Below are 41,750 nucleotides of genomic sequence, written 5' to 3'. Positions count from 1 at the left end.
CTCATCCGGCACCAGCCGTTCAACGATCCCCACCATGACTGACAGCCTACCCACGAAGCCCAAATGAGATGACCTCTTACTCGCGATAGCCGAGGGGAGACGTCAACGTCGCCGCGGGAGGCGACGCTTGCCTCCTGCGGTCCGCGGCATGGGCTACGACCACTACACCACCGCCGCCTCCCACCTCCCCGAATCTGACTCAGGTCACTGGGTGGGGCTGGTTGGTCCAGTGGGTGCCCCGGGTCAGGGGTACCCAGAGTTCTTCGGGAGGGCGACGACCAGGCGCGCGGTGAGTCCTGCGCCCGTGTGCGGGCCGCGCACGCAGATGGCCCGCTTCGGAGGTGGGAGCCCGTCCGAGCAGGCCTTCGCCCTCCTCCACCGCAAACGCCTTGCCGTCCGGTGGGAACGCCACACCGAGCTCCACGGCAGGTCCGTTTCCCTCGCCTGCAGCCTCATCTGCTGGCGACGCTTCAACAAGCCCGACTCATGATCGTGTTACGAGCTCGTAGGGGCAGGCCTCAACGGCGCTGTTTCCGGCCTGAGAACACGACCCACTGGTTCAGCGCTGCAGCGCGTTGCTCACAGCTGCTGCAGGGTCGCAGCCTTGCGCGATAAGTGACCTTCGTGACTACGTCGCCCAGACCGATCTCGGCGTCGATGAAAGCGGGCAGTCGAACCCGCAACGGCGTGCGCGCCGCATCACGTCGATCAGTTCCGCCGGTAGGCACCTTCTCCACCTCCGCGTGAATGTTATTACCTCCGGATGTCTCTCAACGTTACCTGTTGGAACGCATGCTGCAACAAGGAGAATCCGGTCAAAGTTCTTACATGGTTTACGATTCGCCTATCGTTGCGGTTGTGCCCGGCATGGCCAGATTTTTGGCGCGCAGTGGTCCCCGTAACGTTGGCCCAGCAGTGATTGGTCGTCAGCTGTTTATCCCTCATCGCAAGCAATATCTGAGGCTTCAACGATTGACCATCTGCATTCAGGAGTCGCCAAGTTGCAGCCGGCGCGTCACCGCGGGACCATTTTAAGGGGCACTCAGAATGGAGGTGAGTTGTAGACATGGCCACCCTGAATCTCAATACGCTGCGCTGTATTGATACGACCAGCGGTCCCGGCGCTGACGATGTGTACATCAGGGTAGACGGCGACATGATCTATCCCACGACGACCTACCCTTCCTACAAGGAGTTCGACCCAGGGGACTCTGCTGAGCTCAACAGGTCTATCTCCTTCACAAACATGGCGAAGGTCACCATCAGGGACTATGACACCGCAGACCCTGACGACCTCATCGGTTCCTTCTGGGTCCACGACAGCCAGGCAGGGACGGGAGAGCACGCGGAGAGCCTGAACGGCGACGGCTCGGATTACGACCTCTTCTACGACGTTACGAACCCGTAACGCACGCACTCTCTTGGGGGTGAACTGCTCCAGAACGGCTCCGGATTTGATCCGGAGCCGTTCACTTTCTTGGTGCGCCGAGATGATTTCCCTTCCAGTGGTCTCTCAGGCGCAGCGCAGTTTTCCTGTGTGGGTGTCGAATTTTGCTTTCTGTCCGTGTGCGCAGCATTTTCCTTTGTCGCAGTGCTTTCCCGGGGGGCAGGGCGTGTTGTTTTCGCAGCACTCGCCGGGCGGGCAGCAGGCTTCATCTGCGCAGGTATGGCCGGGCGGGCAGCATTGCTCCACGATGTACGGTTCGGGGTCGAAGTCCGGTCCTGCTGGGGGCCATACCTTTACTTTGCATGCGACCTGGTCCTGGGGGCAGCAGCCCTGCGTTGTGGAGCGCTCCTGAGGGCAGCATCCGGTTGGCGTGCACTGTTCTCCCTCGCAGCACCGCCCGCCAGCGCACTGGGGACCCGGCTTGCAGCACTTGCCACCGATGCAGTTCTCCTCTGGAGAGCAGCATCGATCGCCGCAAACGCGGTTGGTAGGGCAAACTATGCCTCCTTTGCATTCGATTCCGGGACCTGGTGTGTAGCAATCCAGACCGCAGCAGGCCTGGCCGGGGGGACAACATTTATCCTGGCAGCATTGGCCGGGTGGGCAGCAAGTGCTATAGAGGCCGGGGCAGCATTCCTCGCCGGGAGGACAGCAGCTGATGACCTGCCGCCCATACGGTCCCCCTGACTGGTACTCGTAGCCGTAGCAGCAGGTGCTACCGGAAGGGCAGCAGCGGCGCTGCTTGTTGAAAAGGCATAGTTCCCCCTCACAAGTCGGGGGCCCGAAGCACGTCTGCCGGCACATTGGCTTGCATTCGTAGCTCTCCCACCCCGCTACCCTGCACTCCCACATGCAGATGTTGTAGCAATTGTCGTCCAGCCTGAGGCTCGGGCCGGAATGCGCCCAGCCGGGGGACGACCGGTACGCGCGGCTCGTTCGGTACAGAGAAGCCTCCGCCGTAGCGGTTGGGAATGGCATGTCAACCGACCTCCTCCTGGCGGTCATCGGTCGTAGTACGGAGACGGCTTGGGCGCGAGGGGGGAAACGCTTCCGTCGCATCGCCACGGACGAGGTGCTTCTCTGTCACGTCGGTCGTTTCGATTGGTGTAGGAGGACACCAGATCTTGGCTCCCACGTTGAGGAGGAGCCGTTCGCTTTCGCTTGTGGTCAATCAGTTCCGTTCCTGCCATGCGACGTGTCCGATTGGGCAGTCGCATCGGCACTGGCATCCAAATCGAAACCAGTGCGCCGAACGTGGCCTTTCAGGCGCAGCGCAGCTTTCCTGTGTGGGTGTCGAATTTTGCTTTCTGTCCGTGTGCGCAGCATTTTCCTTTGTCGCAGTGCTTTCCCGGGGGGCAGGGCGTGTTGTTTTCGCAGCACTCGCCGGGCGGGCAGCAGGCTTCATCTGCGCAGGTATGGCCGGGCGGGCAGCATTGCTCCACGATGTACGGTTCGGGGTCGAAGTCCGGTCCTGCTGGGGGCCATACCTTTACTTTGCATGCGACCTGGTCCTGGGGGCAGCAGCCCTGCGTTGTGGAGCGCTCCTGAGGGCAGCATCCGGTTGGCGTGCACTGTTCTCCCTCGCAGCACCGCCCGCCACCGCACTGGGGACCCGGCTTGCAGCACTTGCCGCCTTTACATTGCTCCCCTGGGAAGCAGCACCCCGCGCCACAGAGGCGGTCTTGAGGACAAACCCCGGCTCCCGTGCACACGATTCCTGGACCTGGCGTGTAGCACACTCCGTCGCAGCATTCCTGGCCAGGTGCACAGCATTTGGGCGGCGGCCAGCTCTTGTTGCCACAGCATGGCTGACCCGCGGCACAGCACCCTCCGTTACAGGGTTGTTGGCCGGGCGAACAGCAGCCGATGAGCGAGCGCGCCGACGGATACTCGAAGCCGAAGGAGCAGGTGCTACCAGAAGGGCAGCATTTGCGCTGCGGGCCGGAAAGGCAGAGTTGTCCCAAACAAGGCGGGGGCTGCCCGGGCAGACACTTGTTCGTGCAAAACTGTTTACACTCGTAGCCCTCCCAGTCGGAGGGACACTCAGCTATGCAGTCGTTGTAGCAGCTCCCTGCCAGCGCGACGTTCGGGCTGGAACGCACCCCGCCGGGGGCTGACCGGTACACGCCGCTCGTGCGGTACAGCGAAGCGCCCGCTGTGGCGGTTGGGAAGGACATGCCGCCGACCTCCTCCTGCCGGTCATCGGTCGTAGTACGGAGACAGCTTGGTCACGAGGAAGGGAAACGCTTCCGTCACATCGACACGGACGAAGTGCTTCTCTGTCACGTCGGTCGTTCGATTGGTGTAGGAGAGCACCACATCTTGAATGTTCCTGCTGCTGCCGCTGAGGCGCGAGGGCCGTGTCTCAACGGCTGTGAGGGCTAGTCCCGATGCGAAGGCTTGAGCGGTATGCGCGTAGATCTGCGCGTACCGCACCGCCGAGTAGTTGAGCGCACGATGCTCGTCGGACGAGCCGGCGTTGTCGGCGATCTGTATCACCCGGTCGAAGAGTTCCCGAGAGGCCGACCGGAACGACTCCTCGTCGAGGTCGTCCGGTTTGGGCAGACCCGCGACGAGGGAGTCTGCGTCGAAGGCGTAGACCTGATCGAACGACACCTGGGGAAGCATGAGCCCGTTGCACAGGTCGGGCGGGGAGAGGGGGCCTCGTAGGCCGATCACCACGTGGAGATCGCTCGTCCGTGGTGACGCACCGATCGCGTCCACGAGCAGGTCGTAGTCCGCGGGATCACGGGGGCGCAGGATGTAGGTGTCGATCCCCTGGATCACCAGCACATAGCACAGATGTTTGGCGAGATAGCGGCTCTGAGGGTCTGACAGAACGGCGTGCAGGGCCTGCCTGTCCGTCAGGTTGGCTGTCTCGGCGCGGCCAGTCGCTTGTGCGAACTCCTTCTCGATCGCGAGGCTGGTCATGCGGGGTTCAAGCCGACCCACCGCGTATACGAACGGTGAGTACGTCTCGAGAGGGTGGCTTGTGCCGTCAGCCGCGGGGGCGGCCCGACCGCAGCCACCACACCCACAGGGCGACTTGTCGTGGGGCTGCGGGGATTCGGCGACGGGCGACGATGCGAGGTACACGCCGGGAGCGGATACCTCGGCAGAGGCTTCGCTACGAGTCACCCGCCCGCCCGATGAATCGAGCACAACCGGGGCCGATTCCGCAGCGGATACCGTGGGTTCTTCCATGAGCTCAGCGCTCCTTCCGTGGTCAATGCTGCAACCAGCGCGGCATCAGTTTCGTGGTGCGAGCAGCGACTCAAATGCTTGCCAGGCGTTCATCAGGGGCGGCACGACCGATGTGCGGCGGGATGGGTTCCCTTTCATCGCGGAGATCAGTTCCTCAGGCGAGGTCTTCGGAAGCTCGGACCAGATGAGAGCCGCAGCACCGGTGACGACGGCTGCCGCCGCGCTAGTCCCTCCGTACGGCCGGGCCCTTCCGCCAGGACCTAGGCTCATCAAACCGTCCGCCACAACGCCGATGCCCCGCTGACCAATGGACCGTCCGATATTGGTCATCCGCCCAGGCCAACCCTGCAGGTTGTAGGTCACGACCGGCAGGACCGACCGGTGACGGGTGACGACCGTGCCGTCGATCGCACCGTCGTTGCCGGCAGCGGCCACCACGATCACACCATGAGCAGCCACGTAGTCGAGCGCGTCCTTCACGGTGTGGTGTCCCTTGGACATGCCCGATTCCAGGGAGAGGCTCATGTTCACGATGCGTGCGCCGGCGTCCGCCAGCTCCACTAGCGCGTCAGCCAGCTCTACCCATGTTGCGCTACCGGCAGAACGAGCCGTAGGGGAACGGAAGATGGAACGGGTGACAAGTGTGACCCCGGGGCAGATTCCCAAAGCACCCGACCCACGCTCTGCGACCAGGACGCCTGCGGTGGAGGTGGCATGCAGAGCGGCGACGTCATCCGCATCGAGTTCTGCCACATCCCGTGGACAGAACCACTCGATCCGTGCCCTGGAAAGCCCTGGATGGCTGACCATGACTGGCCCGTCAACGAGACCTACCCGGAGATCAGCCGCACCTGCGCTTCTCGCCATGAGAGGGGAGAGAGAAGCCAGGGAATGAGGAAGTGTTGGAGGCATCAGCATCGGAGATCACAGCCCCACCGCCACGCCCCCCTGAGTAACTTCAGATTATCCCGCGATGGCTGCGGTTGCACTCCCAGCCGCAGCTCCCCTGGTCGCGCCCTCGGGCAGGTGGGCAACCGCATGCACCCCCACCGCGAGCGCTCGGGCAGGGGAGGGGCGTGGCGGGGGTGGTGATGACCGGCAGGCGTGTCGGGAGCGGCGTGGTGCTGGCACGGTCCTTGCAGGATGCGTCTGGACCGCAGACTGGGCCGGTTACCGCAGGGTGGTTCGGGCCCTGCCTCTCCGGGGCCTGGAACGGGTGTCCAGGGCCGGCGGCGGTCAGGTGCTCGGCGACCTGGATGGCATGGGCACTTGAGATCCGCGATCCCGGAAGCGGTTCGACGCTGCGGCGCTCAGGCTTGCCCGGCGCTCAGCCACTGTGTCCGAAAGGCGAATCAATTGGGAATGCAGCAGCGAAGACGGCCAGACCGTCGGTAGCGGCGTGGGATCGCCCACCCGTTCAGACAAGAAGCCGTGGACTGTTTCTACAACCCGCAGGGTTCCTCGGTGGTACGGCAGGCTGACGTGGTCATTGTCTGGTACTGAGTCGGTGCATGGTCCAGAGCAAGGCGTGACGTGCGGTCCGCCGCGAACCTCCCCTCTTCGGGGGAGTGATCGTAGGTAAGGCTCGTGCAGTGGGGTTTCGACAGCACGCAGTTGGAGCTGTGCCGTAAGCGTCCGTGCCCACGTCGGACCAAAGGACTGACCTGCTGGTTCCCATCGTTCGGGTGCCGGTGAGCCGACCGTCGAACCGTCACCACAGATGTTGAGCCCGAACCAGTGAACGGGAGTCGATTGTCAGCGACTTTGGGCGTCATCTCGCGCCCGGCCGCATGATCAATGTCGATGAGTTTGGGGTTCTGGCACAGATCTTGGGGAGCGATCGCGGAGGGTGACGGTGGCGTTCGATTCGCTCAGAGCGCGATCGGCCGGTACTTCAGAGCCTCGTCGACAATCTGCTCCGCAGACGGGTCCTGAAGGATGTCCGAGGGATGGAAGACCAGGTCACTCACCCGGGGATGCGACACGTTCGCCTCCAGGAGCCGCAGGTAGTAGCCGCTCTCCGCAGAGGCGGTCAGGAGTCTGCGGACGATCTCGACGAGCTCGTCCCGGGTGATGTCCGCAACCACGGGGCGAGCCGGCCGGGCCGCCTCCCTCGCGAACTCCTCCAGGCTCCTGCTTCCGTCGTACTCAGCGAAGTCGAGAGCCACGTAGTCGTGACCGGTCATCGCGTTGAACGCCTCGATCGCCTCGCCCGCCACCTCTGGGCGGGTGACCAGCAGCTCAGCGATCTGCTCAACCTCCGCGCACAGCTCGTCCAGCCGCTGCTGGCTCACGGGCGGGGGCAACAGCTCCGGTCTCAGGTCCACAGCCGCATTATGTCCGTCGGTGCCGACACGCCCCAGCCAAGCTCTCTGGGTGCGGTCAGTTCTCGGTCTTGGCGCAGGATTCGGAGGCTTGGAGTGCTACTGGAGCAGGATCATCTTGCGGAGTAGTTCGAATCCGGCTCGGCCGTAGAGCTGCCGCTTGATCTTCTTGATGCGGTTGACAGCACCCTTGATGCTGCCGGAGCTCCAGCTGAGAGTGAGCCCGGCTGTCACAGCGTCGAAGTCTCGGAGCAGGTGGAGTGCGAAGCCGGTGAGGCCAGGTAGCTGGCTGGCGTCGACTGCGTCGATCCAGATGGGCAGTGTGGAGCCGAGGCGGTCGGTAAGGATCTCGCCGAAGTCGCGGACGTGTTCGGCGGCCTGTTCCAGTTCGGGGCAGCGAGTCAGGACCTCCTTCAGACCGGCCCGGTCTTCCTCGGTAAGGGTCGTGGGGTGCCGGGTAGGCAAGCCGGTCACCTGCCGCACCGTCGGCGGCCGCGGTGGCGTTCCAGCCGGAGCCCCGCGGAGGTCGGCGATGTGGCTGCGGACCATCTGGTAGGTGACGGGCGCGTTGTCGGCAATGAGTTCACGATGTAGCTGGGTGACGCTGGTGCATCCCTCGGCGAAGCGTCGCTCCAGGTAGGGCTTGTAGGGGTCCAGTCTGCTCGGTCGGGGCCGGTTGTCGCGGAGGGTGTCCTGCCAGCGTGCGGCGTTCGCGTACCGGAGCACGGTGTTAAGGCCCCAGCCCAGGTGCCGGGCGATCGCCCGGCGTGAGTGACCCTGGGCCAGGAGTTCGTGGACCAGGGCGTGTGCTGCCTTCTTTCGCTCGGCCCGTCGGCCGACGGGATCCGAGTCGTCCTGTGGTCGACCGGAAACCAGTCCGGTGTCCTCCGGCAGCATGCCGGGGGGCGATGGGTTGCGCAGGCAGTCGCGATGGGCGGCAACGCAGGTTTCCACGGCTCGTCCGAGGCCCTGCCAAAGATGGAACCGGTCAGCAACCTGCAGAGCACCGGGGGCACCGCGCCGGGCACCCTCAGCGTAGGCGCCAGCCCGGTCCCGGCAGATGATCTCCACGCCGGGGTGGCGGATCAGCCAGGCGGCCAGTGGCCCGGCTTCACGGGTCGGGAGAACATCGACGACCCGATGGTCTTCGACGCTGGTCAAGACGGTGGAGTAGGTCTGGCCGCGACGGATCGCGAAGTCGTCCACACCCAGCACACGCGGAGTACTGAACCGTGGATCGGGCAATGCCATGACCCTGCGCAACAAGGTCATCCTTCCCGTGGCGAAGCCCAGCTGTGCCGCCAGCCGAGCGCCGGCTCGCCCGGCCAGCGCGAGCCCCACTCGCTCCAAGGCGCGGTTGAGACGAGTCGTGAATCTTGCGTGTGGGGCGGCCAGCCGGGAGAACGGCTCGGCGAACGTCCGGCGGGGGCAACCCGCCGCTCCGCAGATGAAGCGCCGGACCGTCAGCCGGATCACGAAGCCCTGTTCAGCGAGCGGAAGGTCCTTCAGCCTGCGCTGGTACCGGTCGTGGACTCGGTCCGAGAACCAGCCGCAGTCCGGACATGCAGCCCCGGCCGCACGGCCTCTCGCGACCACCTCGACACGTGCCGAACGCGGCCGTCACCGTCTCTACATCCACATCGCCAATCCCGTCGAAAACCAGCGACTCCCAGAACGGTGCATCGGTCTGCATGACCAGCACCATCACCGTCCGCAGCCGACCACAGCAGCGGTCGGCAAATACCTGAGGGAGCGTCACTTCCGACTGTCGGACGGCAAGGCGTACGCCGTCTCACACGAGCCCGCCTCCTCGTAATCGAACATCGAGGTAACACTCCGCGACCGCTCCCCAAGATCTGTGCCAGAACCGAAATTTGATGTCGCCTGCGTGTGCGATTGGGCGCTTTAGTCCCAGTCAGCTGCGGGTTGGCTGACCCTGCCGCCTGTATGCGCGGATTGGACGTAGTCCTCGGGCGCCTGGGGAAGGGAGGCCACGCATTGCGGAGAGCATGCGTTGACCAGGAGGGGCAGGACATCCGTGGCCACGCGCAAGGAGATCCAGACCGGGTGGAGCCCGCCTTGCTCTATTGGTCGGTCGCAGACGCTGCATGATGAGACGGCTGTCGCGCCCCAGCGGCGTGCGTCCAGGTCTGTTGTGTCGAGGTCGGCGACCGAGCTGCGGGCGGGCGCAAGACGCGGGAACGGTGCCCGCAACTTGTAATTTCCGAACAGAGAACGCGTGCTGACCGTGCTGCTCATGAGCCGGGTGCATCTGGTGATTTCGTAGGGGAACCAGTGCAGCCGGTAGGAGGTGTAAGGGGTGAACTCCTCCAGGCTGGTCATCGCCCCGATTTCGGGTGGGAGTCGGACGAGGTTGCTGCCGTAGAGCACGAGGTGCTTGACCGCCGTCAGCTTGCCGATGGTCGGCGGCAGAGTGATGACCTGTCGCCGTTCCTCGGGGCTGAGCTCAACAAGGGGACGGAACTCTTCCCGGCCGTCGGCGGCCGCCTCGTCGATGAGCTCAAGTAGGTGCTGCCAGCCCGGAGCCGAGGTGTCCTGGAGCTCGGTGTGGAACCCGACTCGGGCACGCGGGTGCGGCTTGCGCTGGTCGAAGCAGCTGCAGGTATCCCGGTAGGACTGGCGTCCAGCCGGCTCCGCGCCGGACGTATCGCCCCACCGGTTCACGAAAAGCTGCTGCTCACCCTCATTCACCATGACGCCAACATACGGCCCTGTTCTCGAACGGCCCAGCGATTTGGGGAAGAACTGCTGGTCAGCCAACCTCGGCCCGGTCAGCTTGGGCTTTGGTGTGGGCGAGGCGGTAGGACTCGGTTCCGGTCTGGATGATGTTCCCGCCGACTCCCTCGCTCATCGGCATAGCCAATGCTCAGTGCCTTGAAAACGCCACCGTAGCTCTGGGCCAGGTCAGTGCAGCGTAGCCGGTGGCGGTGCAACTTCGTAGAGCCGCCGGTCACGTATCAGGGCCACAAGACGTTGACGCGACGGCGTGCGAGGGCGACTACGACCGGCGTGTGGGCTTTCCCCTCGGATCGTTTGCGGTCGTAGAAGGTCCGGGAGTTGGGGTCGTAGCGGACCTGGTCAGGGCGGACAATGTAGGAGACTCGCTGGAGGCCGCGGTGGTAGTGGCGGGGCCGGTGGAGGCTGCCGCTCTTCTTCCTCGAGTCATGCGGCGCCGGAGCAAGCCCGGCGAACGCGGCCAGCCGGTCCGGGGTCGCGAAGAAGGCGAAGTCACTGCCGAGTTCTCCGGCGAAGGACCGGTGCCATCCCGAACGTTGATCCCGGCCGCCTGCTCGAACCTCCCGATGCGCCGCGCGGGCGCGGACATGACCTGTGCCTGGGGCCTGGGCCGTACTCGGGGCCGTCCCCACGGGTGCGGGGAGCGGCCCCTCCGGACTTCGTGCCGACCGCCCTGGAGGGGGTCATCCCCGCAGGTGCGCGGAGCAGCCACGTCGCGTCGAGACGGATGGACAGGCCCGTGAGTCATCCCCGCAGGTGCGGGGAGCAGCCGTTGGTGTCCTTGTAGTGCACGATGATCCGGGGGTCATCCCCGCGGGTGCGGGGAGCAGCGTCGTCCGCACCCGAACCGGCGGCCTCATCCACCTTCCCACCAAGACCGGCGCCTCCGAGCGCCGCATCGCCCTCCCCGCCGAATGCCTCCACTCCCTCAAGAAGCACAAGGAACGGCAGGCCAATGAGCGAGAGACTGCAAAGTCAGCCTGGAAGGAGAGTGGCCTCGTCTTCACCACGCCGACTGGCGGACCCCTCGACCCGGCCAACCTCACACGCCGATTCCGCAGCTTCCTCGAACTGGCCGGACTCCGCCGCATCCGCTTCCACGACCTACGCCACTCGACCGCAACGCTACTCCTGGAGCAAGGCGTCGACCTCGTCGTGATCAAAGAGCTGTTGGGCCACGCACACATCGACGTCACCGCTGGCGTCTACGCCCATGTAAGGCTCCGCCTCCAACGCCAAGCCATCGACACCCTCGGCAACGCCCTCGGACCGACCGGCGATGAACCGGAAGACCCACCCGCCGCAGCCGTCGTCCGCTGACGTTGCCGCCATGAAGCCGTGAACCCCCTTCCCCATGCTCTGGGAAGGGGGTTCAGGTATTTTCCTGACGCTCAGACGATCAATAGATGCATCTGCGAGCTCAACGCTAGAAAATCAACGTTCCGATACCACCTACGGTAGCTTTTCGCAGATATCTAGCCACCGCGAGATGGTTGCGCTCAGCTTGGGATCAAGGACGTGTGGCCGCATCGCGCTCAAGGCGTGAACAATATTCTTCACCCTCCGCAACTCGACTATCTCATCAATAGGTCGCGATGGCCAATTATCCGCGACCCTCGCGACCTCCTCGGGCGATTTATCAATCGCTTGAAACGCATCCTCAGCTACTTGATCCGGGTGCAACACTTCCTGAACGTCACTGCCCGGGTAACGCCCGTACTCGGAAACCAGGAATGCAAGTCGCATGCTCCCCTTCCAAGAGGGTATTACCTGCAGTTTTACGGCTTCCCTCGTCGATTGTGCGGCCAGCAATGAATACTTGCGCCGCATCGAGGTCGGTAGTGTGCTGCTGCGCACCCGATCCAGGGAGACCTCTACAAGCGTCTCCCACCAGTAGAAACGGTCATCCGGATCGGCTGGTTGATAGGTCAACAGCCAGACCCTTCGCGCATCCTCCCCCAATTCCACCAGATGACGGATGTCCTCATCGCTAGGGCCCAACAAGTTCCACGCTCCCCGGGGAGAAATCGATCCCAGCCTGTCGGAATTTTTCAATCCCTAGATTGACGCTGCACCTACAGGGGATATAGTGACCGCTCTGATTTGAGATTCGAAGCCCGAAGAACATTCCACCCGCACCGGCCACGTCCGCCTCGCCTGCCGCAAGCACCGGAGCACCTCTGGTCATGATGCTGTGTTTGATTGCATCATCGGTCGCAGGCACCACATGAAGCACTTCATTGGTGTCGACCACCCATTTCACAACACCCGAGTTGAGAGCCTCCTCCCAGCCGGCCTGTCCCGGGCTGACCGAACGCACTCCCCGCGCTTCTGCTGCATCCAGCTCGTCGGCGAGGTTGTATCGCCCTTCCACGTCGTTCTTGAAGGGGGCACTATTGCCGCCGCAGTTGTGAACCAGTACCGGCGTGGCTCCCGCCAGCACATGGTACGTGTGCTGGCAGCCCCTCCCTCAGCTGCCTTTATGCAGGTGGGGAGGGGTTTTGGCGTCCGCCGTAGTCCGTGGTTGTGCGCCTGAATCCGTGGTTGTTGCCGTCGCTACTGCCGTCAGGCACCGGCGGTCTCGGGCAGGTCGGGGATGCGGTCGCCGCGTGATTCCGCGACCCGGAGCGCGTCCGTCAGGGCTTCGGTCAGCCGGCAGGCGAGCCACCGGTATTCGACGGCCGAGAGCATCTTGGCTCCTGGGGCGACGACCTTGCGGGCGTACTCCAGGAGTTCCTCGCCCATGTCGAGTTGTACTTCCTCGATGCTGTCGGCGAGGGAGGAGAGGTAGCCCCTGCCGTCGGTGCTGAGGTAGCAGGGGTTCCCGTCCGGTGTCGTCCATGGCAGTAAGCGAGGGCCGGTCACGCCTGCTGCCGCGTCGTGGAGCTCTCTGCGGCGCATGCGGTCCGCGTCGGTCCTGGATGTGCTCACCGTGCACCCCCACCTGGGTCGCCGAATGGAATACGGCGACCGTAGGGTGCGACGGTCCGTCACTCCATCCATCAGGCATGCCAGTTGGCGACGGAGGGTGCCGGAAGTATCGCGTTGCGTGGCACCTATCCGACGACGGCCAGGTAGGAGGCCATGTCGCGCATCTCGGCGGTGAGGGTTCGCTTGCGCTTCTTCAGGATCTCCTGCATGGTCTCGGCGGCCATCCGCTGATGCCTCAGCCACTCCGGGGATGCACGGCGAACTCCGGTCAGCTCGTCCATCGCCGCGGACAGGTCGTTGGTCCGGGCGTGCGCGCGGGCCACGTCCAGGCGGTGGCGGTTCCAGTTTTCGCCGCTCGGCCGCCCGGCGCTCTTCCACGCCTTCGGCGACATGGCGTCCTCGCCGGATTTACGGACGACGGCACGGGCGTCTCCCACGACCATGTCGTCTTCCACGCCCTTCATGCCGACGGTGAGCGGCCCGAAGGTCGTCCAGTGCCGGAAGAACGAGCCGGTGTACTCCCGTCCCACCGCGGATGCCGCCGTGTTCGCGACGCGGTGGTAGTGGCGGGCTTCCTGGGGCCGGTTGTTGCGGCCTGCGGCAGCCGCGGCGCGCAGCGCCAGCCATCCCCATGCCGCGCATTCGTCCGGCGTCGCTCGGGACAGTCTCGGTTCGATCAGGTCGGCGGTCTGGGAGGCGAGCTGTTCGGCTTCGTCCAGCCGGCCCTGGCGCAGGAGCAGCCAGCACATCCCGATCACGCCGGATGCCCCGGTGAGTGTGTCCCCGGCCTGGCGTGCGTCGGTGATCGCGCCGGCCAGGGCGGTGTAGGCGAGGTCGTACTGCCGTACCTGCGTCAGGTACCGCCCCGCCAACTGCAACGCCTCGGCACGGGCCAGGAGCGCCTGGCTGTGCTCCTCGCCGCTGTCGTAATGGGCGACTGCGCTGTTCGCATCCCGCAAGAGCGCGGGCAGTTGGGATGCGACGCTCTTGTAGCTGTCGGAGTGGTAGAGCACCGCACCGTCATGGACCGTACGGCGGAAGCGGCGTAGGTTCGGCTCCTCGTCTGTGCTTTCGCCGTCCGAGTCGGTGAGTCCCACTGGTGGGGTGAGGGCCGCGCGGAGTTGGATCAGGTTGACGCGGTTCGGATCCTCCGAACGACCCACGGGCTCCGGGGCGTCCGGCGCCAGAAGCGTTGCCGTTGTCACGCTCAACGCGCGGGCGAGGGCGTGAAGGGTTTCCATGCGGACCGTGCCACCCTGCTCGACCTTACGCACTGTCCCCGGCGAGACGCCTGCGGCGTGGGCCAGTTCTTCCTGGCTCATCCCGGCCCGACGCCGGTACTTACGGACGTTGTCCGCCAGTTCCGTAGTCATGCTGACCACCTCCAGCGCCACGGTACGCCGGTCCGACGAGTCAACCGAGGGCTATCCGGCAGATACCCGCCCGAAGCGGGGACCCACCACCGGGCTTGGTCCCGAGCATGCAGCCGACGCCATGCAGGGCCGGGCCCGCGCAAGATCTGGGCCTGAGCGGGAGGGGTCCCTCGTCGGTCGGGCAGCTTCGCCGTACCAGGGTTCTCCGGGGGCCGCCAAGGCTCACCAGGTGACGCTTGCGCTCGGCCTTGGCGGCCCCCGGGGGTTCCTGGCACGCCTCCGGTGACCGGGCGGCGAGGGACCCCTCCCGCGCTCCCGACCACCCATCACCACGACGGACCCGCAGCTGCATTCGGCCTCCTCCCCCTCGGAGAGAGGGCCGGGGCCTGGGGCAGAGCCCCAGAACAATCCACGCTGGTGGTGTTGCGCGCCCGGACCAGCGGGGCAGCCGGCAAGCGGGGCGGAGACAGGAGCGGGCGGCGGCCCCGAGGGGCCGGAGCGCGCGCGGGCCGCGTCAGCGGGCCGCCTTGATCGAGCAGGACTCCGCCGCATCCGCTTCCACGACCTACGGCACTCCACCGCCACCCTCCTCCTGGAGCAAGGCGTCGAACTCGTCGTGATCAAAGAACTCCTCGGCCACGCCCACATAGGCGTCACCGCCACCGTCTACGCCCACGTCCGACTCCGCCTCCAGCGCGACGCCATCGGCCTCCTTGGCCGCGCCCTCCAGCGATCCGACGACGCCACCAGATAGCCCGACGACTGCGGCGAACCGCCGCTCTGTGCAGCACCCGTCCGCTGACGTTGCCGTCAACTACTGCCGTCAGGCGCCCCCAGCGCACGCGAGCGGCCCCACCAGAATGAACCTGGTGGGGCCGCTCAATTTCCGTTCCTGTTCAGCATCAGGCGGCGGATGCAACACCACGATAGTAATCGGCGGCTTGCTTCAGCGCGAGGGCCAATGCTGGCAGACCTTCAGAGTGCCGCCATTCCCGAGTTGCCTCTTCACAGGCTCGCCAAACTCGAACATATTCGTCATCAAGCTCTGACGACTTGATCACAATGTCATCGAATTCGGCATCGGAGAATTTACGCCTTTCGGCATCCAGAAACCGCTCATTCAATTCCTCGCGCGCGACGAGAAGTTCACCCACTCGACGAAGATGCAATCCGCCGACTCTCGGACTGGCGATAACCTCCGCCAAGACCTTGATGTACTCGGACGGGCCACCTGCTTGACTCACCCTCTGTTCATCCTTCCTCGTAGCACGGCCATCCCCCGACGCCCTTCCGGTAGGTTGACGCCACCAGACCGCAGGATGTCAACACAATAGGTCACGCAGCTATTATCCATTCCATCGTATGCCCCGAGGTCCGCATCGATGGTCCTCCCTTGAGCTCCGTACGCGGCTTCTGCGTTCGGCAAGTCGAAGGTGAGACTCCTCGTATTAGGGCCGAGGTCTTCGGGGAACGCCTGCGCGCCTGTGGTCGGCAGCCCGTTGTACTGGCCCGGCCTGGCGGGAATTCCATTAATTACCTGTTCGGTAATTTGTGATCGACCGTCGGCCATGTCGATTCGAATTATGGCGTGTCCGGTAGGCCCCATATCGGGGTCATACGAAACGGTGGCAGTACCACCACAGTTATGGACAAGGACCGGAGTGGCCCCCGCCAGCACATGGTACGTGTGGAGGTCTGCCACTGTGAGGTTGTGAACGCTTGCGGAGGAAGTCCAGCGCTTAACCGCGGTGACCTGGACTTGGGTGCCGGCGCTCGTACGGAGCCACTGGCCCGGCTTGAGGTCTGTGGCGTCCGTCCACTTGGCGAGGTCGACCGACCAGAAGGGGTGGTTGTCCGTGGCGGTGATCACTTCGGCGCCGGCGCCGGTGTCGACGGTGATTTCGACGAGGTTCTTGCTGCCCTCGCCCTGAATGGTCGCCGTGATTTCCTTCGTGGCGGTTTCGCCGGTCTCGGGGTCGGTGGCGACGACTTTCTCTCCGGTCTGGAGGTCGTCGATCGGCTTCGATGATCCGTCTGCCATCAGGACGAGTGTTCCGGCAGCGAAGCTGTTGTCCGGGCACTTGCTGCCGCCGGACCGAATCCGGGAGATCGCCTTGCCGACTCCCTTGCCGATGGCCTTGCCCGCTGCCGCGATGACCGGGCCTGCGGCCACGCCGAGCACGCCTCCCGCTGCTCCCGCCGCGGCGCCGACGGCCATGTCCTTGAGGACGCCGAGGACGCTGTGGTCGGCGTTGGGGTCCATGAAGTTGCCGGCTGCGGCGCCGGCTGCGCCGGCTATGGCTCCGCAGCCCGCGGCTGCGGCGAAGCCGACGCCGGCGGTGGCGACACCGAGTGCGGCTGCCGCGCCGATGCAGGCGGCTCCGACGACCACCTCGGTGGCGATCGAGACGATCGTCTTTTTGTGTTCTTTCCAGACTTCCTTCGACCAGTCGACGGCCTTTCTTACGTTGCACATCGAGAAGACGCCGCAGCCCTTGGGCTTGGGGGCCTGGGTGGTCTTCTTCTTGGAGGGCCCGGTGCCGGCCATCGAACCGTAGTAGGGCTTCGCAACCCGGTCCTCGGCCGTGTAGGAGCTGTTGAAGTCACCCCGGAGGGCGCGCACGGGACGGTCGGGGTGGCCGACGGGGAGGGTGTCGTGGCGGGGGTTGTAGTGGCCGCCGCAGTGGCCGTTCTTGCAGTCGGTTTCGATCAGACCCGAGGGGTCGCTCTTGTTGACCGGGTTGCCGCTGGCGTAGGTGTACCCGTTCATCTGGGTCGGGTTGGTGATGTCGATGATCGGGTCGACGGAGATGAAGCGGCCCGTGGTGGATTCGTACTCGCGGGCTCCGATGTGGGTCAGCCCGGTGTTCGTGTCGTCGATACCGGAGCCGAGGAAGCTTCGGTTGCCGGGCCAGTTGGAGGGCTGGGCGCCGCGGGGGTTGCCGTACGGGTCGGACTTGCGGCGCGCGACCGTCTGGCCGGTGGACTGCTCGACGACGCTGGTCGCGGTGCCGTGATGGTCGGCGAGCTGAGCACTGAGCTGGTGGTTGGTCGGCAGCCCGTAGGTGCGACGGATGGTGGTGGCGCCGGGTCCGCTGTAGTAGCGGACGGCGTCGACGGCCTGGCCGGCCTTGTTGACGGTGACCTCCGTGTCACCGAGGTAGAGGGTTCGGGAGCTGCCGGTCTCCTCGATGAGGCGGTTGCCGCCTGCGTCGTAGAGGTAGGTGGTGGTGTGGTCGAAGGAGAACTGCTGCGGGCCGGTGGTGTTGCACGACCACAGCTGGAGGTCGGTGCCGTCGGCGGCGTTGTTCGGGACGTCGACGCACTGGTTGGTGGCCGGGTTGTTGAGGGACTTGTCGCCGGCGCGGTAGACGAACTTCTGCTTGTCGCTGCCGTCGCAGGTGGACAGGACCAGCTTGGCGCCACTCGTCGTGAGGCACTTGTCGAAGGCGCGGACGGTGTTGTCGGTCAGGCGCCACTGCTGGGCGCGGGTCTCGTTGCAGGGATGGATCTGGACCGGCGTGCCGTCCGCGGTGCCGCCGGTTTCGACGTCGACGCACTTGCCGGAGGCTCCGGTGACGGAGACCGCTCCGATGCCGGGGCTGGTGGCCGAACTGATCTTGCCCTGGCGGTCCCAGTTCAGGTTCTGGGTGTCGCCGCCGATGCGGCGGGTCTTGGTGTTGCCGGAGGCGTCGTATTCGTAGGTGGAGAGCGAGTTGACGGTGGAGCCCGGATTGCGGGTGGTCTTCTCCACCTTCGCCAGGGCGTGGGGCTGGGTCTTGACGGGCGGCTGGGCGCCGTTCGCGGCGGTGGTGATGCCGTACGTGTAGGTGGTCTCGTCGTCCAGCGCGCTGTTGGTCAGGTCGCGGTTGATGAGCTTGGTGCGGTTGCCGATGTTGTCGAACTGGTATTCCTGCCAGAAGCCGTCACCGTCCGGGCCGGCGGTGACGTCGGCGAGGCTGGGGCCGGTGCAGGCCGCCGTCTTGCCGGTCCAGGCCTTGGTGAGCTGACCCATCGGGTCGTAGGCGTAGCACTGGCGGTCGGCCCGGTCGCCGGGCTGGCTGTCGGTGACCGAGGTGATCTGGCCGGCGGTGTCGTAGCCGTAGGAGACGTCGCTGATGCGGTGCGGTGCGGTCTCGCGGTCGCTGATCTGGTTGGTGACCTGGCCGGTGTTCCGGTTGTACTGGGTGGTGGTCCAGACCCGGTTGGGGGCGTTGCCCGTCGCGGTGCGCAGGACCTGGCCGTAGGGGCTGTACTTGACGTCGGCGGTGTACCAGGCGAGGCCGGAGAGGCTCTGGGGCATGCCGTCGGCGTTGTAGCGCGTGATGAGCTTCTCGGCGGCGAGGCCGGCGGGAGTGGCCGGGAGGGTGGTCGACTGGACCTTGCCGGTCGGGGTGTAGGTGGTGGAGGAGGCGTAGGTGCCGGCGAGTCCCTTGGTCGCGGGGACGTCGGGAATCGTGATCTTGGAGCCCGTCGGCCGGTACTCGGCGTCGTAGCCGGTGACCTCGCTCTTGTAGGCCGCTCCGCCCTCGTAGCGGGTGGAGGAGACGGCCTGGCCCTTGGCGCCGGGCAGGGTGTCGAAGGTGTAGGAGGTGACGAGCGGGCCGTCGGCGGCGTTGTGACGCACCTCGGTGGTGCGGCCCACGGCGTCGTAGGTCGTGTACTGGATGCGACCGGTGGAGTCCTTGGTCCAGATCTGCTGGTCGAGGTTGTCGAAGCCGAATTCGGAGCGGCCGGTGTCCGGGTCTTCCGAGGACGTCTTGCGTCCGCGGACGTCGTAGCCGTACTTCCACTGGTTGCCGGCCGAGTCGGTGACCTGGGTCAGCTTGTTGCGGACGTCGTAGAGGTAGGAGGTCTTGTTCCAGGTGGTGAGGTCGGTGGAGGTGGCGTGCTCGACCGCCGAGGTGCGGCCCAGCGGGTCGGTCCAGGTCCTGGACGCGGCGCTGCCCTTGAGGGGGGTCGTGCCGTCGACGGACATCGGCGAACGGGACAGGGTGAAGTCGCCGCCGTACTGCACGACGGAGGAGTACTGCGGTACGTCCGCGTGCAGGGTGGTGGAGCGGACGGCCCGGCCGAGGCCGTCGTAAGCCGTTTCGGTGGAATTGGGGACCTGGAAGACGCTCTCCGGAATGAAGATCTTCTTCTCGGGTGTTCCTTCGGCGTGGTAGCCGTTGTTGGTCCGTGTGACGGTGCCGTTGGCTCCGTAGAAGGTGTCGGTGATCAGACGGCCGCCGCCGAGGGCCTCGCCCTGGCTCTGGCGGGGGCGGAGCATGCCGTCGTAGATGGTGACGGCCTGGCTGTACGTGCCGTCGTCCTGCAAGGTGTTGCTGGTGACGACCGGGGGCTGGTGCTCGCTGATCTGGTAGGTGAAGGTGAAGGCCGCCTTGTCGGTCCCGGGCTTCTGCGACGGGGTCCATACGGCGGTCGAGCGGCCGAGGTTGTCGTACGTGGTGGTGGTTTTGCGGCCGTTGGCGTCGGTGTCCTCGAGCGGGGCGCTGCGGCCCGGGTCGCTCCTGGTGCTGACGGTGTGGCCCAGTGCGTTGGTACCGGAGACCGTGAACGGGGTACCGGTGGCCGGGCTGTAGGTGGTGGTGACGATGTTGTTGGCGCCGTCGTACAGCTTGATGGAGCGGCCGAGGGCGTCGTACTCGGTGCGGGCCGTGGTGATCCAACCGGTGCCGGCGGCGTCGTTGGTGTCGACCTGTGCGATGAGGCCCTTGCTCGGGGCCGCGCCGAAGGCGCCGGGTGCGTCGTAGGCGGTGCGGGTGTCGGCCAGGAGGGCCCCGGTGGCCGCCTGGGTGCAGTCGCCGGCGGTGGTGCGGACGCGCTGGGGCAGTCCGATCAGGTGCTTGTCTGTGTTGTGGACGTAGTCCGTGGTGGCGCAGGTCTGGTGGGTGGTCTGCGTCCCGCCGGTGCCGTTGGGGCTGATCGCCTCGGTCTGGACCGTTCGCGTCAGGCCGTAGGTGGGTTCGAAGGTGTTGCGGGTGCGCTGGGTGCGGGTGGCGCCGCCGCTGATGGTTTCGATCGAATCGGCGCGTGAGGTGCCCGACCGATAGGCGTCCAGCGCGGTGGTGCCGTCCCGTGGGCGGGAGGCGGTCTTCTGGCTCCAGGGCCAGGTGAGGGAGCGTGAGGAGACGCTGCCGCCCACCTTCGTGTACGTGATGCTCTCCGCCGGGATCCCCTGGTAGTGGGGGAGGTCCTCGCCGAGTTCCTCGGTGCCGGTGGAGTCCTTGATGGTGATCTTGGGACGTCCGGCATCGCCGGACATGCCGCGGAAGTAGCGGGTACGGGATTCGGACTGTTCGGTGGCGTCCGGCTTGCCCGCGTTGGCGGTGACGCCCGTGCGGACCAGAACGCTCGCGTAGCCGCGCCATTGGCTGTAGGTGCGCAGCTCTGGCTTGGAGAACTCGTCGTCCTCCTTGGCCCAGGCGGCGTCGCCCTCGTAGACGTAGGAGGTGGTGACGTCGGCCTGGCGTGCGACGCGGTCCCTTTCGGTGACCTTGTCGACGACGTACTTGTTGAACCACTCCAGTGGCGGCTTCTCCAGGTCGCCGTCCGGCGACCAGTGGACCGGGTAGCAGCGGGTGGTGTTCTCCTCCGGCTTCGGGTGCGTGGTGCCGACCGCGCAGGGCGCGGAGTATCCGACGACGGTTTCCCCGCCGGTTTCGGTGCGGATGGTCTCGACGCGCAGGCGGTCGAAGTCGGGGGTGGCGTCCGTGGCGCTCTTTGCCACGCGGTTGGGCATGTCGCGGACGTTGGGCAGGAAGGCGACCGCGGGGAGCGAGGTGGCGTCCTGCTTGGCGGGGCTGCCGGTCGGTACGCCGTAGCCGGTGCGGGTGATGGACTCCAGCCACAGCGGCGGGTGGGTGTCGGTGCGCTGCCGGGGGAAGGACTGGGTCAGGTCCCAGCGGTCGACCAGAGCTAGCGCGGTGGAGCCCTCGGTGCGCTGGGCCTTGGTGACGACTGAGGTCAGGCGCTTACGAGTCCAGAAGGTGGGCGAGGTGGTGTAGCAGTCCTTGGCGCCCGTCTTGCAGTGGAGCGTGGCGGGGGTGTCCCACCACGGCTGTTTGCCGCCGTAGTTGTTGCCCTCGAACTCGGCGTCCGAGCAGGTCGTCGTGCCTTCCTTGATGCAGCGTTCCTCGACGAGGAACTCGATCTTGGCGGCCGGGGGGCCGGAGAGGTTGTCGTTGCGCAGGCCGTAGCTGATCTGGGTCGGGTAGCCCGCCCGGTGGTAAGGGACCGCTTCCTTGAACTTCTGGTTCTTGGCGTAGCGGTTGGTCTCCCTGGCCCAGTCGATGACCATCGCGTTGCCGTGGGGGTCTTCGACGTAGTCGAGGTTCCAGCGCCAGCCCTGGTCGCAGGCCGAGGCCGCGTAGGTGGCCTGGTGGCAGGGCTCGCCCGGGTGGTTGCCGACGACGGGGACGGTCAGGACCGAGTTGGTGGCGGGCCGGGTGCCCGCGCCGTCGACGTCGTGGCGGCCGAAGAAGTACCGGACGCCCTCACGGGTGGTGACGACCCAGTACTCGCCGTCCTTGGCACCGTTCGCGATGCTCGTGTCGGTCTTGCGCTCGATGCGCGAGCCGTCGTCGGAGGCCGGGATCCACTGGCCGGTCGCGGTGTCGTGGACGAGTTCGGTCGTGCTGCCGCTCAGCGACATCACGACGTTGTCGCCGGACCAGCAGAGGTCGCCCTTCTTCTTGTCGGTGGAATTGTCGTTGTTGGGCTTGCCCGGGTTCGTTTTGAGGTCGTCCGAGCAGGAGCGGTACCGGCGCTCGATGTAACCCGGCTCGTAGCCCCAGCCGTCACCGACCCAGGAGGCCTGCCCGTTGGCCACGGACGTCTTGCCGTCGACGGCCTGGGAGGAGTAGCCGAAGCCGATCTTCGGGGACGGTCCTGCCGGCGGGGCCGGCACCGTCAGCGGGTACGACCAGGAGAAGCCGCCGCCGCTGCCGCCCGCAGTCCATGAACCGGACGGGGAAAGGGAGGTGGCCTTGTACGTGCCGCCCGCTCCGGAAGCGCCGTCGGAGGCGGCCAGGACCATCGGGCCACCTCCGCCGACGGCCATCGTGCGCATGCCCTGACCGGGTGCGGTGGCCGGGTCGACGGTGGCACGGACGGTGCCGGTGGCGGGGTCGTTGGTGCTGGGGATGTCCTTGGAGACCGAGCACTCGGGGAGGTCGGGGGTGTCCAGGAAGCACGAGGGAAGCTGCTTGAGCTCCAGGCGGGTGGCCCACTCGGTGCCGTAGAGGTCCTTGAACTTCTTGTAGTCCAGCTGGACGTCGACGGGTGTGGCGCCGTCGGCGGGCGGGGTGACCTTGATGAGGGCGCCGTCGACGTTGGCGGCCTCGGTGACGGTGCGGGTGGCGACCGCGACCGACCAGGTGCCGGAGGGCGTGGGCGGGGACGGGTTCTCCGGAGTCGGCGATGCCTTGCCGATGCTCACCGGGAGCCCGCCCGCCTGGACCAGCTGTTCGCCGGTCAGCGTGACGGGTTCCGCGCCGCCGGTGGGCGGTGTCACCTTCGACGGTTCGTACTCGGGTGGCGGCTGCACAGGAGCGCCGGCCCAGCCTTCGAGTTTGGCCGCGGCGATCTTGTCGAGCTTGGCCTTCAGATCCTGCTGGAGGCCGGGTAACTGGACGCCGTCCCGGGAGCCCGGCGGCACCGCCCAGGCTTGCGCCGGGAGCAGAGTCGCGACGAGGACGACGGACAGCACGGTGCCTACGCGCCCGGCGAGGCGGGTGCGTTTGACCCGCGCTCTCCTGTTTCCGGGCAGGCGGAAATTGCTCGCCGAGAACGGCGACATGTGGACCCCCCCACGATCTGCCACCGCGCCGAGCGGCGCCTGCGGCAGGCAACTGACAAATATCCCGCCGATTCTGCTTTCGTTTGCCGAAGAAAATCCACCACCTGAAAGCCGATGTGGCGTTTGTCACTTTACCGGATCCGTAAAAGTGAATAATTACCCCAGATCGGCAGCAAGTGACGGCTCGCCGTGGCGGTCAATGAGGTGACGAAGCTGGAGGGATGGTTCATGCTCGGCTCGCACTCCATTACATGAAAGGCGAGTGGGGAGCGGACCCTTCTTTGTTCTGGACAGTGGCCTGAAACGTTTGCGAGTTCTGAGGGGGCGCAATCTGGCGTGCCCGAGGGGGGAGAAGAAGAACGTGAATCCAGAAAAGCCGACGGGCGAAAGCCCGCCACTTCCTGCGGAACACCACGATGAAAACCGGCCAATACCCACCCGCCGGTCTGCTAGGCGCCGGCTGGTGGCCGGACTGGCCGTGCTGCTGGCCACCGCTGTGGCGATACCCATCGGCCTGAGCCTGCCGTGGGACGAAAACGAGCCGTTACTCACCGCGGGACCGCAGCAGGGAACAGGTACGCCCGTGGCCGCGGCGCAGGCACGTCAACAGGCCAAGAGCAGTGGCAAGGAAGTCGAGGTCACAGCCGAGGCCGGCCCCACCAGCAGCACCTGGGCACAGCCCGACGGGGCATACAAGCTGCGCCTGACCAGTGCCGCGACCAGAGCCAAGGTCGGGAACGAGTGGAAGCCCATCGACACCACGCTCGAGCGCGTGGACGGGGGCTTCGCGCCCAAGGCCGCCAACGGTCACGTGGTGTTCAGCGCCGGAACGGCGACGGTCCCGGCCGCCACCGGGGAGGTTACCCGGGCCTCGCGCGGCGTGTCCCGGGTGTCGCAGGCCAACCCGGCGGCGGTGCGGGCGGACACGCCCGATCCGCAGTGGAGTGAGCTGGTCCGGCTGAACGCCAACGGTCATGACCTGGTGCTGAGCTGGCCCGGGCCACTGCCCGCCCCGTTCATCTCAGGGCCCCGGGCCCTGTACGAGAACATCCGCCCCGGTATCGACCTCGTGATGACTGCCCAGGATGGCGGTTACTCCCACCTGGTGGTGGTCAAGGACAAACAGGCGGCCCAGGACCCGATGCTCGGTCAGCTGAACTACCGCCTGACCTCACCCAACCTGACCTTCCACCTCGACGGGGATTCCCGCTCGGTCAGCGCACGCGACGCCAAGGGCGAGGAAGTCGCCGGCGCTCCCACCCCCTACATGTGGGACTCCGCGGGTGAGGTCGCCCTGACGGAGGGCGAGCCGGTTCCGCAGCCGCCATCCGGTACCGCCCAGCACCCCACGCTCGGCCTCAAGGGCCTGCTGGGCGCGGAGGGCGCACACGCGAAGGTGGCCGACGCCTCCCTCAGCCCGGAGAACGTGCTCACCCTGACACCGAACGCCCAGCTGCTCAACGACGCCGATACGGTCTACCCGGTCTTCATCGACCCATCTTTCAAGGGTCACAAGCAGAACTGGACCCTCCTGTACAAGACCCAAGGCAGCTCCAGCTTCTGGAACGGCCAGAACTTCAACACAGGCAGTGGCGCAATTGAGGCACGCGTCGGATACGAGGACAAGACACACGGCACATCACGGTCCGTTTTCGCCTTCGACTTCGGAAGCCAGCTCCACGGCACGCAGATCCGGTCCGCCAATCTGCGAGCCTTGCAAACCTACTCGTACAGCTGCAGTGCGACTGCCTTCGACGTCTATCACACCCCGGCGATCACTAGTTCCAGTACGTGGGACAACACGGGCGGGTTCTGGGGCAAAAGGATCGCCGGAGCGTCCACGGGGTACGGCTGGAACAGCTCCTGCCCCGACGCCTGGGTGGGCGTCGACATCAAGTCCACCGTAGAGGAGGGCGCCCGCGGCGCCTGGCAGAGCCTCACACTGGGTCTGCGCTCCACGAACGAGAGCAACCCCAACTTCTGGAAGAAGTTCCTCGCCAACGGTGAGAGCGCGCCGTTCATCGAGGTCGAGTACACCCGGGTGCCCAACACTCCCGTCAAGGCCGACATGTCCACCGTGCCCGGCGGCGAGTGCACGACACAGGCCCCGATCGTAAAGATCGGCAAGACGGACGTGATCTTCAAGGCCAAGGCGTCCGACGGTGACGGTAATCTGCGGCAGCTGAACTTCCGTGTCTGGTCGTCGAGTGGTTCCACCGTCGACGTGTTCGACGACACCAACGACGGCTTCGGCGAGGTGACGGTGGGGTGGGAGAAGTTCACCCCAGGCGTCACCTACTACTGGCTGGCCCAGGCCGTCGACTGGGACGGCCAGTGGTCGGGCAGCGGCCCGCTGGACTCCGGCGGCGGCGGATGGTGCGGATTCACCGTCGACCACACCCAGCCCACCGCACCCACGATCCGCTCCGAGGACTTCCCCGCCCCCGGCCCCGACGGCGCCGAATGGAGCAAGAACACCCTCGGCCCCGGCAAGATCACCGTCATCGCGGGCGGCACCAACCCGGCCGACATCCGCGAGTTCCAGTGGTCGCTCAACCACCCCATCTACGACCAGAAGGCCGTCCCCGCCGCAGGGCAGGACACCGTCACCGTGGACGTGAACCCCGACAACGCCGGGCCGAACCTCTTCTACGTTCGGATTGTCAGCAAGGCCGGGAACGTCTCCAATCCCTTCATCTACACCTTCTACGTCCGCCCCCGACCGGGCCTCGACGGCCGCGGGGACGTCACGGGCGATCAGAAGGCCGACCTGCTCGTCGTCGATGGAGCCGGTGACCTGCGTGTCTACCCGGCCGACGCCGTCGGCGACGTGGACGCCTGGATGCCGGCCGCCATCGACAACGGCAAACCCGCACCGGCCGGATACTGGAAGGACGCCAGCGGGAAGAACGCCCTCGTCGGGCACTCAGGCGACTGGTTCCCGGGCGACGGCATCACCGACCTCATCGCCCGCATGCCCGACGGCAAGCTGTACGTCTACCAGGGCGACGGCAACGGCCGCTTCGACATCAGCCGCCGCACCGAGGTCCTCCTGCCCGCGGGCGCACCCAATCCGGCCACCCTCACCCAGATCGTCGTCGTCCCCGACATGAACGGTGACAACGCCGAGGACATCTTCGCCACCGCGGGCGACACCCTGTGGATCCTCACCGGCTACACCGGCGCCTCCATTACCGAAGCGCGCCAGCTCTCCGCGACCAGCTGGACCAAACGGGACATCATCGACGTCCGCGATGTCAGCGGCGACGGGGTGCCCGACCTCACCTTCCGCGACGACGCAGACCCCAACCGGGGCCTGGCCCTGCGCCGCGGCAAGCCCGGCACGAACGGCGGCGCCGACATCAACTCCCTCGCCCTCGCCGTCAACTCCGCAGACGGCAAGGACCTCCCCTACGGCACTACCGGCTGGGACAGCGCGAGCTGGCCGCTCCTGCGCGGCACACCCGACGTCAACAACGACGGCATCCCCGACATGTACCTCACCAAGAACGACGGCACCCTCCACCTCTACCACGGAGGCCGAAGCGCCCTCGGCGGAGGCTGGCGCGTCGAAGAAGACGACTGGAACACCTTCCAAACCCTCGGCTGACAAGAACTCCCACCCACAGCGACCCAACCCGCGTCGCCGCCTGGCCAAGACCCGTCCTGAGGCCAGGCGGCGGCCTGCTTCCAGAACAACACCAACCGGCCGGAGTACCAGGCGCCGCCACACCCCCGCCGTCACCCACCCCACCTCCGGGACAGCGACACAACCTCGCATTCCGCGTCGGCGACAGCCGAGCAAACGGGGACCGCACACCGCCCACAGCGTGCGTCTCACCAGCCAGCCGCCCTTCGAGCACAGCACCGGGCAACAGGACCACGTCCAAGTCCCGGTCGCCACCTCGGATGTGCCTGGTCGGGATGCCTCTCAGCTGTGGAAGGGCGGCTTCCTTGCTCAACGCCCGAGCCCGACGCGTGTCCAGCGCGTCGGGCTCGATCCGCTTGCGGTCAGTCCCACCAGCCGTCGCCAGCTCGCCAGCGCTGAACCTGTTTCTAGCGGGTTGCAGGAGAGCCAGTGCGACGGAGTTTTTGGGAGCCACGGGCTTGGGCGGTGAGTTTGGGAGCCACTTGGTGTGATGATGTGTGACATGCCGCTTTCGGCGTAATGAGTTGCTTGGGCTGTTTGGCCCCTCACACTCTGTGCTTGTTGATCACGGATCTTTGAGCGGATCCGCCGGGACAAGCGGCTCGATCCGGCGGTGTCGGGTCGGGTGCTGGCTCAGCGGTACCGCGTGTCGCGGAACACGGTGGCGAAGGCGCTGGTGTGTCCGGTGCCAGCGAAGCGCAAGAAGCCGCCGCCGCGCGAAAGCGTGCTGGAGCCGGTGAAGGGCTTCATCGATGCGATGCTGCGCCAGGATCTGGTGGCCCCGACGAAGCAGAAACACACCATCGACCGGATCCGGGAGCGTCTGGCGGCCGAGCATGACTTCGAGCTTGCGGCGTACTCGACGGTGCGGGACTACGTGCGCAAGCGCCGTCCGGGGCTGGTCCTGGAGGCCAAGGAGGGCTGCCGGCACCTGGATGGGACGGTGCCGCAGTCCAAAAGTTCGGGCGAGGAAGCCGAGGTCGACTTCGCGGACGTGTGGCTGGACCTGGCCGGTCAGCGGCGCAAGTGCGTGCTGTTCACGCTGCGAATGTCGTACTCCGGCAAGGCCGTCCACCGGGTGTTCGCGACCGCTGACCGTAAGGCGGCCGATGCCGCCGATTTTCTAAGCCGGGTCAGCAGCCGGAGGCGCCGGACCCGTCGCCCCGGCCGCCGAGATCAGGATTCCGGCGGAGATTCAGCCCTCTAGCAGGTTGGAGACGAGACCCACGACGATGAAGTAGCCCAGGTAGGAGGCGAGTACCACGCCCAGCATCGCCAGGAGCTTGACCGGCGTCCCGAACGGCTTGCGGGCAAGGGAGAGGTTCGCGAAGAGGCCCACCGCCCCGATGGCCCCGCCTATTGCCCCGCCGACCGGCAGCAGGAGAATCGGCACGATCGAGAGGACCAACTGCCACCAGGCGAGCCCCCGGAACTTGGCCCACGGATCCGGCTTACCGAGCGAGTTCTTTCCCAGGTCGGGGGTCTGCTGCATGTGCGGGAACCTTCATTCTCATCGTGATCCTGCTGAACCGTCAGGATGCAGGTGGCACGCTCATCGGGCAACGACGCGCCGACAACGGTTTGCCTACAAAACTCGGCTGTCCACGACCAGCTTCACAGGTCGGTTTCGTGGCCGAGCTCGACGAATCCGGTGTGACCGAGCCAGCCCATTGGTCGGTTGGTAGGCCCGGTCATTCGTGATCCGTTCGCCGCAACGTGAGGATTCTGTTTGGTCAGTCGGCGGTAGGGCGCCAACGGGCAGCTCCCCGCACTGCTGACCACGCTCCGCAGCCCCAGATTGCGACGCTGAGGACCAGTACCCCGCCCAGCAGGTATCCCAGTACCGGCCACGACAGTTGCGCGCCCACGACTGGGTCGGTGTAAGGGCCCGACAGCCAGAGGTACACCAATGCCCCGATGGCGGCCGCCAGTACCGTGGGCATGAGCAGGACCCATGCCGCGACGGAGACGAACAGCCTGCGTCGGCCGGTGAGCACCCCGAGCGGGGCGAACGATCGGCTGTGGCGCAGGAACTCGGCGATGCTGTTGAGTCCGATGGCCAGGCCGACAACGATCAGGGCGAAGCAGCCGAACAGCGTGACCCAGTTGACGCGACTGCTACGAAGCAAAGCGCTGCTGAGCCAGCCGCCTCCCGGGGCTTCTACGACGCTGGCCACGGCTAGTTTGAGGTTTGCGGCTTGTTTTACTGTGGCGATGTCCAGGTTCTTCCCCAGCGGCGCCATAAGCACTACTTGGCTGGTCTCTTCGGCGGGCAGCTCGCTGACGAGTGGGCCTTCTCGCAGCTGGATCCGGCCGCTGGGGGCGTACCATCTGGCAAGCTCGGCCAGTCGGGGATCGTGGTCCGACACAGTCGCCGGAGAACCGTATCCGCCGCAGTTCCGCTGGATGACCCGAAGTTTCTCGCACGGAGCCTGGAGAACGGACAGCACGCTTCCGTCGGGGGCCGGCCCGGTGCGCAGGGAGAAGACGGCCGCGTCCGTGGGGAGATCGGCGAGGAAGGCCGATGTGCGTGCGTTGTCTCGGGGTGTCGCGATGGTGAGCACGCTGGTGCCGATGCGCTGGGCGGTCGCCTGGGCGGCGAGCATGGGCTCGCTCAGCCTGCTGGTGTTGAGCTGGACCTGGCCGATCAGACCGATGGCGACGACGAATCCGGCGACCAGTCTCGCAGTGACGCCGGGCTTGGCGGTCAGCCACCGGCCGGCGACCAGGGTTCCTGTGCCGCCGTGTCGGCGTCCGAGCCGTGTGAGGAGGCGCCCCAGGGCCGCCACTGTCAGAGCGAGTACGGCGGGCAGCGTGGCGAATGTGATCAGCGCTGCGGTGAAGTAGATGGCGAGGAACAAGCTCGGATTGCCGGGTGCGAGCAGTCCGGGGCCTCGGGTCGCGAGTAGCAAGGACACCGGGAAGAGCGCGGGCCACCAACGGGGCAGTCTGCGGCTCAGCGTGCCGGGGCGAGTGGTGGGGAGCGACGCGTTGTGCCGGTGGAGGAGGACAATCAGCACGAGGACGACGAACACGCATGCGGTGGCCGTGAGACCCAGGGGCACCGCTGCCGCGCTGATGCTTGCTGTCGGGATGGTGAAGTGTGTGAACGGCAGGGAGACCTTCGCTGCGACCAGACCCACCAGTGCGCCCAGGCCAAGGAGTGCTCCTAGGAGGACGGGTAGCGCGGCCTCGCCCACATTCACCAGCGCCCGAGATGTCCAGCTGGCACCGAGGGCGTCCAAGAGTGCGTCCCTTCGATCCCGCGCCTCGCCGCCCGCCCTGGCTGCGATCACCACAAGCACGGCGGCGGGGAAGAGCATGAGCCCGACGACGGCTAGGGCGAAGAGTTCGAGGGGTTCTGTGAACTGTGGGTCACCGATGTACGGTCCTTCGGCTCCGTACCCGGTGATGGTGAACATCCGTTGCTTGTCCACCAGGGAGTCGAGCGGACGTACGTAGGCCAGTCGTTCTGTGGAGTTGACCAGACCGGCCTCACCGATCCGCCCCACGTCACGCCCTAGGATCCCTGTGCTTCCCTCCGCCGCGGCGGCCTCGGCGAGGGCTGGGGAGAGCACCGCCTCTCCCGGACCGGGCCACGTCGTCAGGCCGGGTGGGGCAGGCGCGTCAGCTGTGAGCGGGACCACGGAAACAACGGAGTACTGCAAGCCGTCCACGACATCGAAGCCGGGCTTCCACAACGCAATGGGCTTCTCCGCCGGGTGCCCTTCAAGGACACGCGGGCTGCGTGCTTGGGACTGGTGTTCCATGGTTCCGTAGATAGCGGCGGCGGATACCAGCGCACCTGCGGCGAAGGTGAGGGCCGCCGCCGCGCACAGCAGCGCGACGGTTCGAATCAGACCTGTGCGGGAGCCGCCGCCCGCGGCTTTACCGACGCGCAGGAGTTGCACGGCCAGGTGCTTGCCGCCCTTCACGCCGCCTCACCGCTGGATTTGGCGGCCGGGACCAGCTGCCCGTCCGACAGTACGAGGCAACGGTCGGCCCGGTGGGCGATCTCGACGTCGTGCGTGACGATCAGGAGCGCACAACTCCATCGTCGGGGCACGGAGAAGAGCAGTTCGGCCACGGAGTCCCGATTGCGAGTGTCCAGCGCGCCCGTCGGTTCGTCCGCCAGCAAGACTGCTGGCTTGTTGATCAACGCGCGTGCTACTGCGGCCCGTTGCCGTTCGCCTCCGGAGAGCTGGGACGTGGGGGTGCGGTCGCCGGGCACGCCGAGTTCGGCCAGCAGCGATTCGGCGTCCGCGTACGCCTCGGCCTGGGGCACACCCGCCAGCAACGCGGCCAGCGCGACGTTCTCCACCGGCGTCAGCTCGGGCAGCAGCTCGCCGAACTGAAACACGACTCCCATGTGCTCCCGCCGGTGCCGCGCCAGGCCGCGTCGCCCCAGGGCGGTGATGTCCGTCCCCGCAACACGCACGCTTCCCTCCTGGGGCTTCATCAGCCCCAGGGCGCAGGCAAGCAACGTGCTCTTGCCACTGCCGCTCGGTCCCATTACCGCCACAGACTCGCCCGCCGCCACTTCGAGTTCTGCCTGCGCGAGCAGTTGCCGATCTCCGATCCGGCACGACAAGCCATGCACGGAGAGGGAGGGACCCCGCGTTTCCTCCGTGCTCCGGCTCCTCGCCGTCACGGCGGCACCTTGATCTGACATCCCTACCTCATTCGCGTAAACAGGAACGGGTCGGCCGCGGTGTGCGACCGACCCGATGACTTGAGCAGGCGGAGCTGACGCTTACAACTTTTGGCGATCAGTCCCGGCCGTGATCACGCGGCCCAGGCGCCACAGGTGTCGGACGCGAACTGCTCCTGCCGGCACGCGCGGATCTGGTAGATGCCGGAACTGTCGGTCGAGGACACGGTCGTGTTCGCACCGCTCTTGTTCCAGAGGTTCCTGGTGGAGCCCGGCGCCGAGTATCGGTAGTACTGTCCGTACGCGGAGCGGCTGTCACCGCTGGTGTCCTTGACGTTGGCAGTGTCCTCGGTCAGACAAGACGACCTTCCCAGCCTTCACACCCTCGCCAACGGCATCGACCGGGATCGCGATGCCGTCATCGCTGGCCTCACACTGCCCTGGAGCTCGGGCGTCGTCGAAGGCCACATCAACCGGATCTAGATGCTCAAGCGACAGATGTACGGCCGTGCTGGCTTCGACCTGCTGAGGAAGCGAGTCCTGCTCGCCTCATGATGAGCACGTGGTCCCAGCCCAGCTTGACCATGACCTGTGCCCTGCCGATTGAATACCCATGTGATCGACTGGACGCAGGTGCTCGACCCCCTAGGAACCGCCGGCCGGGTGCCCGCGCTCCTGGACCAGGTGGAGACCGAAAGTGGTGCCGAAGCATGGGACGACCTTTGGGATGCGCTATGTCTCGAAGGTGAGACCGTGGTTCCGGCGAGCTTCGCCGCACTTCCACGCCTGGTGGCGATCGGCGCAAAAAGCCCTGAGGCGCTCAGCCTGGCCGGATCAATCATGCGCGGAGCCCTCCAGGACCATGGCGCTGACGACCTGCTGAGGAACTGCACCGACGTGGTGCCCCGACTCCAGGCACTTCTGGACCAACGCCTAAAATCGCGGCCAGTCGGCTATCTGCATGCCTTCCGTGACCTGCTGGCAGCCACTGGGCAGTACCAGTGGAGTGCCGTACTCGGAGACTTCTCGGACGACTTCTACCACCTGCGCTGCCCTCACTGCGACGTGGAAGTGACCGTCGCCATCGGCGACCACGGGCGGTACTCAGCAATCCGGGACTGGCATGCCGGAGACATAGAACGACGCGATCTGAAGCCCGTGCCGCCGGAAGATCTCGTAGGCACCGGACGCTGGATGTACGAAACGGCAGTCCGTGATGACCAGAGCTGGCTCGCGAACGGTCTCACCTACCTCTTCGGAAGAGCTGAATGCCCGCGGTGTGCCAGCAGATTCGGCGTCGCGGAGGAGTACACAGCCGCGAACCTCCCCTCTTCGGGGGAGTGAGCGCAGGTAAGGCTCGTGCAGTGGGGTTTCAGCATCACGCAGCGTTACCGCTCACAGAAGTTGAGCCAGAACCGTTGACGTGAACGAAGCCACCATGGGACTCACTCACAGGCAGGCGAGTGGGATGAAGGGTGAACGCGTATTCTCCGGGGATGCCTTTCCGCCAGTACGTCTACTTCGCTCTGTCCAGTCGGCGCATCACCGCGCAGGAGATAACTGATGCGCTGGGTATCGAGCCTGACGAGACGCAAGTGCACAACCGGCGCGGCCTGCCCGTCGACCCGGCGCGACCATTCAGTCAAAGCTGGAAGGTCGTGTGCAGGGAACCGGGCCTGTGCGTGGACGAACAGATCGCGCACGTCCTGGGCCGCCTCCGGCCGCGGACCGACCGCATAGTCGAGCTCATGAAGCAGTACAACAGTGCGGGCGACGAAGAGGAGCCGGGCCTCGAAGCCTGGCTGGAGGTCGTGCGTTACTTCAACGACGACGAGCAGCAGGACGAGGCAGGGACGCCGAAGGAGAGAGACGACCGCAACCTCTCCGGCTGGGCGCTGGACCGCGAAACAATCGCCTTTCTTGCCGCTACTGGCACGATGCTGGACGTCGATGAGTACGACATGACCCCTTCCCAGCCGTCGGCCTAAGCGCCGACGAAGATCTGGGATCCATGGTCAACGTCACGAGAACTGCGAATGTGCCCGCCTACTCCATTCGTGCTCAGTGCCTTGAAGACGCCACCGTAGCTCTGGGCCAGGTCAGTGCAGCGTGGCCGGTGGCGGTGCAACTTCGTAGAGCCGCCGGTCGTCGGGCGCCCGCCCCGGCCGGGGAACTCAGGAGGTGCGGGGCGGGAGTCTGTGGGGCGTCAGATCAGCTTGACCTCGATCGCCAGGGCGCCCAGGGTTTCCTTCTCGGGGCCGTAGATGGCGCGGATGTTTTCGAGCTGCTGCTGGCGGCTGGCGGCGGGGTTGACCCTCTCCGCCCCCTCGCCGTCCAAGAGGGCCTCGAAGGTGGCGTATTCGGCGACCCGCAGCACCTCGACCTCGCAGCGCTCTTCGGTGTCCTTGATGCGGAACTCGATTCGGTCGCCGGCGGTGAGGTTCTTCAGGTGGGGGTACTTCACCCGGACCTCGATCGTCTTGGTGCCCGACGCCACCAGCTCGAAGTACTGGCGGTAGAGGTTGAGGTGGTGGACACGGTGCGCGGGGGCGGTACTCATGCTGCGGTGTTGCTCCCTGTCGTGGTCGTCATCATGCGGCCGATCTCGGCGGCCGAGTACGAGCGGAAGAAGTGGCGCGGGTCGGCGAAGAGGACGTCGGTCAGGGCCAGCAGCTTTTCGGCGTAGTCGGTCAACGAACCGGGCCACTGCCTGGTGTTGAGCATCCAGGGTGCCGCCCCGTCGGGCAGCTCTGCTCGGCCTTCGCGGATCAGGGACTTGGAGAGCTTCGCGCCGGTGTCGGTGACGATCTGAGGGCAGAACAGACGGGCGGCCGGCTGTCCCTGAGTGAGCGCGAGGGCTTGGAGGGCGCCGTCGACCAGGTGCGAGCCGAAGACCCAGTCCCCTCCCTTGACCATGATGTTCAGGGTGCTGGAGTCGTCGGCCGCGGCGACTTCCTTGACCAGGTTCCGGTACAGCGTGGCGAGGTCCAGATAGGTGCCGGCGCCGGGGGTGACGATCCCGCTGTAGGGGCCGTGGTGGAGGCAGCGGGCGTAGACCTGGGCGCACTCCTCGCCTTCGATGGCGACCCGAGTCCGCTCGGCGTACTTCTCCGCCCAGCCACACCCCGGCTCCAGGCAGGGGACGCGGACGTGCGGGACACCCGTCGAAGGAGCCAGCCACCAGCGGGCCGCGTCCAGCCGGGGCAGTATCCGCAGCCACGTCCTCCGGTACGTCTCGGTGCGCTGCTGCTCGGAGTAGGTCTGAACCTGGTACCCGATGCCGGTGAGTGCCGACAGGGCCTCGAATAGCGGGCCGTACACCTTTTCCACCTGGCCCCGGATCTCGTCTTCGCCGAGGGCCTGGGCGTAAGCCCTCTGGTAGCGGTGGCCGCTGGCCGGGTCGGTGACGATTTCGTGCGGGGCGTTATCGAGGGCGCCGAAGAGGATGCTGACAGGAAGGTCGAAGCGGTCCCGGACCCGGGCCGCTGCGGCGAATGTGAGGGACTGGACCAGGGAGGTACCGACGTGCGGGGCGCCGTTGATCTGGGTTCCCACGGTGAAGACGACCCGTTCCGGGGCCTGCGAGCGGATGCGTGGGGTGAGGATGTCCTCGGCGTAGGTCAGAGCGTTGGCGAGGACGGTGTTCGGCGACGCGGGATGAGAAGACACAGCTTCTCCCTCGGATTCGGTGTGCCGTGCAGGACTGTGCGGGCTTCAGCGGGCGTCTGCTGGGCGGAGGGCCTGGTGGTCAGCGATCACCCATTCCACGCCGCCGCCTTCGGGGCGCAGGAACACGGCCTCGGGGATGACGCGGCGGGTCCGAGGGTCCTCCCATTCGCCGATGAACTGCACGACGCCCTCGCGGTCCCCAGCGGGGTCGAAGATCCGGGCGCCTTCATACAGCCAGGAGGGCCGCCTGCTCACTGAGTACCGTCCTCGCATGCCGGAACGACGCGGGCGTGCAGGGCTCCGAGCTTCTGCCAGCCCCGTTCCGCTCGCGCCATGAGGGCCGGGGAGGGCTGGCCGTACGTCTCGGCGGTGTTGGCTTCGACCGCGAACGCGTCCCAGGGGATGCGCTCATCGGGCTGGTCTTCGAGCTGTCGAGCCAGAGGGCGGCGGGGGAGTTCGGGGCCGGGCATCGAGCGCTCCTCTCCGAGGCGGTGCAGCGGGACGCAGGGACCGGGAAGGACGGCTACGCCCCGCTGCGGGGTGGTGCGGCGTCAACCTCGCCCCCACTTAGGGGGGCTGGCCGATCCCGCAAGATGAACGTACGGTCGCGCTGAGTGCGGTAGGACTGACTGCGGGTACGTGTTACGGCAGGGGCCGCACCGGGGAGCGCGCGATGGCCACCAAACCAATCACCGGCACGATCGCGGGCTTCGTGCTGCGCACGGCGCGGGAGTCGGTGCCGCTCACTCAGACGGGGATGGCTGAAGCCTTGGGCGTGGACCTGGCCACGGTGCAGGGCTGGGAGTCGGGCCGGCGCCCGGTCGCGAATATGAGGGCGGTGGATCTGCTCGGGCTGCGGCGGAGGCTGGCCGCGCTCGGTGCGGACGCGACGATCGTCGCCCTGTTGGACGCGGCGATGGACGCGGACCGGATCATCGCGGCCACACTTCAGCCCGTCGAGGGCCCGCATCCCCTGGCCGAGTGGGTCCACACCCGGGAAACCGCCCACATGCTCGCGTGGGCGCTCACCGGGACCCGGCCTCCCTCCCTTACAGGCATCCCCTCCCCGCGCCGTCGAGGGCCAGCAGCAGCATCTCCGCTCCTTCCTGCGCCGGATCGGTTGGCGTTCTTCGAACGGCTGCGGACCACCGCGGAGGCGGCCCCGCGGACCGACGCCCAAGGTGTCCTCCTGCACCGGCAGGCCTTGTATCTGACCTCGTACGACAAGAGCCCCGAGGCGGCGGCCTGGACGGCGAAGGCGCTGCACGACCGTCGCGGTCTGCTCGCCCGGAGGGGGTGGACGCCTCAGTGGGCCGAAGCCCGTTCGACGGCCACCGCTCTTGCACGGCTTGGGGATCCGGTGCCGCTGCTCGACTTCATCGAGCGAGCCATGGTGGACGACGATGCGGGCGAGGCCGCGAACCTGAACTACTGGGCCTACTGGTTGGGCGGAACTCCGTTACCCCAGTCCGACGACATGTTCATGCGGGACCGGCAGCTCACCGGCTGGGACCCCGTCACCCTGCTGCGAGGGCTGACGTACGGACTCCATCACGCACCGGGGTACGTCGATCTGTACGCCCACACGATGTGGGCCCTGCTGACAGCCCACCCCTGGCTTCCGCAGACATCCGGCCTACTGGTGCGAGACCTGGCGGAGCGTACCGAGCGCCTGCTGGACGGGGGCGGCATCTCCGAAAGATCCCGGCGTGAACTCACCAGCGTGCATTACGTTCTTCGTGATCGAACCTGACAGACCGGAGGTCACCACATGGCAGACGAGACGGCGAACGCCCAGGGCACAGCTGGGTTCCTCTTCGAGATGGGCGTGCTCAAGAACGCGAAGCGGACCGGCTGGTGGTTCACCGGGAACAACAACCCCGAGAGCATCGCCGAGCACTCGTTCCGCGTCGGCATCGTCGGTGCCGTGCTGGCCATGATGGAAGGCGTCGACCCCGCAAAGGTCGCATTGATGTGCCTGTTCCACGACACGCAGGAGACCCGGATCGGGGACATCCCGCATATCGGCCGCCGCTACATCGACGCAGCCTCGAACGAGACCGTCACCGCGGACCAGGTTTCTGCCGCGCACCCGGCGGTCAAGGCCGGCGTGCAGCGGGTGGTGGGCGAGTACGAGAGCGGCGACACCCCCGAGGCGATCGTGGCGAAGGATGCCGACAAGCTCGAGTGCTTGGTGCAGGCGGTGGAGTACCGTGCCCAGGGCTACAGCCTGGTGCAGGACTGGATCGACACCTCGCTGAACAGCCTCAAGACGGCGTCGGCGCGGGAGCTCGCGGAGGCCGCGCTGACCATGTCGCCGCTGGAGTGGCGGAAGACCTTCCTGGGACAGTAGCTGGGTCTGGAAACGACGAAGCCCCCGCCTGGTCCGGATAACCACCCCCGATATCCGCGACCGCTCGAACCGGATGCTCGGGGACGGGGTGCCCTCGGTGTGGTTCTGCTACCGGCAGCCACCCTGGCTCGGTGTGTCACCGATCTCCCGCCTGATCTCTGTCAGGTACAGGGGGGGCCGGTGCGGTCGGCCCGTTCGTGTCCGGGCGGGCCGACCGTACGGGTGTGCCGGGGCCGGAGTCAGCTGACGGGGCGGAGGGGGACGTCGAGGTAGGACTCGGTGCCCTTGGGGGAGGTGATGTCGATGGTGAACACCGGGGTGGTGGTGTGGGGTGCGGTGAAGACGGGGTCGTGGGTGTCGATGACCAGTTGGAGCTGGTGGCCCTTGGCCAGGACGTAGTCGGCGGGCTGGAGGGGGAAGGTCACGGTGGTGGCCTTGCCCGCCTGCCCGGAGGTGAAGGTGTAGGGGGCGTTGGTGATGATGTGCGCCCTGCCGGTGGCCGGGTTGTGGTCCAGCAGGTAGGCGACGATCATGGCGTCCGTGTGCTGCGGCTTCACCGTCACCCGCAGTTCCAGATCGCCCCGTACGCGCGCGGCCTGTTCCAGCGGCGCGGTGGCGAAGACCGCCGCGAGGCCGCGGTCGATGTCGGCCGTCTTGTAGACGTGGGGCAGGCCCAGGCGTTCGGCCAGGCCGGTCTGGATGAGCTTGGGGGCGACGACGATGTCGGTGCCCGTGCCGGTGGCCTTCACCGAACGGGTCCAGCCCGCCGCCGCGGTGCCCTCGACCAGTTGTCCGTCGCTCTGCCCGGAGGCTGCGTCGGCGAGGTGGAACCGCTTCTTCGGCAGGGCGTAGTCGGACCAGGAGGCGTGGCGGAGGTCGGAGAGGGGGTTGAACATGTACTCCGAGCGGACGTCGAACCGTGGAGCCGCCCCGTCGCCGGCGCTGCCGCCGAGGTGGTGGTCCATCCACCGGTAGGTCATGTCCGTGGGCTTGGCGGGGAGGCCGAACAGGCCCGGGAGCTCGGCGTTGCCGTGGTCGCCGACCTGGACGAGGAGCGTCTTGGGTCCGGTCAGACGGCTGTGGAAGTCGATGACGGCGGGCACCGAGAAGATGGTCTCGTGCCAGGTGGTGGTCATGAGGATGGGCGTCGCTGCGTCGTTGAGCGCCTTGAGGCAGTTCTTGGGCGACCGTGCCTCGGCGAACTTCCTGACCTCGTCGTCGATGGTGTTGGCGCGGATCTTCTGGATGATCTCGCGGAACTCCTCCGAGCACCGGTCCTCGCCGAAGAGCGTGACGAGCGCCTCGAACGCCTTGAGGTGACGGGTGCCGTTCTCGTACAGGGAGGCGAACAGGTCCGCCCAGGCACTGGCGCCCGCGACGGCCTTGATCCGCCGATCCTTCGCGGCCGCGAGCAGACTCGTACCGGCGCCGTAGGAGGCGCCGAAGAAACCGATCCGGTCCGCATCGACCCCGTCCTGCTGGATCAGCCAGTCGATCACCTCGGTGGCGTCGGCGACGTCCTGCGGACCGGCAACGTGGATCTCGCCCGTGGAGTTGGCCAGACCGCGCTGGCTGTAGGCCAGAACCACGTAGCCGCCCAGCGCCCAGCGGGCGATCATGCCGAGGTAAGCCCGGTGCCCGATGCCGACCAGCGGGGCGGGCAGGACGACCGCGGGGCATGTCTGCCCGGGGGCGAGGTTCCTCGGGACGCTCAGCGACGCGTCCAGGACCGTCCCGTCCGCCATCGTGAGGGAGACCTCCGAGTACCCGGCGATCTCCGAGTACACCTCGTACTCGTCGGCCAGACCCCACTGGTCCAGACGGCCGATCCGGCGCGGCGACGGGTCCAGCAGCGCCTCCCGGATCGCATCCAGCTTCGCGAGGTCGTCGGCGCCGAGTTCGAACGGTGTCTCCGGGGTTCCGTCGACAGACATGGCTGTACCCACCTTCATGAAAGGGATGGCGACGAAGTGTCAGACATATGCTGACATCATCAAGATCACTTCGGGGAAGCGTTTCACGCCTGGCCACTCGAACGAATGAAGGGCACCGTGCAAACCTCCAGGCGGACAACAGGCCAGGGCTTGGCCGAGAACGGCCGTCAGTCTCCGGTGCACCGCCGATCGCGGAGCGACCGCCTCGACCGCCGCCCACAGCGCCGCGAGAAATTGCGTCAGCCCCCGAACCACTGCCGGAAAGAGGGCGCCCCCCTGGCCACGAGGCTGAAGACTCAGGGAGGCTCAGAGCAACCCACGGGATGTCGCACACCGCAAGGGGCTACCGCCAAAACCCGGCCAGTCCCACAGGCCGTGCTGGGCGTGCTGGACGAGCGGGAGTTCCGGCTCGTCCAGGCGGCGATGGTGAGGCCGTTACCGGCGTGGAGTGCTGATCGGCACCGATCAGTTCATGCAGGGCGACGGTGGCGGTTGGCGTGCTGCCCGGTCTGGGGCGCCTCGACGTGACCGTGGGCGGGCGTTGAGATGGCCGATTTCAAAGATGGACTGTCGCCGGAGCTCATCGGGCGTCTCGCGGGTGACCTTGCGGGTGCCTCGGCCTCGTTCGGCCGGACGGCGTTCGAGCAGCTCGCGGGCACCGGTATCGGTGAGCTGGAGCTGAAGGCCCGTATCGACTGGACACCTTCTACGTCCGCCCCGCGCGGGTCTCGACGGCCGCGGCGACGTCACGGGCGATCGCAAAGCCGACCTTCTCGTCATCGACGGAGCCGGCGTCCAGGCCGGGCGGGGCGTAGGGCCGTACCCGGTGTCGGGGTAGGGGTGCAGCCGGTCGCGGTCTCGCGCCCTGCTACCTGCCCCGAGCCCCGCTCACCACTCCAGGGAGGTGATCTGGAGGATGTACACGCGCTCGCGACGGACGACGACCTGGTAGGTGATCATTCCGCCGGGAATCGTGAGTGTGCCACCTTTGGGGTCGAGGCCTTGGTGGTCGCGGGCGTGGAGATAGGCGACTTCGCACATGCGGACCAGCTCGTCCGCCTTTTTCTCCACTTCCCGCAAGAACGGGGCCGGCGCTGTCCGGGCGGTTGCCTCGGCGCTGAAGGCGTACTCCCACTTCCAGCTCAACCGCGGACCGCCTGCTGGGCTTCATCAAGGACGGCGCTGATCTCGGCGAGCGCCTTGTTCACGGCGTCCTCGTCGTCGTGCTCGTGCTTGTCGTACGAGGCCAGCACATCCTGCGCGTGCTGGTGGCGCGTGCGCAGGTCCACACGCCGGGCGATCTCGATGTTCTGAGCCCAGACCAGCAGCCACGCCTGGATCGGGGCGAGCGACTTGTGGTCGATGGCCTGGGAGAAGGCTTCGTCCATCGTCCGCTGCATCTCGTCCAGTCGGGACGGATCAACTCTGGCCAGGGCAGCACGCAAGGCGCCTGCCGTGCGTTCCGGCCGGGGGATCAGATCGTCCGCGGTGTGGTGCTGGGGTGCCGGTGCCACGGGTGCTCCTTCCGTCTGGAGTCCGAACCTACCGACAATCCCGTGATCATTTCTCATCCTTGTGCCCGCGCACTGCCGGGCCGGACAATCCGACACGAAGGGCCTGGACCGCGCTCGGGGGCAGGGGACGGCCATGGAGTCCCCTGCAACGTGCTCCCGGCCCGACCTAAAGCCCGATGCCCTGACTCGCCGTCTCCTCCCAGCGGGCGCCCCTACGGACGTACTCCCAGAACACGGCGCTGGAGGCGCTGTGTCCGGATTGCCGGCGCAGCTGGTCGGGGCGTTTGCCCTTCTTGCTGCCCGTGGTGATGAACCCCGAGCGCATGGAGTGGCCGGTCAGGCGTACGTCCAGGCCCGCCCGTTCGGCGCTGCGGGTGATGACCAGGCGGCAGCCGTCGGGGGAGAGGCGTCGTGTCCCGAGGTGACCCCACTGGTCGACGCCCCGGAACGCGGGCCCGACGGCGCCGAGTCCGGCCGCCTCGGCGGCGCCCTTCCAGGCGAGCCAGTTCAGGACGGGGCAGGAGTCGGGGTGGGAGCCCCAGGCGATCTCGACGTCCCGGGCCGGCCGCCCCTTCACCGAGGGAACATGTACCTCCAGGCCCTCCTCGACGAGGACGATGTCGGCCAGGGTCAGCGCGCTGACCTCCTCGGCGCGCCCCGCGATCCCGAACGCCATCGTCACGAGCGCCCGGTCCCGGTAAACGGCCAGGTCAGGGAGGTCGTAGGCGCGGCGCCCGGGTCGGGTCGCCGGCTCGCTCCCGGCCGTCACCGTACGGGGCGCGGTGTTCATCGCCCTGAGCTGTTCCGGGCTCGCCGGGGCGGCCTGGCCGCGGCCGCGGGCTTGGCGGAGGCGGTCGTTCTTCAGCGGCTTGAGCGCGGCTCGGGCGGCGACGGTGGCTTCCTTGGGCACCTCGACGTCGTACGGGGGTCGGCGAGCCGTCGACGTCACGCCGGTGATCCGGCGGTCGATGCTGTTCGGCGCCGCCTGCTTCACCTCGTCCAGCCAGGTCACGAACCCGACCAGGGTCCCCTTGTTGACCGCGGTCAACGGCAGTGGGACGCCGGTCCGTTCGGCGAGCCAGCCGTGAAACTCCTCCCACAGCGCCCAGTCCCGCGCGTACCCGATCCTCGTCTTGCGCGG

31 protein-coding genes and 4 pseudogenes (1 of these 35 running past the window's edge) are annotated in these 41,750 nt (G+C 66.8%); 12 read left to right on the top strand and 23 right to left on the bottom strand.

Features of this window, described 5'->3' with window-relative positions; all coding sequences use genetic code 11:
- Nucleotides 1-289: 289 nt before the first annotated feature.
- Together NOD94_RS10985 and NOD94_RS10980 are read left to right on the top strand one after the other, a co-directional pair.
- Complete coding sequence (locus NOD94_RS10985; protein ID WP_281205627.1) at nt 290-490, top strand: hypothetical protein; 201 nt, start codon at nt 290-292, stop codon at nt 488-490.
- Between the two features lie 576 nt (nt 491-1,066).
- Complete coding sequence (locus NOD94_RS10980) at nt 1,067-1,408, top strand: hypothetical protein (RefSeq protein WP_281205626.1); 342 nt, start codon at nt 1,067-1,069, stop codon at nt 1,406-1,408.
- A 2,238-nt stretch (nt 1,409-3,646) separates the two neighbouring features.
- Here the strand turns inward: NOD94_RS10980 and NOD94_RS10975 are convergent.
- The 6 genes and pseudogenes from NOD94_RS10975 to NOD94_RS10950 all read right to left on the bottom strand — a co-directional run.
- A complete protein-coding gene (locus NOD94_RS10975) occupies nt 3,647-4,651 on the bottom strand; it encodes a hypothetical protein (RefSeq protein ID WP_281205625.1) in 1,005 nt (334 codons plus the stop codon).
- A gap of 45 nt (nt 4,652-4,696) precedes the next feature.
- Complete coding sequence (locus tag NOD94_RS10970; protein ID WP_281205624.1) at nt 4,697-5,518, bottom strand: S8 family serine peptidase; 822 nt, start codon at nt 5,516-5,518, stop codon at nt 4,697-4,699.
- A 1,004-nt stretch (nt 5,519-6,522) separates the two neighbouring features.
- The gene (locus NOD94_RS10965) at nt 6,523-6,978 is read right to left on the bottom strand and encodes a hypothetical protein (RefSeq protein ID WP_281205623.1); all 456 of its coding nucleotides are present in this window, start codon (nt 6,976-6,978) and stop codon (nt 6,523-6,525) included.
- Between the two features lie 96 nt (nt 6,979-7,074).
- Nucleotides 7,075-8,571, bottom strand: coding sequence for an ISL3 family transposase (locus tag NOD94_RS10960; protein WP_281205622.1), 1,497 nt, complete (start codon nt 8,569-8,571; stop codon nt 7,075-7,077).
- A 309-nt stretch (nt 8,572-8,880) separates the two neighbouring features.
- Nucleotides 8,881-9,690: a leucine-rich repeat domain-containing protein gene (locus NOD94_RS10955; RefSeq protein ID WP_281205621.1), complete on the bottom strand. Its 810-nt coding sequence runs from the start codon at nt 9,688-9,690 to the stop codon at nt 8,881-8,883.
- Nucleotides 9,691-9,900: 210 nt separating this feature from the next.
- A pseudogene (locus tag NOD94_RS10950) lies at nt 9,901-10,214 on the bottom strand (transposase); the annotation flags it as partial.
- Nucleotides 10,215-10,560: 346 nt separating this feature from the next.
- Between NOD94_RS10950 and NOD94_RS10945 the strand changes: the two are divergent.
- Nucleotides 10,561-11,052: pseudogene (locus NOD94_RS10945) on the top strand (site-specific integrase); the annotation flags it as partial.
- 132 nt (nt 11,053-11,184) lie between these two features.
- Here the strand turns inward: NOD94_RS10945 and NOD94_RS10940 are convergent.
- The 4 genes from NOD94_RS10940 to NOD94_RS10925 form a co-directional block, all read right to left on the bottom strand.
- Nucleotides 11,185-11,700, bottom strand: a complete 516-nt coding sequence (locus tag NOD94_RS10940; RefSeq protein ID WP_281205620.1) for a hypothetical protein — start codon at nt 11,698-11,700, stop codon at nt 11,185-11,187.
- A 22-nt stretch (nt 11,701-11,722) separates the two neighbouring features.
- The gene (locus NOD94_RS10935; RefSeq protein WP_281205619.1) at nt 11,723-12,175 is read right to left on the bottom strand and encodes a hypothetical protein; all 453 of its coding nucleotides are present in this window, start codon (nt 12,173-12,175) and stop codon (nt 11,723-11,725) included.
- A gap of 122 nt (nt 12,176-12,297) precedes the next feature.
- Nucleotides 12,298-12,633 carry a hypothetical protein gene (locus NOD94_RS10930; protein WP_281205631.1) on the bottom strand — a complete coding sequence of 112 codons (336 nt, stop codon included), beginning with the start codon at nt 12,631-12,633 and terminating at the stop codon, nt 12,298-12,300.
- A gap of 155 nt (nt 12,634-12,788) precedes the next feature.
- Complete coding sequence (locus tag NOD94_RS10925) at nt 12,789-14,036, bottom strand: helix-turn-helix transcriptional regulator (RefSeq protein ID WP_281205630.1); 1,248 nt, start codon at nt 14,034-14,036, stop codon at nt 12,789-12,791.
- 532 nt (nt 14,037-14,568) lie between these two features.
- Here NOD94_RS10925 and NOD94_RS10920 point away from each other — a divergent pair.
- A pseudogene (locus tag NOD94_RS10920) lies at nt 14,569-14,790 on the top strand (tyrosine-type recombinase/integrase); the annotation flags it as partial.
- Between the two features lie 148 nt (nt 14,791-14,938).
- On the opposite strand, the gene NOD94_RS10915 reads toward NOD94_RS10920, so the two are convergent.
- The gene (locus NOD94_RS10915; protein ID WP_281205618.1) at nt 14,939-15,280 is read right to left on the bottom strand and encodes a hypothetical protein; all 342 of its coding nucleotides are present in this window, start codon (nt 15,278-15,280) and stop codon (nt 14,939-14,941) included.
- A complete protein-coding gene (locus NOD94_RS10910; RefSeq protein WP_281205617.1) occupies nt 15,277-22,839 on the bottom strand; it encodes a polymorphic toxin-type HINT domain-containing protein in 7,563 nt (2,520 codons plus the stop codon). The genes NOD94_RS10915 and NOD94_RS10910 overlap by 4 nt, the downstream gene beginning before the upstream one ends.
- Before the next feature lie 463 nt (nt 22,840-23,302).
- Between NOD94_RS10910 and NOD94_RS10905 the strand changes: the two genes are divergently transcribed.
- Together NOD94_RS10905 and NOD94_RS10900 are read left to right on the top strand one after the other, a co-directional pair.
- Nucleotides 23,303-26,449: a DNRLRE domain-containing protein gene (locus tag NOD94_RS10905; RefSeq protein WP_281205615.1), complete on the top strand. Its 3,147-nt coding sequence runs from the start codon at nt 23,303-23,305 to the stop codon at nt 26,447-26,449.
- Between the two features lie 700 nt (nt 26,450-27,149).
- Nucleotides 27,150-27,695 (top strand): hypothetical protein, encoded by a 546-nt coding sequence (locus tag NOD94_RS10900; protein WP_281205614.1) that lies wholly within the window; start codon nt 27,150-27,152, stop codon nt 27,693-27,695.
- Here the strand turns inward: NOD94_RS10900 and NOD94_RS10895 are convergent.
- Nucleotides 27,684-27,980, bottom strand: coding sequence for a hypothetical protein (locus NOD94_RS10895; RefSeq protein ID WP_281205613.1), 297 nt, complete (start codon nt 27,978-27,980; stop codon nt 27,684-27,686). The two genes, NOD94_RS10900 and NOD94_RS10895, sit on opposite strands and share 12 nt — an antisense overlap.
- A gap of 23 nt (nt 27,981-28,003) precedes the next feature.
- Between NOD94_RS10895 and NOD94_RS10890 the strand changes: the two genes are divergently transcribed.
- Nucleotides 28,004-28,189 carry a hypothetical protein gene (locus NOD94_RS10890; protein WP_281205612.1) on the top strand — a complete coding sequence of 62 codons (186 nt, stop codon included), beginning with the start codon at nt 28,004-28,006 and terminating at the stop codon, nt 28,187-28,189.
- 32 nt (nt 28,190-28,221) lie between these two features.
- Here the strand turns inward: NOD94_RS10890 and NOD94_RS10885 are convergent, their stop codons facing one another.
- Nucleotides 28,222-30,423, bottom strand: a complete 2,202-nt coding sequence (locus NOD94_RS10885) for a hypothetical protein (RefSeq protein ID WP_281205611.1) — start codon at nt 30,421-30,423, stop codon at nt 28,222-28,224.
- The gene (locus tag NOD94_RS10880; protein ID WP_281205610.1) at nt 30,420-31,160 is read right to left on the bottom strand and encodes an ABC transporter ATP-binding protein; all 741 of its coding nucleotides are present in this window, start codon (nt 31,158-31,160) and stop codon (nt 30,420-30,422) included. Before NOD94_RS10880 ends, NOD94_RS10885 begins: the two co-directional genes overlap by 4 nt.
- 375 nt (nt 31,161-31,535) lie before the next feature.
- Here NOD94_RS10880 and NOD94_RS10875 point away from each other — a divergent pair.
- The 3 genes and pseudogenes from NOD94_RS10875 to NOD94_RS10865 form a co-directional block, all read left to right on the top strand.
- Nucleotides 31,536-31,694 (top strand): annotated as a pseudogene (locus NOD94_RS10875) (ISL3 family transposase); the annotation flags it as partial.
- A 60-nt stretch (nt 31,695-31,754) separates the two neighbouring features.
- The gene (locus tag NOD94_RS10870) at nt 31,755-32,483 is read left to right on the top strand and encodes a hypothetical protein (RefSeq protein WP_281205609.1); all 729 of its coding nucleotides are present in this window, start codon (nt 31,755-31,757) and stop codon (nt 32,481-32,483) included.
- A gap of 152 nt (nt 32,484-32,635) precedes the next feature.
- Nucleotides 32,636-33,127: a DUF4279 domain-containing protein gene (locus NOD94_RS10865; protein WP_281205607.1), complete on the top strand. Its 492-nt coding sequence runs from the start codon at nt 32,636-32,638 to the stop codon at nt 33,125-33,127.
- A 218-nt stretch (nt 33,128-33,345) separates the two neighbouring features.
- Here the strand turns inward: NOD94_RS10865 and NOD94_RS10860 are convergent, their stop codons facing one another.
- The 4 genes from NOD94_RS10860 to NOD94_RS10845 are packed head-to-tail and all read right to left on the bottom strand — an operon-like array spanning nt 33,346 to nt 35,278.
- Nucleotides 33,346-33,699: an ASCH domain-containing protein gene (locus NOD94_RS10860; protein WP_281205606.1), complete on the bottom strand. Its 354-nt coding sequence runs from the start codon at nt 33,697-33,699 to the stop codon at nt 33,346-33,348.
- Entirely contained in the window at nt 33,696-34,808 is a 1,113-nt protein-coding gene (locus NOD94_RS10855) for a hypothetical protein (RefSeq protein WP_281205605.1), read from the bottom strand. Before NOD94_RS10855 ends, NOD94_RS10860 begins: the two co-directional genes overlap by 4 nt.
- Before the next feature lie 45 nt (nt 34,809-34,853).
- A complete protein-coding gene (locus NOD94_RS10850) occupies nt 34,854-35,063 on the bottom strand; it encodes a hypothetical protein (protein WP_281205604.1) in 210 nt (69 codons plus the stop codon).
- On the bottom strand, nt 35,060-35,278 hold the full coding sequence (locus tag NOD94_RS10845; protein ID WP_281205603.1) for a hypothetical protein: 219 nt from the start codon (nt 35,276-35,278) through the stop codon (nt 35,060-35,062). Before NOD94_RS10845 ends, NOD94_RS10850 begins: the two co-directional genes overlap by 4 nt.
- Nucleotides 35,279-35,481: 203 nt before the next feature.
- Between NOD94_RS10845 and NOD94_RS10840 the strand changes: the two genes are divergently transcribed.
- Complete coding sequence (locus tag NOD94_RS10840) at nt 35,482-36,561, top strand: helix-turn-helix transcriptional regulator (RefSeq protein ID WP_281205602.1); 1,080 nt, start codon at nt 35,482-35,484, stop codon at nt 36,559-36,561.
- Between the two features lie 18 nt (nt 36,562-36,579).
- Nucleotides 36,580-37,161 carry an HD domain-containing protein gene (locus NOD94_RS10835; RefSeq protein WP_281205601.1) on the top strand — a complete coding sequence of 194 codons (582 nt, stop codon included), beginning with the start codon at nt 36,580-36,582 and terminating at the stop codon, nt 37,159-37,161.
- 239 nt (nt 37,162-37,400) lie between these two features.
- On the opposite strand, the gene NOD94_RS10830 is transcribed toward NOD94_RS10835, so the two are convergent.
- The 4 genes from NOD94_RS10830 to NOD94_RS10815 all read right to left on the bottom strand — a co-directional run.
- Nucleotides 37,401-39,095, bottom strand: a complete 1,695-nt coding sequence (locus NOD94_RS10830) for a CocE/NonD family hydrolase (protein WP_281205600.1) — start codon at nt 39,093-39,095, stop codon at nt 37,401-37,403.
- Nucleotides 39,096-39,983: 888 nt separating this feature from the next.
- Complete coding sequence (locus NOD94_RS10825) at nt 39,984-40,241, bottom strand: hypothetical protein (protein ID WP_281205599.1); 258 nt, start codon at nt 40,239-40,241, stop codon at nt 39,984-39,986.
- Nucleotides 40,238-40,609 carry a hypothetical protein gene (locus tag NOD94_RS10820; RefSeq protein ID WP_281205598.1) on the bottom strand — a complete coding sequence of 124 codons (372 nt, stop codon included), beginning with the start codon at nt 40,607-40,609 and terminating at the stop codon, nt 40,238-40,240. The genes NOD94_RS10825 and NOD94_RS10820 overlap by 4 nt, the downstream gene beginning before the upstream one ends.
- Nucleotides 40,610-40,775: 166 nt before the next feature.
- A protein-coding gene (locus NOD94_RS10815) for a hypothetical protein (protein WP_281205597.1) crosses the window boundary here: on the bottom strand, nt 40,776-41,750 show its 3' portion. It continues 213 nt past the right edge of the window; the window shows 975 of its 1,188 coding nt (coding positions 214-1,188); its start codon lies beyond the right edge, outside the window; the stop codon is at nt 40,776-40,778.

Source organism: Streptomyces sp. Isolate_45 (assembly GCF_024721315.2).
GTDB lineage: Bacteria > Actinomycetota > Actinomycetes > Streptomycetales > Streptomycetaceae > Streptomyces.
The sequence above is the reverse complement of the archived record's forward strand: the minus strand, read 5'-3'. Positions and strand labels throughout refer to the sequence as shown.

Excerpts from the sequence above, each read along its gene's own strand:
- NOD94_RS10840 (WP_281205602.1), top strand. The coding sequence starts at position 35,482 with ATGGCCACCAAACCAATCACCGGCACGATCGCGGGCTTCGTGCTGCGC.
- NOD94_RS10835 (WP_281205601.1), top strand. The coding sequence starts at position 36,580 with ATGGCAGACGAGACGGCGAACGCCCAGGGCACAGCTGGGTTCCTCTTC.
- NOD94_RS10895 (WP_281205613.1), bottom strand. The coding sequence starts at position 27,980 with ATGCAGCAGACCCCCGACCTGGGAAAGAACTCGCTCGGTAAGCCGGAT.
- NOD94_RS10830 (WP_281205600.1), bottom strand. The coding sequence starts at position 39,095 with ATGTCTGTCGACGGAACCCCGGAGACACCGTTCGAACTCGGCGCCGAC.
- NOD94_RS10910 (WP_281205617.1), bottom strand. The coding sequence starts at position 22,839 with ATGTCGCCGTTCTCGGCGAGCAATTTCCGCCTGCCCGGAAACAGGAGA.
- NOD94_RS10925 (WP_281205630.1), bottom strand. The coding sequence starts at position 14,036 with ATGACTACGGAACTGGCGGACAACGTCCGTAAGTACCGGCGTCGGGCC.
- NOD94_RS10955 (WP_281205621.1), bottom strand. The coding sequence starts at position 9,690 with ATGGTGAATGAGGGTGAGCAGCAGCTTTTCGTGAACCGGTGGGGCGAT.
- NOD94_RS10865 (WP_281205607.1), top strand. The coding sequence starts at position 32,636 with ATGCCTTTCCGCCAGTACGTCTACTTCGCTCTGTCCAGTCGGCGCATC.
- NOD94_RS10970 (WP_281205624.1), bottom strand. The coding sequence starts at position 5,518 with ATGGCGAGAAGCGCAGGTGCGGCTGATCTCCGGGTAGGTCTCGTTGAC.
- NOD94_RS10975 (WP_281205625.1), bottom strand. The coding sequence starts at position 4,651 with ATGGAAGAACCCACGGTATCCGCTGCGGAATCGGCCCCGGTTGTGCTC.
- NOD94_RS10845 (WP_281205603.1), bottom strand. The coding sequence starts at position 35,278 with ATGCCCGGCCCCGAACTCCCCCGCCGCCCTCTGGCTCGACAGCTCGAA.
- NOD94_RS10980 (WP_281205626.1), top strand. The coding sequence starts at position 1,067 with ATGGCCACCCTGAATCTCAATACGCTGCGCTGTATTGATACGACCAGC.
- NOD94_RS10930 (WP_281205631.1), bottom strand. The coding sequence starts at position 12,633 with ATGCGCCGCAGAGAGCTCCACGACGCGGCAGCAGGCGTGACCGGCCCT.
- NOD94_RS10860 (WP_281205606.1), bottom strand. The coding sequence starts at position 33,699 with ATGAGTACCGCCCCCGCGCACCGTGTCCACCACCTCAACCTCTACCGC.
- NOD94_RS10880 (WP_281205610.1), bottom strand. The coding sequence starts at position 31,160 with ATGTCAGATCAAGGTGCCGCCGTGACGGCGAGGAGCCGGAGCACGGAG.